Source organism: Plantactinospora mayteni, from assembly GCF_016862935.1.
Classification (GTDB): Bacteria; Actinomycetota; Actinomycetes; order Mycobacteriales; family Micromonosporaceae; genus Plantactinospora; species Plantactinospora mayteni.
On the sequence record NZ_BONX01000015.1, the window covers coordinates 1 to 44,100 of the forward strand.

Consider the following 44,100-nt stretch of genomic DNA (forward strand, 5'->3'; position numbering starts at 1 on the left):
TCCCGGTCGAGGCGCTGGCCGGGGACGTCCCGGTCGGGGCGGTGGTCTATGGCCCGGACGGTACGGAGTTGTCGAGCGCCCGCAACGAGCGCGAACTGACCGGCGACCCCACCGCACACGCCGAGATCCTGGCCCTGCGCCGGGCCGCCCGGGCTGTCGGCGCCTGGCGGCTGACCGGCTGCACCCTGGTGGTGACCCTGGAGCCGTGCACGATGTGCGCCGGTGCGCTGGTGCTGGCCCGGATCTCCACGCTCGTCTTCGGCGCCTGGGAGCCGAAGACCGGTGCGGTGGGTTCGCTCTGGGACGTCGTACGCGACCGGCGGCTCAACCACCGCCCCGAGGTGTACGGCGGCGTCCTGGCGGCCGAGTGCGCCGCCGCGCTCCGAGCCTTCTTCCGCTGATCCCGCCCAGCGCCGGACCGGTCGGCGCCCGGTAGGGCCACCTGCCCGACGCTGCCCCTGCCCGACGTCGGTCCCGCCCCGACACTGCCCCTGCCCGACGCTGGTTCCGTCCGACGTCGGTCCCGCTCAGCGTTGACCCGGCCCGAAGCCGTTCTCCACAGTTCGGGCCGAGGTTGTGCACAGCCTTGTGGATAACCTCGAACGCCTGTGGAAAACTCTCGGGTCACCCGGGCACCGGCCACTCGTCCAGCCGCCCGCCTTCTCTCCGTGGCGACGTTGCGTGGCGACGTTGCGTGGCGACGTTGCGTGGCGACTGTGCTATCTCAGCGTCCGGGCGGGTCCGGCCAGCGGGGCGGGATCACCGACGGGCAGCTCGGGGCGGGGACCGAGGGTGGCGGTCGGGACGGCCGGCGGGGCGTGGTGGTGCGGGACGGCCCGGAGCGACGCCTCGGCCGGCAACAGGACCGTCACGACCAAGCCACCGCCGTGCCGGGGCTCGGCCCGGACCGAACCGCCGTGCGTGCCGGCGACCGCCCGGACGATCGACAGCCCGAGGCCGAACCCGCGACCGCCGCCGACCCGCTCCTGGCGTAGCCGCCGGAACGGCTGGAACATCGTCTCGACCTCGTACCCCGGCACCACCGGCCCGGTGTTCGCCACCACCAGGGTCACCCAGCCGTCGAACGTGCCGGTGTTGACCCAGACCTGGCCGTTGGCCGGTACGTTGTGCCGCAGCGCGTTCTCCAGCAGGTTCTGGGTCAGCCGCTCCAGCAGTACCGGATCTCCGGCGGTGGGTGCCGGGGCCAGGTGCCGGTGCACCGGAAGCTCGGTACGCATCTGCTCGGCCACGTGCCCGACCACCTCGGCGAGGTCGATCGGGGTACGCTCCACCACCTGTTGCTCCGAGTCGGCCAGGGTGAGCAGCCCGTCGATCAGCCGTTCGTGCCGCTCGTTGACCGCCAGCAGCGTCTCGCCGAGCTGCGTCAACTCGGCCGGTGCACCCGGCCGGGTGACCGCCAGCTCCAGCAGCGACCGGTTCAGCGCCAGCGGCGTACGCAGCTCGTGCGAGGCGTTGGCGACAAACCGCCGCTGCCCGTCGAAGGACTGGTCCAGCCGTTCCAGCATCAGGTCGAAGGTGTCGGCGAGTTCCTTGACCTCGTCCCGGGGACCGTCCAGCGCGATCCGCTCGTGCAGTCCGTGACCGGCGGTGCCGGCCCCGGCGATCCGTCGGGCGGTACCGGTGATCTGGTGCAGCGGTTGCAGCGCCCGGCCGGCGATCAGCCAGCCGAAGGCGACGGCGATCGCCGAGACCACGGCGAGCGCGATGCCGCCCTGGGTGAGCAGGGTCTCCAGGGCGTTGTCCCGGGCCTCGTCCTGGATCTGCCGGGCGAAGATCCGGAACTGTTCGGCGTCGTTCGGGCTGATCACCCGGCCGGCGGTCGATTCCGGCAGCCGGGTCTTGTTCAGTGCGACCCCGACGGTGCCAGGCATCCGCTGTTCGACCAGTACGTAGGTGACGGCGAGCAGCACCACCCCGGCGAGCAGGAAGAGGCCGCCGTAGACCAGGGTCAGGCGGGCCCGAATCGTCAGTCGTTTCACCGGATCTGATACCCCACTCCCGGCACGGTCTCGACGATCTGCGGATCGCCGAGCTTACGGCGCAGTTTCATCACGGTCACCCGGACCACGTTGGTGAACGGGTCGATGTGCTCGTCCCAGGCCCGCTCCAGCAGCTCCTCGGCGGAGACCACCGCGCCGCCGGCCCGCATCAGCTCGGCCAGTACCGCGAACTCCTTGCGGGAGAGCGCGACGTACCGGCCGTCCCGGTAGACCTCGTGCCGGGCCGGGTCGACCACCAGACCGGCCCGGGTCAGCTTCGGCGGCGCGGCCGGCCGGGCCCGGCGGATCAGTGCGTGTACCCGGGCGGAGAGTTCGACCAGCGCGAACGGCTTGATCAGGTAGTCGTCGGCACCCAGCGCCAGCCCGGCCACCCGGTCCCGGACGGCGGCAGCGGCGGTGAGCATCAGCACCCGGGTCTCGCCGCCGCCCTCCACGATCGCCCGGCACACGTCGTCGCCGTGCACCACCGGCAGGTCCCGGTCGAGCACCACCACGTCGTAGTCGTTGACGCCGAGTCGCTCCAGGGCGGCGTCGCCGTCGTACGCGACGTCGACCGCGAACGCCTCCCGGCGCAACCACTCGGCGACGGCGTCCGCCAACAGCTTCTCGTCCTCGACCACCAGTACCCGCACCGTCCCATGGTGACTCGTTCGGAGATAACCCCGCCGTAAACGTCGACGGTTACGCCCCGGATACGCGCTACCGACTTGACTTTGTCCGTATCGGCCGGCGAACCGCGCCGGCCCACGGAAGGAGTTGTGCCATGCGCCGACGAATGTCGGGCATCTGGCTGGTCCTCCCCCTCCTCGGTCTGGCGCTCGCCGGCTGTGCCAAGGCCGACGAGGGGCCGGGGGTGGCCACCGCCCAGGGCGGAGCCGGAGCCGGTCCCACCGCCAGTGCCAGCGCCGCTGCTCTGAGTGACGAGGACCGCCGCCTGGAGTTTGCCAAGTGCATGCGGGAGAACGGCGTGGAGATGCCGGACCCGGAGCCGGGCCAGGGCGGGATCCGGGTCCAGCGGAACCCCGGTGACGATCCGGCCAAGACGCAGGCGGCGATGGAGAAGTGCCGCCACCTGCTGCCGAACGGCGGCAAGATGGAACTCAACCCGGAGCAGGTCGAACAGTTGCGCAAGATGGCGAAGTGCATGCGGGAGAACGGTGTGCCGAACTTCCCGGACCCGGGGCCGGACGGCACCATGCAGTTCAACCAGGGCAGTGGAATGAAGATGGACGACCCGAAGTTCCAGGCCGCCATGGAGAAGTGCCGGGGCGAGGGCCCGGTCCGGATCAGGGGCGGTGGCGAATGACGGCGGGTACCTCCGTGACCGGAACCAGTCCGTCTCCGGACGGGCCGGTTCCGGCCGCCGCCGGGTCGGGCGACACCGGATCGGGCGATACCGAATCGACCGGGACGGGGGCGGTTCCGGCGGCCGGGGGCCGGCCGGGGCGGCGGCGCCGGGGCGGCCGAGGCCGGGCGGTGGCGGTCGTGACCACCGCCGCGCTGGCGGTCGCCGCCGGGGTCGCCGCCGCTGTGGGTTTCGGCGGTGACGAGCCGGGTACGGCCACCGCCAGCAATATGCCACCGGCGAACGCACAGGTCAGCAAGCAGACGCTTGTCGACTCGGAGACCGCCGACGGTGAACTCGGGTACGGCGAGACCCGTACCGTGGCGGCCCGGAAGGCGGGCACCATCACCTCGATCGCCGCCGCCGGTTCCCGGGTCAAACGGGGCAAGCCGCTCTACTCGGTCGACAACCAGAAGGTCGTACTGCTCTACGGCGGCCTGCCGGCGTACCGGACGCTGCGTTCCGGCGACAGCGGCGAGGACGTCGAGCAGTTCGAGAAGAACCTGAGCGCGCTCGGCTACGACGGGTTCACCGTCGACGACGAGTACACCTCGGCCACCGCCGAGGCGGTGCGGGAGTGGCAGGAGGACCTCGGCCTCGACGAGACCGGCCGGGTCGAGCTGGGCCAGGTCGTCTACGCCACCGGCGAGGTCCGGGTGGACAGCACCGAGGCCGAGGTCGGCGACGCGGTACAGCCCGGCGGCGGGGTACTCAGCTACAGCGGTACCTCCCGGGTGGTCACCGTCTCGCTCGACGTGGACGACCAGCGGCTGGCCAAGCGGGGCGCCAAGGTCACGGTGACGCTGCCGGACGGCAAGGAGGTGGCCGGCACCATCGCGGCGACCGAGACGGTCATCGACACCGGGGACCAGCAGAACGGGCCGGAGACCAAGATCGAGGTGACCGTCACCGCCGCCGACCCGAAGGCGTTGGCCGGGTTCGACAGCGCCTCGGTCGACGTGGCCTTCACCGCGGCCGAGCGGGAGAACGTGCTCACCGTCCCGGTCGCCGCGCTGCTCGCCCTCGCCGAGGGCGGCTACGGCGTGGAGGTCATCGAGGGTGACGCGACCCGGATCGTGGCGGTGCAGACCGGGCTGTTCGCCTCCGGCCGGGTGGAGGTGACCGGCGACGGGCTGGTCGAGGGGGCGACCGTGGGGATGCCGAAGTGAGCCGGGACCTGGCGGCTTCGGGTACCGCGCTCGCCGATCCACCGGCCGGCACCGACGGGGTCGTGGTGCTCGACGCGGTCACCAAGGTCTATCCGGGCGGCGTGACGGCACTCGGTGGCGTCACGCTGACCATCCGGCCGGGCGAACTGGTGGCGATCGTCGGGCCGTCCGGCTCCGGCAAGTCCACCATGCTGCACCTGATCGGCACCCTCGACCGCCCGTCGACCGGGACCGTGCACATCGACGGGTACGACGTGGCGAAGCTGTCGGACCGGCAGCTCTCCGCGCTGCGGTCGTCCCGGATCGGGTTCGTGTTCCAGCAGTTCCACCTCGCACCGGGCGTACCGGTGCTGGACAACGTGGCGGACGGGCTGCTCTACGCCGGCGTACCCCTCGGGGAGCGGCGGCGGCGCGCGGAGGCCGCGTTGGTCCGGGTCGGGCTGGGACACCGGCTGGACCACCGGCCGCACGAACTCTCCGGCGGCGAACGGCAGCGGGTGGCGATCGCCCGGGCCGTGGTCGGAAACCCCGCGCTGCTGCTGGCCGACGAGCCGACCGGCAACCTCGACTCGACGTCCGGGGCCGGGGTGCTGGCGTTGCTGCGTGAGCTGAACGCCGCCGGGACCACGGTGGTGGTGATCACGCACGACCGGGAGATCGCGGCGAGCCTGCCCCGGCAGGTGCACATGCGCGACGGCCTGGTGCTGTCGGACAGCGGCGGCGGTGCCGTGGTCGGCGCCGGCAGTGCCGGGGGCAGCGACGGCAGTGCCGGGGGCAGCGGCAACGGTGTCGGTCGGTCGGCCGGCGGTGGCTTCGCGCCGATCGGGGTCGGCTGATGGCCGGGGCGAACGGCGGGGCGCGACCCCGGCTGGTACCGGCCCGGATGCGACCCCGGGACATCTTCCGGGTCGGCGGGGTCGGGCTGCGTACCCGGCCACTGCGGGCGTTCCTCTCCGCGCTGGGCATCGCGATCGGCATCGCCGCGATGGTCGCGGTGGTCGGCATCTCGTCCTCCTCCCGGGCGGAGCTGGACCGGATGCTGGACGCGCTCGGTACCAACCTGCTGACCGTCGCGCCCGGCAACACCATGTTCGGCGACGCGGCGCAGTTGCCGGAGGAGTCGGTGGCGATGATCGGCCGGATCGGGCCGGTCCAGCAGGTCTCCGCCACCGGGCAGCTCTCCGACGCCCGGGTCTACCGGTCAGACCGGATTCCCGAGGTGGAGAGCGGTGGGATCGCCGCCCGGGCGGCCCGGCTGGACCTGCTCGACACCGTTGGGGCGACCATGGCCAGCGGTACCTGGCTGAACGGGGCGACGGCGCGCTATCCGGCCGTCGTACTCGGGGCGACCGCGGCGGAACGGCTCGGGCTCGGCAGCGCCGGGCCGGACGTACAGGTCTATCTCGGCGGTCGGTGGTTCACCGTGGTCGGGATCCTGGCACCGGTACCGCTGGCGCCGGAGTTGGACCTCTCCGCGCTGATCGGCTGGGAGGCGGCGGCGACGTACCTCGGCTTCGACGGGCACCCGACCACCGTCTACACCCGGTCGGCCGAGCAGTCGGTCGAGGCGGTGCAGACCGTACTCGGTGCCACCGCCAACCCGGAGGCGCCGAACGAGGTCAAGGTGTCCCGGCCGTCCGACGCGCTGGAGGCGCAGCAGGCCACCGACGAGGCGTTCACCGGGCTGCTGCTCGGGCTCGGCGCGGTCGCGCTGCTGGTCGGCGGGGTCGGAGTGGCCAACACGATGGTGATCTCGGTACTCGAACGCCGGGCCGAGATCGGGCTACGCCGCTCGCTCGGCGCGACCCGGGGCCAGGTACGCACCCAGTTCCTCGCCGAGTCGCTGCTGCTGTCGGCATTGGGCGGAGTGGGCGGAGTGCTGATCGGCATCGGGGTGACCTCGGGCTACGCCCTGTCCCGGGACTGGCCGACGGTGGTACCGAGCTGGGCGATGGTCGGCGGGGTCGGTGCGACCCTGCTGATCGGCGCCTTCGCCGGGCTCTACCCGGCGATCCGGGCCGCCCGACTGGCCCCGACCGAGGCGCTCGCCACCCCGTGAGAAACCGACCGGGTCGGGAGTACGCGCTCGGGGCGCACTCCCGACCCGGTCGCTGTTCGGTGCTGTCCGGTGCTCTGCCGCCGGCCGGCTGTCAGGCGACGATGGTGTCGAGGGCGATCTCGACCATCTGGCCGAAGGTCTGCTCGCGCTCCTGGGCGGTGGTCTGCTCGCCCCGCTTGATGTGGTCGCTGACGGTCAGCAGCGTCAACGCCCGCGCCTTGAACCGGGCCGCGATCGTGTAGAGCGCCGCCGACTCCATCTCCACCGCCAGTACGCCGTAGTCGGCGAGCGTGTCGTAGAGGTCGGGACGGTCGGTGTAGAAGGCGTCGGCAGCCAGGATCGGCCCGACCCGCATCGCGATGCCGCGCCGCTCAGCCACCTCGACCGAGGTACGCAGCAGCCCGAAGTCGGCGACCGGGGCGTAGTCGATCAACCCGTCGAACCGCATCCGGTTCATGTTCGAGTCGGTCGACGACCCGCTTGCCGCGATCACGTCCCGGAGCTGGAGGTCCTCGCTGAGGGCCCCGCACGAGCCGACCCGGATCAGCGACTTCACGCCGTACTCGTTGATCAGCTCGTGCGCGTAGATGGAGGCGGACGGCATACCCATGCCGGAACCCTGGATCGAGACCTCGGTGCCGGTCCAGCGGCCGGTGAAGCCGAGCATGCCGCGCACCGTCGAGTAGCACTTCGCGTCCTCGAGGTAGGTCTCCGCGATCCACTTGGCCCGCAGCGGGTCGCCCGGCATCAGGACCCGCTCGGCGATCTCGCCAGGCTTGGCGCCAATGTGCGTACTCATGTGGGGTCATCCTGCCAGGTCGGTCCGGCCGATACCGCCGCGACGTCGTCCCGGTGCGTCGGGTACCCTTCTCGGCGGTGGTGTGTCCGAGTGGCCTAAGGAGCACGCCTCGAAAGCGTGTGAGGGTTTACGCCCTCCGCGGGTTCAAATCCCGCCGCCACCGCCACTGAACAGCCAAGCGCCCGGCAGGTCGGAAACGACCGGCCGGGCGTAGTACTTGTTGGTGTCGTTTTCCGCTTCAAGCCCGCCGCTGCGCGTACCCATCGGCCCCGCTCGATCGCGGTCGGGTCTTCGCGCGTGGGTTCGTCAATCGACGGGTGGATCGGTGTACCCGCGAACTCCCTGCATCTGACAGCGGAAGCAGCTGGCTTGAGCCAGTCGGGAGGTGTAGCGGACAGATGACACGAGCTGGCTTGAGCCAGTTGCGGTAGGTTGTTGTCGGCGGGGACCCCCAAATCCAGGCAGGCAGACCGTGGACGAGCAGTCCGGCACAGATAGGCGCCCTCCGAGCCGACGCATCGCTGATGACCTGCGTGCCAGCATCCGGAGCGGCGAACTGGCGTCCGGTGCCAAGCTGCCGTCCGAGCGGGAGCTTGCCGGTCGGTACGGGACGGCACGGAACACCGCCAGGGAGGCGATCAGCATCCTGCAAGGGGAGGGCCTGGTCGTGGCGCAGCATGGCCGGGGTGTCTTCGTCCGCCCCCGGACACCCCTGATGCGACTCGGCGCCAACCGCTACTCACGGCAACTCCGCAGCGAAACGGGTCTGTCGCCGTTTCGCATCGAAGTCACCAAACAGGGCCGGACGCCGAAGACCGAGTGCCGGTCCGTCACCCGGGACAAGCCACCCGCAGACGTTGCCGACCGGCTCGGACTCGACGCGAGCACCGCGACAGTCATCCGGCGAGAGAACTGGTACTACGCTGACGACGAGCCGGTACAGGTAGGTGTGACCTATATTCCCGTCGATGTCGCCGGTGAGTCGCCGCTCGCCTCGGAGCGGACCCTCGGCAAGGGCAGCATCTACGCGAGGTTCGAAGACCTCGGCTACCGGATCACGCGCATCCGGGAAGAAATCTCGGCCAGGATGCCGTATCACGAGGAATCCACCGGCCTAAGCATGCCGCCCGGTGTCCCGGTCATCGAGGTGCTACACACCAGCATTGACGAACAACATAGAGCGTTCGAGGTCACTCGTTTTGTCATGCGGGGCGATCTCAACGGACTGGACTATGAGATGCCTGTCGAGGACTGACGAAGGGTGCCTGATGAGACGCGGCAGTCTGGTTCGGCTGTTGATGCTCGCCCTCTTGTGGGGGTCCGGATTCCTCTGGATCAAGCTGGCGCTACGCGGCTTCTCCCCGGTCCAGATCGTTCTTGTCCGTCTCGCTCTCGGCTCGCTCGTCCTCGTCCCCATTGCACTTCACCGAGGTCTACGGTTCCCGGCGGACCGCAAGACATGGGGACACCTGTTCGTCGCCGCATTGGTTGCCAACTCGATTCCGTACACCCTTTTCGGAGTCGGTGAACGTACCGTCGATTCCAGCGTGGCGGGAGTCCTCAACGCCACAACACCTTTATGGACCGCGCTGTTCGCCTTCGTCGCCGGAACCGACCGCACAGCAACCTGGTCACGAGGCATGGGCCTAGCGCTCGGCTTCGTCGGAACCGTGCTCATCTTCACGCCGTGGAAATCGGCCAACGAGATAGCCAGTTGGGGAGGGCTGGCAATACTCGCCGCATCCGTCAGCTACGGCATCTCCTACGTCTACATGGGCCGATTCCTCGCCAACCGGGGCATCCCCCCGATCATGCTCTCCGCCTCACAGCTCGCGGCCGGAACCATGCTCATGGTCCTGGCGCTGCCACTGGGCGGACTCACAGCACCGCACTGGCGCCTTGACGCCGTCATCAGCCTCCTGATCCTCGGCACCCTGGGCACTGGCGTCGCCTACGTGCTGAACTACCGGCTCATCAGCGACGAGGGTCCAACTCTCGCCTCCACCACGACCTACCTCCTGCCGGTGGTCGCCGTCGTCCTCGGCGCCATCGTCGTAGCCGAGCCCGTCACCGTGCCGATGGTATTCGGCATGCTCCTCGTACTTGGTGGCGTCGCACTGACACAGCGCCACGCGCCAAGACTCATCACCCGAGAACGCGACTCGGTGACCACCCGAAACGGTGCGCCATGACTGTCGTCGACTTGGGGTTCGCCCGCCTCATGCGAGAACTTCGACAGGGACAGGGCCTGTCCTTCCGTCGACTCGCGAAGATAGTCCACTACTCACACACATACCTATGGGATATTGAAACTGGCATCAAACAACCCACGCCCCATGTCGCCGAAGCGCTCGACAGGGGACTCAACGCAAACGGTCGACTCACACGACTGATCGCCGTTGAGGCACAAGCACTCGGCACGGTGGATTCTTCATCGCTCGCAGCGGCCAACTCAGATTCGGCTTTACGCAGCGCAGACGTTCAAGCAGCTGATCGAGCACCACGAATGTCAGCCACCCGCTCCCCGGACGGCAGCGCCTCCCAATGGGCACAGGCAGCAAGCCTGCTCTATGACATCTTCGTTCGCAACCGGCCACCCCTCACGCGTCTCTGCGTAGAGCGATATTCCAGACGCTTACGACGAGAGACCGGCGCATCGCCCTTCCACATGGAAGCGACAATGCAGGGTCGCACACCACACGCAGAATGCTACGCGATATCACGACAACCAGCACCGAGCGACATAGCCGGACTACTATCCTTGGCGCCAGGTGAACAGGTCATCTGCCGCGAAAACCGATACTATGCCGATGGAGAACCCATCCAACTCGGCCACACATACATTCCGCTGAAAATCGCGAAATCGTCGGCACTCTTCCACAAGACAAACTTAGGGCCGGGTGGACTCTTCGAGAGACTTGAAGATCTCGGGTACCGTGTGGCGCGCATCAGGGAACAGGTAACAACCCGCTTTCCTACCCGCCAGGAAGCCCTTGCCCTCAAGACGCCACCCTACGTACCCGTGATCCTCGTACTGCACACCGCCACCGACGACAACGGCTCGCCTTTCGAGGTGACCCGCTTCATCATGCGCTCCGACCTCATGACTGTCCAGTACGAAATGCCGCTGGGCGACTGACAGCAGCGGCCCCGTCCGCATACACACTGGCGAACACTACGTCACTGGTCATTGCCTCTCACGATCGGAAAACTTGGGCACACGGCGCGATTGTCTAGCGTCCCTTAGCCGATGGCCCCGCATCCACGTTTGGGGCCAGAGGGAGAGGCGGTCCGGCTACGTGACTAGGGCTCCGTGGCCGGGCCTGCCGTCTCTGATTGAAGGAGCCTCGTGTCCTGGATATCAGGTTTAGCCGCAAGTAACGTGTCAGTTCCCGTCAATCTATGCGTTCGTTGCGTCACTGCCTTGGCCGCCGGGGACAGCAGACACAACTGCATCGAGAGGGACCCGGCCCGCAATCCGGCGGTTCCACTTCGGGACTGGCGGTGCCAGTGTCCATGCCAGCAAGTCAGCAGCGATGACGATGTAGTGCCGATGCACCTATGTTGTTCGCCCGTCCATCATCACTCGTCGTACAAGCCTCATATGCCCATACGACCAATCTGGCTCTGCCGATCCTGCGGCGCACCCTGGCCATGCGGACCGGCCCGCCTTTCTCTCATTGACGAGTTCCGAAACGAACCTAGCGGGCTATCCGTTCACCTGGCCGGCGCGCTGTTCGAGGCAATCAAAGATCTGTACAACCTCAATTTCCCGCCGGGACCCGACATGGTCGCGTTGTTCATGCGGTTCGTCGGCTGGGCTACTCGCGCTAAGCCCTAGTCGTGCGATTAGGAGGTTCAGTGGCACGTCGATGGTCTCCGTAATTTGCGACAGTCTTTCCGGCGCTTCCGATGGCTCGCTGCATATTGAGGCTCATGTGGGATTCAGTGAGTCGGAATTGTGGGTTGTATGCCTGGTCATCTGTTACAGGAGCACCACCGGCCTAAACGGACCTACGGCAGCAGGAGCAAGGAAATCCCGGCCAGGAGAACAACCGTCCCTGCTGCCAGTAGGGCGCTGAGCATCGGCCTTCGATGGCTTCCGACTTTATCGGCTTGCCAGGTGGCCACGAATGAGATGATGAGAATAGCTGCAAAAGCTAAAACGCCGATAAGCTGAATAGCCAACATTCGAGTTGCCTCATTAGGCCGTTGTTGTTGGCGTGTCTTCGCGCTTCGTCTCGACTGGCTGATCAAGTTGTTGCTGGCGCTTGTTCTGCTCGTCGCGCAAGCGCTCTACGGTTTCCGCGAACAACGAGTAGGCGTCTGCGTGATCTAGCTTTGCATATCGTCCAACGCGGAGCTCAACTGCCTCATACTCGCGTTCGATCGAGTCGGCCGTCTGCTGAAGGTTGTAGCTATTTTCGTGGAACTTGTAGTATCCGGTAAAGCCGGCAGATAGCCCGACGGCGGCCGTAACCGCCACTGCTATCCATCTAGTAACGTCGAAGGATACCGAAGCAGTAGTTATCGCCGAGGCGAGGATTGAACCGACAATAATCACTGTCTGGTATCTATTGTGAGTTGAGCGGAGTCGGCCTGCTTGTTCCCGCATCTGTGCGATGATGTCCGGCATGTCGTCCCGATAGCGACGCTGCCTAACCAGTGTTCCTTTGCCAGCTTCCTCGGTGTACCCATCTTGTTGCGTTTGCTTTTCACGAAGGATGAGTATCGTCTTCTTGATTCCGAGCCGGTTTGAACGCAGCCTTTTATACTGCTGATACATGACAACGGGAGAAGCGAGCGTCGAGACTATCGCCGCGCCATACAAGATCGGAACTATAGGTGCGGCGCGGTGCCACTGCAGGATATCCGCCAGGACAGTTATAGTCCATAGCGCTATGTTGCCGAGAATGGCCCAGGCTCTGCCGATCTTTAGCCAGATTCCTTGGAGATGAAGGCGTTCCTCTGCGGAAGCTATTTGACTCTTCAGAAATACAGGACTCCAGTCCTTTTCAGGCTGGTTGACGATATCCTGAATGGTAGCCCTATATGGCGTTGCTGCGGTTCCGTGCTCCATCGGCACCGTGCCCATATAACGGAATTTTAGTGGTGAATAGAAGGCTGTCAATCGCGGGTCGAGTGTCTGACCTACTACTTTAAGTGATCACTCAGCTACGGTAAGATGCGCGATCTTGATCATGAAGCTCGATCAAGGGCCGGTCCCGAGGTGCTGCGAGCGACGCGCTGTGGAAGCGCCAGGTTGGGCTGGCCTGGACCGAATTGAGACGGAAACTGAGACGAGGGCGACCACTCTGACCAGGGCAAACACGAGCAGGCCGGAGCCTAAGGTCCGGCCTGCCGCTTGGAGGATGCGAGATTCGAACTCGTAAGGGTTTAACCCAACACGCTTCCAAGTCTGTGCCCGAGTGCCCGCCCGGCAGGTCAGAAACGACCTACCGGGCGTTCGGCTTGTGGTCTCAGTTTTGGTCTCAGTTGCCGCTCAGGCGGCGGCACGCGCACCCCGGCGGCGCCCTGGTCGTCCTCGTCGGGTGGATCCTTCGGAGCCTCCCAGAGCAGCCCGCCGACCCGCTTCGCGATGTCCCGGCGGACCTGCGTCGTCAAGTGCTGGTAGCGGACTGCCATGGCGGAGTTGGACCAGCCCATGATGCCGTCCTGGTTGGCCGGCAACTCTTCGAGGGTCTTCGTGGTCACGGCCTCGACCTGGGCGTCACCGACCTTCTGCGGGCGCCTTGATCATGACGGCGTTGTTGTCCAGTTGTCGTCCAGCCGATTTCCAGTGCGCTCCGGCACTCTACCGGCCTGGATGTAAGTCCTGAGAGGAGTACGGATGTCAGTCCCCAACACCCGCGGTCCATTGCGCCGGCTCGGTATCGTCACCGTGCTGGCCACGCTGCTGTCGGCGCTGGCGGTCGCCACGACGGCGGGCGCCGCGAGCGCCGACCCGCCTGAGATTCCCTGCCCGTCGGACGCGTTCCCGGCGTTCGTTGGCACGGCCACCACGTCCGACGTCGGCACCTCGGGGATCATCATCGTTCGACGGACGCTGTACCGGTACGTCTCGGTGGCCTCGGTGTCGACGACCTTCAACATCGCCTATGCCAGGGTCTTCGACAACGCGGGAAACAGCGCTCCACTCAACACCACCATCGTGACCGAAACGAGCCAGACGTTCAGCGTGACGGTGTCCGTGGGTACGACGGCGAAGCTCAGCGAGTTCCTCACCCGCAACGTCAGCGCCCAGATCGTCGCGTCGATCACCACGAAGTTCGGAGTCACCATCAGCACCACGGTCGCGCCGTACAGCCGGCTGCTGGCCGAGTACGGGGTGGAGGCGTTCAACGTGACATACAACGTCCAGAAGATCGAACAGGTCCAGAACCGGTGCTTCGACCACGGCATCACGCAGGCGGCAACGAACGCGCCGACGTACGTCGAAGGCTGGCGGCTCAGGAACATCTAACCCTTCCATGATCAAGGCGTCCTTCATGTCGCTACGACGACTTGAGGGACGCCTTGATCATGGAGCGGGGCTATGCGACTTCAAGGTGCAGTCATATGGCCTACTGTCGTCTCGGGCCGTAGCGCCGGGAAGCCACGGAGAAGCGCGGTCAACCATGGGCACCATGACCAGGAGCGCGACGGGTTGACCTTGGTCCGGATCGGCGCTCCAGCGAGTTCTCCAGGCTGATGGTCCTGCTACCTCACGGTCCGAGTAGCTGGGAACGGTCTCAGTTGTGGTCTCATTCGCTGTCGTACGCGGTCGTCCGTGCCGGTCCGACGGACAGCCGGACTGCTGGTCACGGCCGCTGCCGGACCGGTCCGGATGCATGATCGCAGACCTCGAAAGCGTGTGAGGGTTTACGCCCTCCGCGGGTTCAAATCCCGCCGCCACCGCCACTGAACAGCCAAGCGCCCGGCAGGTCGGAAACGACCTACCGGGCGTTCGGCTTGTGGTCTCAGTTTGGTCTCAGACCTGCCTGGATCCGGGCCCCGGACCGGCCTGATCCACTAGACGGTCGGTCAGGCCGAAGCGCTCGGCGAACGCGGACATCTGGTCGCGCTGCTGCTCCGGCTCCGTACTGGTGGCGCTCACCACCATGCGGGTCACCCCCTGCGCCGCCAGCGCCTCGACCTGTTCCGTCGACATGTCGATCGACCCCCACCGGGTGTATTCGAGCGCCCCGGGGTCACGGCCAGCCCGGGCGGCGGTCGATCGGGCCAGGTCGAGTTGGCTGGCCCGCTCCTGCGGCGTGAGCGCACCGCCGGGGAAATAACCGTCACCGCGCCGCCCGGCCCGCCGGGCCGCCGCCCGACTCGAACCGCCGACGTGGATCGGCAGGTGGGTGACGCCGGACGGCTTCGGAAAGCTGCACAGGTCGTCGAAGTCGAAGAACTCGCCGTGGAAGCTGACGCCCTTCTCGTCGCCGCCCCAGAGCAGTCGCAGTACGTCGATCGCCTCGTCGGCGCGGCGGCCCCGGCTGGCGAAGTCGACACCGACCGCCTTCGCCTCGCCGGGCAGGGTGCCGAGTCCCACGGTCAGCAGCCGCATCCGCCCCTTGGACAGTACGTCGATGGTGGCCAGGCGCTTGGCGAGGGTCACCGGATGGTGGTACGGCAGCAGCAGTACGCCGGTGCCGAGCAGGATCCGTCGGGTGGCCGCCGCGACGAAGTTGAGGCAGTCGAGCGGATCGGGGTACGACAGTGACGGCGGTATCTCGGACGGTCCGTACATGGCGCCGGGATACAGCACGATGTGCTCGGGCAGATAGAGCGACTCGAAACCGCACGACTCGGCGTGCTGGGCATAGCCGACGATTTTGTCGGGGTCGACGCCGTAGTAGGGCGTGCTGTAGCTGATCGCGAATTTCATCGCTGTCTCTCCGGTAGTCGTCGATCGGTGCCACCTCCGACCACATTCGACGGGCGGGACCGGCGACCATCGAGTTCGCCGGTCAGCCGGGCGAGTTCGCCGGTCAGCCGGGCCGGCTACTGCGGCTGGCTACCGTGGCCGGACCGTGATCGCGTGGGCGAGTTGGGTCTGTAACTGCCGTCGTACCGCGCCGAGCTGGTCGATGTAGTCGTCGACCTCGGCGAGCTTGCGGCGCAGTACGGCCACCGAGTCCGGGCAGGCGTCGCCGGACGGGTTGCCGGCCCGCAGGCAGGCGACGAACGGGCGGATGTCGTCGAGGCCGAGGCCGACCGCGAGCAGTCCCCGGATCTCGCGTACGACCCGCAGCTCCGCCTCGTCGTAGCAGCGGTAGCCGTTGGCGGTGCGCTCCGGGCGTACCAGCCCGTGTGCCTCGTAGTACCGCAGCATCCGGGTGCTCGTGCCGGCCTGCTCCGCCAGCTCGCCGATCAGCATTCGACCTCCTCCACCAGCCCGTACCGGCCACGCTAGACCTTGTCGCCGGTGTCAAGGCAACGTCCGCCCGGTGACGGCCGTCTCGGTCGGCGCCGCGTTCCCGCCACCGGCATTCACCGGCCGGACTCGTCACCCGGACTGATCGTGCCGGTCGACCCTGCCCGTATGCCGCTGGTCGGCGGTCCGGTCCGATGGGTTAGCCCGATCTTCTTGATCTTGACAATAGGTCACTTCGCCTGATCTATCGGCCGCACTCTCCGATCACTTAGCGTCGATGTCGCGACCAAATCTGGTCACGGAGAGGAGTCCACTGTGCTCACATCGACCGAACCGAGCGCGCCGGCCCGCAAGCCCGGACGCGCCGCCACCTTCACACGGCGTGCCGGACTGGCGCTGGGGCTGACCGCCGCGATGAGCGGTGTCGCGTTCGTGGGGGCGAGTCCCGCGATGGCCGCTCCCGCCTGCGGGGCGGAACGGGCGTACATCCACCAGACGCCGCCGGGCGGCAGCGGTGGTGGCCCCAGCATCGACAGCCTGTTCAACCCGACCGAGTTCAACATCAGCGCCAGCGCCGCCTCGGTTCGCAACGTGTTCCTGGCCGGCGTCCACCGGCCGCGCCGCTCGATCGTCTTCAACTTCTACAACCAGGACAACGCCCTGATCCGGCAGTACACGACCACGGCGTCCGACGACGGCGGTGTGGTCCGGCAGGAGCGGAACGTCATTCCGTGGGACTACGGGGTCGGTACCCGGATCCGGTTCACCGCCGTCATCCGTACCCGGTGCGGCGGCGACGACGTGCCGAAGACCGTGAACGTGGGGTCCATCAACACCGTTCCGTGATCCGGTGCCCGACCGTGGCCAGCCGCTCGGCAGCTACCGGGCAAGGGTTGGCCACGGTCGGGCATCAGCGAAGGGAGTCCCCTGGTGGCAACGACGACAGAACGAAACACGGGTACGTCCCTGAGGGCCGTGACCGCGTCGCGGCGTACCGGCCTGGGGTTGGCGTTGGCCGCGGCGGTCGCCGTCGGCGCCGCGCTGGCCGGCACGGGTCCCGTCCAGGCCGCTCCCCCGCCCTGCGGTGAGTACGCGGCGTTCTACGTGGCGAACCCCGACGGCGGGCCCATCTTGCCGGGCGATGGTGGCAGCGACAGCCGGAACCCGCGGGACGTCTTCCTCAGCGTCAGCAGTCCGGCGCGGTACGTCGCCCTGAGCGGCGTCCACCAGACGCGCCGCTCGATCATTTTCAGCTTCTACAACCAGGACAACGCCCTCATCCGGCAGTACGTGACCGCGCCCGCCGACGACGGCGGTCTCATCCGTCCGGAGCGGAACGTCATTCCGTGGGACTACGGGGTCGGTACCCGGATCCGGGTCGATGCCGTTATCCGTGTCCGGTGCGACGGCGACGACAGGCCGAAGACCGTGTACGTCGGGGTCATCAACACCGTTCCGTGATCCGGCGCTCCACCGTGGCCAGCCCTCACCGCCCGCCCGGGCGACGGCTGGCCACGGCCGTCCTCAGCGAAGGGAGTTCCATCGTGGCAACGACGACAGCACAGAATACGGCCGCGCCGCGGCGCAGGGTGAGCGCCTCGCGCCGCCTCGGACAGGTGCTGGCGGTGGCGGTGGCGTTGGCGGTCACCGCCGGTGCCGCGCTGGCCGGCGGGCGGCCCGCCCAGGCCGCCTCCCCGCCCTGCGGCCAGGAGCACGCCTCGTTCGCCCAGACGACGGCCGACGGCCGGGGGCAGGGCCCGAGCAGCGACAGCCTTTACGGTCCGCAGGACGTCTACCTCAGTGACAGCGACCCGGAGTGGCGATACCTCCTCCTCTACGGCCAGCACCGACCGGACCGGACGATTCTGTTCACCTTCAGCTACGCCAACGGCATCCTCTTCGGGTCCGTCGAGATCTCGGCACCGACCGTGATCCCCTGGGCGGGACCGGTCGGCTCCCGACTCCTGGTGCACGCCGTCCTGCACACCCGGTGCGGCGGAGACGACGTACCGCGCCGCGTCTACGTGGGCGCGATCAACACCACCCCCTGAGCACAGGGCCATCAGGCGGCGGTCGAACTCGAGCCCTGACGCCGACCCGCTCGACCGGGCCAATTGCGAGGACCGCTGGATCTCAAGTAGCGGCCCCGACCAGTTGAGGCCCCGACCAGTAGAAGGCCCCAACCCAGTAGAGGAGCCGCCCGCCCGCCCCGCGCGATGATCGCGTTCAGTTGCTCTCCAGTTGCGCCTGCCAGCATCTCTCCGGGGAAGAAATGCCTGGCTCCGGGGGTGGAGAGTCATGTCGCAATGGTCGCCGACCGCGTGGCCCTTCGAGGGGCGGGAGACGGAACTGGCGTCCGTGGCCGAGGCGTTCACCGGGTCGGCCACGAACGCCGTACTGATCACCGCTTCCGCTGGGCTGGGCAAGACCCGGTTGGCCCGGGAGGCGCTGCACCGGCTCGGCTGCCGTACCCGGTGGGTCGCCGCGACCCGGGCCGCCACCGCGATCCCGTTCGGCGCGCTGGCCCATCTGCTGCCGGACGAGACCCTGACCCCGGCCGGTCCGGTCGGGTTGGTACGCGCCATCACGGCACAGGTCGCCGGTTGGGGCGGACGGGCCCGGGTGGCCGTCGGTGTCGACGACGCGCACCTGCTCGACGACGCCTCCAGTACGGTCGTCGCCAACCTGGTGTCCAGCTCGGCGGCGTTCGTGGTGCTGACCGTGCGTACCGGGGAACCGGTCGCCGACTGCCTGCTCCGGCTGGCCAAGGAGGGCGAGGCGGTACTGCTGGACCTGGCTCCGCTGCCGACCCCGGTCATCGACCGGCTGATCGACCACAGCACCGGGGGCACGGTGGACACGATCGAGCGGCGTCGACTGCGTACGGGCGCCTGGGGCAACCCGCTGGCCCTGCGCGAGCTGCTGCACGGCGCGGTCGCGGGCGGGCTGACCGACCTGGTAGCCGCCCGACTGGACCGGCTCGCCCCGGCCACCCGCCGGGTCGTCGAGCTGGTGGCCTGCGGCGAGCCGGTGCCGCTGGCCTTCCTCGAACGGCTCGCCGGCCCGGAGGTGGTCGCCGCCGCCGAGGAGAGCGGTCTGGTGGTCGCCGAACGGGACGGCGCCCGGGTGCAGGCTCGACTGGACCATCCGCTTTTCGGCGAGGTGCTGCGTACCCGGATGCCGGCCGCCCGGTCCCGGCAGGCGTACCGGGATCTCGCGGAGGTGTTGTCGGCGACTCCGTTGCGCCGCCGGGAGGACACCCTGCGTGCCGCGTTCTGGCAGGTGGAGGGGGGCAGGATCACCCGGGCCGACCTGGTCCTGGAGGGCGCCCGGCACGCGATCGGGCGGTCCGGGCTCGACCTGGCGGAGCGGCTGGCCCGGTCGGCGCGCGAGGCCGAACCGGGCCTGGCGGCCGACCGGATGCTCGCCGAGATCCTGGAATACCAGGGGCGCAGCGACGAGGCGGCGGCGCTGCTGCCGGTGACCCCGCCGGCCCGGTTGACCGAGCGGCTGGCCTGGGCGGGGACCCGGGCCGACTGGTACTACTGGGGTCGTGGTGACCTGGCCACCGCCGAGCGGGTGCTGGACAGCGCCGCCGGGCATCCCCGGATCGAGAGCGCGCGGGCGTTCATCCTCGTCTTCGCCGGCCGGTGCGCGGACGCGCTGCGGGCCGCCGAGACGGTGCTGGACGGTGACCAGGACGATCCGCAGTCCCTGGTCTGGGCCGCCGCCGCTGCCACCGCCTCGCTGGGCTTCCTCGGCCACCTCGACCGGGCCCAGGCGGTCCGCCGCCGTGGTCTGGCGATCGCCACCGCGCACGCCGGGACGCTGCCGTGGGGAGCGTTCCAGATCGAGGTCGCGGCCTGCCTGGCCCACCTGGCCGCCGGATATCCGGACACCGCCGCGGTGATCGCCGCCGACGGCCACCGCACCGCCAGCCGGAGCGGCGTACCGATGATGGTCAGTGCGTGGGCGCTCTACGAGGGCATCGTCGCCACCGTCCAGGGCCGGCTCCAGCACGCCGAACGGCGACTTGACGAGGCCCGCGCCGGGTTCGACCAGAGCGACACCTTCCGGTTACGGCGTGCCTGCCTGGCCGCACAGGCATTCGGGTACGCGATCCGTGGCCGGCACGAGGTCGCGGCCGAGCTGATGGCCGACGCCGACCAGACCGACAACGGTACGAACCAGGTGTTCGCGCCGTGGATCGCCACCTGGCGCGGCTGGCTGGCCCTCGCCGGCGGGGACTCCGCCGCCGCGATCCGGCACGCCGAGCGCGGTGCCGAGCTGGCTGCCGCCGCCGGGATGCCGTACGTGGAGGCCCAGGCCCGTTACGACATGGTACGGCTGGGCGGGCGCACCGACCTGGCCCGGATGGCGGCACTGCCCGGCCAGGTACCGGGGCTGCTCGGCGCCGCCGCCCAGGCACTGTCCGAACAGGACGGACCGGCTATGGTACGCGTCGCGGAGCAGCTCGCCCAGCTCGGTCACCACGTCGTCGCCGCCGAACTGGCCAACGCGGCCGGCCGGGCACTTCGCGCCACCGGCTACCACGCCCGGGCCGCCCTGGCGCAGGCCGCTGCCGCCGAGTGGCGGGCCACCTGCCCCGAGGCGCGTACGCCCCTGCTGGCCCGCCCCGACCTCGGCAACCTGCTGACCGTACGGGAACGGCAGATCGCCCTGCTGGCCACCCGGCAGGCCAGCAGGTCCATCGCCGAACAGCTCGGCCTGGCCCTGCCCACGGTCAACAACACCCTCGCCCGCATCTACACCAAGCTCGGCATCACCGGCCGGGCACAACTGCGCACCCTGCTCGAGGAGCCAACGAAAGCGGAAGCACGGCCACAGACTGACCGCTGAGAACGGGAACGGGAACGGGAACGGGAACGGGAAAAGGGAGCGCCCGGCCGATCCGGCGGGGGATCGGCCGGGCGTACCGGTCGGTGGGGTGGGAGCGGCGGCTACGGCGTCCAGAGGCCGAGGTCGATGGTGCGGGTCAGGGTCGCCTGCTCGTCGTCACCGTCCAGCGACCAGATCATCGCGCCGCCCAGCCGCTCGGCGCGGATGTAGAGCGTCTTCTGGAGCAGTACCGCCGGATCGTCGTACGTCCAGAACGTCGTACCGTCGTAGAGCCACGCGGTGCCGGCGCGGAGGTCGCGGTAGACCTGGAAGCCGTCCTTTCCGGCCTTGGTCTTCAGCACCTTGTAGTCCTCGTAGCCCGCCTCGAAGGTGGCCGGGGCGGCGCCGCCGGTGGAGGTGCCGAACAGGCCGTTGCGCCCGCCGGTCACCCCGGTCCAGCCGCGCCCGTAGTAGGGGATGCCCAGCACCAGCTTGCGCCGCTCGGCGCCTCGGTCGAGCCAGGCGTCGATGGTGCGGTCGACCGCGAAGTCCGGCTCGGTGGCCCCGGCCGGTACCCGCAGCGCGGACTGCTGGTTGGCGACCGGTTCCCAGGTGCCGTGGAAGTCGTAGCCCTGCACGGTGGCGAAGTCCAGGTTCCTGAAGACCTTCCGGACCTCGAAGCCGGCGTCGATCGCGGCCGGGTTGGCCGGTACGAACGCGGTCAGCTCGTAGTGCTTCCGGGCCGGCCTGCCGAACGCGTCGAGTTGGCGCCGGAACTCGGCGACGAGCGCGGTGAAGTTCTGCTTGTCCTCCGGCCGGTAGACCGTGTCGACGTCACCGGCCGAGCCCGGCCACTCCCAGTCCAGGTCGATGCCGTCGAAGACCCCGGCGAGCGAGCCGGGCCCGCCGGCACTGCCGTCCGGGTTGGGCAGGTTGCCCCTGAGGTAGAGGTCGATGCAGGAGGCGACGAACTTCCGCCGCGACTCGGGGGTGAGCGCCGCGTCGGAGAAGTGCGTCGACCAGCTCCACCCGCCCAGCGAGATCAGCACCTTCAGGTCCGGATGCGCCGCCTTGAGCTTCTGGAGCTGCCCGAAGTTGCCGTTCAGCGGCTCGCCCCAGGTGTCGGCGACGCCGTCCACGCTCTCCTCGGCCGGTACCGGCCGCTGGTAGTCGGCCCAGGCGTCGCCCTCGCCCGGCCCGCCGTCGACGTAGCACCGGCCGTCCGGGCTGACGTTGCCGAAGGCGTAGTTGAGGTGGGTCAGCCGGCTGGCGGCGCCCGAGTCGTGCAGCTTCTTGACGGTGAACGCCCGGCCGTAGATGCCCCACTGGGTGAAGTATCCGACCTTGACGAAGTCGCCCCGCTGGCCGCCGTCGTGCCGGGACGGTGCGCCGGGAGCGGCCGAAGCCGGGGGTACGGCGATGCCGGCGAGCAGGGCGGTGACGGCGGCAGCCGCGGTGACGGTACCGAGTCGACGGGCGGTGCCGAATTGACGGGTGGTGCTGGGTCTACGGGCGGTGCTGAGTCGACGGAGAACGGATCCGCGCATGTGCACTCCTGAAGCGGGGGTTGGAGCGTCGGCAGAACAGTTAGGAAACTTTCCGGTGTCTGCTCTGCAAGGTAGGGCGGTCGATGTCGGGCGGTCAAGTGTGCCGCGCCGGATCGCACCGAAGCTGTAGCGGTGGGTAGTTAAAGAACATTTAGGAATCTGAACTGATCCACCTTGGACCCTGCCGCCGTACCCAACCGTGGCTGCAACCGGGCAGCGGACAATCGAGGGAGCGGTGTATGAACAGGCGACGCAGGACGACCAGCCGGGCGCGCAAGGTGTTCCTGGGCGTGGCGGCGGCGGCCCTGCTCGGCGGCGCGCTGGCCGTCGGCACCGGACTCGGCAACGCGGGCGAGAGCTGCGCCGGCCTGGACACCGCGCTGCGCAACAACCTGAACTTCATCGCCGGCCAGCAGGCCAACCCGGACGCCCAGTCCGAGGCCCGGATCGCCAACCGGCAGGCCGTGGTCGACCTGATCCAGCAGCGCCGGGCCACCGCCGGCTGCACCGCCGACGTACGGGCCGACGCGCCCGCCCCGCCCGCCGCCCCGCCGGCGGCCGACCCGACCAAGAGCCCGGCGAAGCCTCCGGCTCAGCCGCCAGCCAACTCCGGTGGTGGCTCCTCCACCGATGACGGCTCGAACGGTGGCGGCTCGACCGGGGCGGGGGAGGTGGTCTGCAAGGGTTCCACGGTCACGCTCTTCAACGAGGCTGCCGGGCCGGCCGCGTCCAGCGGGACCTTCCCGATCGGTACCACCCTGAAGGTCACCAACCTGGACAACAACAAGAGCGTCACGGTCAAGGTGACCAGCCCGTCCGGCAGTTGCGTACTGCTCAACGACGCGGCGTTCGAGCAGGTCCGGGAGCCGGGCAAGTTCCTGATCCGGCGGCCGGTGATCGAGCGGATCGGCTGACACCCCGAGCCCGGGTGGCCCGGTCCGCCCCGCCGACCGGTCCGGGCCACCCTTCCCGCCTACACCTCCGACGAGGCTAAAATTCGGACATAAGCTGATAATCGGGCTATGGTCGACGGGTGAGTAGTCCCACTGGGCGAGTCTTCGCAGGCAAGGAGGGAACACCGGTGGCCTCCGACCGTACGGTTGTGCACTGGCCAACGTGGCGGCGCAGTTCGCGGTGCGTGACCGAACATCATTGTGTCGAGTTCGCTCTCAGCGGGACCGGAGTCGCGTTACGCAATTCTCAACGTCCGGCGGACGTGCTTCTGATCGGACGCGGTGTCTGGCGCGATCTCATCGCCGGAATCAAGGACGACGCCTTCGATGCTCCGGATGCCGCCAAATAGATGGGTCTTACGGCCTTATTCTCTCGCCCGCGACTCTCGGCGCCGCTGTGGGCGTACGACCTTGTCGCCGAGTCGGGCCGCCTTGTGCAGGCCGTCCCAGGGCGGATTGACCGGGAAGGTCGGCGGCTCGTACGACCGCGAAGGCGGGCCGGCCTTGACGGCACAGAGATACTCCTCGTTGACCAGTGCCATAAACCGGGCCGCCCGGGTACGTGGCTTGCGGTGCAGATGCCAGTCGCCGTGCCGTTGCCAGAAGAGTCGGGGGACCTCGCTGTCGAAGAACTGCGCCAGGAAGTTGCGCGCCTCCGGCTCGGTCAGCCCCCTGCGTTCCCATGCCCGAGTCCAGGACTTGATGACCAGGCTGCAATAGTAGAAGAGCCGTTCGTCCACGTGGTCCGGTGAGACCCGGGCGCCCCAGCACTGGCAGTACTCCGGATTCTCGACGGCGAGCTGCACGAGGTCGTCGGTGCGGTGGTAGACGGCCTGCACCCGTTCATACCTGAACTGGTTGTACTGCACGGCCAGCGAGGCGCAGACGACCAGCAGGGCGAGCGCGGCAAGCAGTGCGGAGGCGGCGCCGTACGCCTGCCCGACGTCACTGGCCTGTGAATAGTCGTCCTGACCGCTGTAGAACCGATTCAGGATGGCGGGAGATACTGTCGCGACGAGGAGGGTCCCACCGAGGAGAACCGTGGACACGGCGAGCAGTACCGGCCGACCGAGTCGGCGCCCCAGTTCGGCCGAGGCGTGGGTTTCGCGAACCGCCATCCGTGACTCCTCCGTCGGACCGGGTCAGATAGCAATTCTTGCGGGTTCCCCACGATGACTTCTCCTGTCATGCATGTTCATTCACAAACCAACGCGGGAGCTGCGGATTTGCCCGGTATCATGCCCCGGCCATCCGTGGAAGTTCCATTTACGGCGGCTATATCTGATCAGCCGTGACGTTGTCGTCGGCGAATGCGAACCCGATGTGGATCGGTGATTCGGCGACCCCCGCCAGATCGGTGAGGGCTGTCGACCGACCGCGTCTCCGGGATGTCGCCCCGTCCCCACTCGACTCCCGGATGTCGGCTTGTCCGTACTGCTGTCAGCAGGTGCCGAAGCCCTCGTCGAAGAGGCGCTTCGCGTAGTCGGTGTAGCCGGCGACGGTCTTCCGGACCGTCCGTCCGTCGTGCAGGAACAGGTAGGCCCGGTCGCCCTGCATCGCCAGCAGCCCGTCGTAGCGGTAGCTGCCGGGCGGCGCGGTCAGCCGAGTGGCGGCCGGATAGGCGGCCTCGACCTGGTCGACCGGGGTGCCGGCGGTGACCCCTTCCGGGGTACGCACCGGTGGGCTGGCCCAGAGCAGCACCAGCCGGTCGTCGGCGAAGACCGGGCTGACCGTGACCGGGTCGGTCAGGCTCGGGCCGCAGGCGGGGGCGGGTTCGGCGTGGAGTTCGCCGCGCCGGAGCAACTCCTGCTCGGTGTCGCCGAACTCGACATCGCGGACACCCTGGAGATGGAGGACGTTCGGCCCGTACCCGGGTGCCGTCGCCGGCTCGTCCGAGAACGTCCGGTACGCATGACAGAGCGCCACCGCACCCGCCACGAGTACGGCGACCAGACGTACGACTTTTCGTGCCTCCATGCAACCCTCCGGCGACACAGCGTAGTTTATCCCCGATTCGCCCAGTTCGCCGGGGTGGTGGATCCGCATCCACACCCTGTGGATAGCACATGTGTACGAGAGAAATCGGTTACGCCGCGCCGACCGCGTCGGCACAATCCGGTGATGGTGATCATCGCCGAACCGCTGCACGCCCGGCCTCGACCCGCAGCGGCACTGGCCTGGCTCGACAACGGCTGGCCGGAGTTCGTCTTCCACGACCAGGAGGCCGCTCGACACCTCGGCCGGATCCGACAGCTCTTTGCCGGCCTGGAACTCGTGCTCCTCGACGACGTCCCGAACCAGCCGAGGCACCACGCCGACGTCCGGGATCAGGCGGAGCACGATGCCGACGTCCCGAACCAGGCGGAGGAGGACGACGCCAGCCTCGAGACGAATGCCGAGATCGTGGCCGCCGGCTGGGCGGTGCCGCTGCGCTGGACCGGTACCGTCGACGACCTGCCGACCGGCTACACCGACTCGCTCGCCCGGGCCCTCGACGCGTACGACGCCGGTGAACCGCCGGACACGCTCGCGATCCTCGCCGCACAGGTCCGCCCCGAGCGGCAGGGTCGGGGACTGGCCGGGAGACTGCTACGGGCACTCGGCGACCTCGCCCCGGCCCGGCACCGGGTGATCTGCCCGGTCCGACCGACCCGCAAGGCCCGCTACCCGCTCACCCCGATCGACCGGTACGCCGACTGGCTCCGGCCGGACGGCACGCCCTTCGACCCGTGGCTGCGTACCCACCTCAGGTCGGGTGGGCGGATCCTGGCGACGGCGCCCCGGTCGCAGGTGATCAGGGGCAGCGTCGCTGAGTGGCAGCACTGGACCGGCCTGGAATACCCCGACTCCGGCGAGTACGTGATCCCTGACGGCCTGAGTACGCTGCACGTCGACCTCGACGCCGACCAGGGTACCTACGTCGAACCCAACATCTGGGTCCAGCACCGGTGACCCCTCGACCACGGCCGCCGCCCCGACACCGCCGCCCGCTTGGGAATCGGGTCACGAGGCCGGGAGCAGGTCCTTCGACACCAGTTTGCCGTGCGTGGCGCAGAGCCGGTAGACGTCCAGCCGGGGCTGGAGCACGTCGCCGTGCGAGCGGTAGTACCGGCAGTCGGCGCCGGACGGTGTCGGCAGTGGATCCGGATCCGGCGGTTCCAGCATCTCCCGGCGGGGCAGCAGCGGGAGTGCGGTGGCCCAGTCCTGCCCGACCCGCAGTTCTGCGTACCGCGCCGGGCTGAGCACCGAGTTGCTGGTCGCGTAGAGGTAGTAGCCGAGGGCAGCGCCGCCGAGGGTCCCGGCGAACGTGGCCAGCACCATCGTCGCCGCGACCAGTCCCCGCCGGGCCTCCCGATGCACCCGGCGACGCCGGTCGGCGGCCGAGTCAGCACCCGGGAGCGCATCGGACGAGTCAGCCGCCGGGAGCGCACCGGACGAGACCGGATCCGCCGGCGCGGCCGTACCCGGGCGACCGGGCCGGCCGGGCAGTCGGGCGACGACCTCGAAACCGCCGTCCCGCGCGCCGGTGTGCAGGGTGCCGCCGGCCAGCCGTACCCGCTCGCGGAGACCGACCAGGCCGCGCCCGCCCCGGGCCGGAACCGGCGGGGGCGGCGGCGCACCGGCCGGCCGGCCGTTCGTGACACTGACCAGCACCGTCCCGGTGTCGTCGGTGTCGAGCCGGACGTTGACCGCCGTGCCGGGGGCGTGCTTGTTGGCGTTGGTCAGCGACTCCTGTACCACCCGATAGACCGCCCGCCGCACCAGCGGCGGCAGCGGTCCGGTCGGGCGCCGGTCGTGCAGTTCCACCGGCATCCCGGCCGCCCGCGCCCGATGCACCAGTTCGGCGACACCCCCAGCATCGGCCCGCAGACCCGAACCGGCGATCGGATCCCGCCCCGCCACCGGATCCCGCCCCGCCACCGGATCCCGCCCCGCCACCGGATCCCGTCCCGCCACCGGATCGGCAGCGCTCGTCGGCTCAGCATCGCCCGCCAGGTCAACATCGCCTGCCGGGGCAACATCGCCCGTCGGGACGGCACCGTCCGTCGCGTCCGGGACGCCATCGTGAGTCGGGTCGAGGTCGTCCCGGAGGACGTCGATGATGTCCCGCAACTGCCCGGTGGCAGCGGCCGCGCCGGCCCGGAGCTGACCGGCCACCGCCCGGGTCCGGTCGTCCAGGTCGGTCGAGAGTTCCAGGGCGCCGGCCCGGAGCGCGAGCAGGCTCAACTCGTGGCCGAGCGAGTCGTGCATGTCCTCGGCGATCCGGGCCCGCTCACGGAGGCGTACCTCGCGGGTCAGCATCCGCTGTTCGCGTTCGAGCTGTTCGGCCTGCTCCCAGCCGGCGGCGACCAGCGCGCGCTGCTGCCGCCGGTAGCGGCCGACCAGCCACGGGAAGAGCCCGGCGTAGACCAGCGCGCCGGCCATCGTCGCCCAGGCCACGAAGCCGGACCAGCTCAGCACCAGCGGGGTGCCCAGTACCGCGAGTGCGGAGTAGCTCGCCGCCGCCGGCCAGGTGCTGGCCATCCGCCGGCCGAGCAGATAGCTGACCAGTGGCAGGCCGAAGCAGTAGTTTCCGTCCAGCGCGCAGAGCAGTACCACGGCGAAGAGCGGGACCAGCGGCAGCCGGCGCCCCGCCGCCACCGCGCCGCCCCAGACCGCCAGGCCGCCGAGCAGCAACCCGAGGGGGTACGACCGGTGGCCGGTCCAGGCCGACGTCACCAGGGCGGCCAGCGGCGCCCAGAGCAGCAGGTCCCCGAGGAGGGCCCGGTAGAGCCGCCGCCGGCCCCCGCACCGGTCTGGCTTAGCCGCAGGTCGCACCCTCCGACGGTACGCAGCCGAGCAGTCCCCGGCGATCCGGGATGTCGCCCCGCCGACCCGGAAAAGCCGGCGTCACCGACCCTGAGAAAGGTCAGGGTCGGTGGCTGACGATCGGGCGAAGCCGAGGGGCGGCCCGGGTTCGTAGCGTCGAGCCCATGCTGACAACCGAGGCCGGGCTGAGTACTGCCCAGGTCGCCGAGCGGATCGCGGCGGGGCAGGTCAACGACGTACCGGTGCGGTCCGGGCGGAGCGTCGGGGAGATCGTCAAGGCGAACCTCTTCACCAGGATCAACGCGATCATGGGTGTGCTGTTCGGGGTGATCCTCGCGGTGGGTCCGATCCAGGATGCCCTGTTCGGCGGCGTGATCATCGCCAACACCCTGATCGGGGTGGTGCAGGAGCTGCGGGCCAAGCGCACCCTGGACCGGCTGGCGATCGTCGGCGCGGCCCGCCCGGTGGTACGCCGGGACGGTCACGCCGTCGAGGTAACCTCCGCCGACCTGGTGTTGGACGACCTGATCGAGCTGGGATCCGGCGACCAGATCGCGGTCGACGGGGTGGTGGTCGAGGCGGAGCAACTGGAGGTCGACGAGTCGCTGCTGACCGGCGAGGCCGACCCGGTGGTGAAGCAGGTCGGCGACCCGCTGCTCTCCGGCAGTTTCGTCACTGCCGGTGCCGGGGCGATGCGGGCCACCAAGGTCGGCCGGGCGGCGTACGCGGCCCGGCTCGCCGAGGAGGCCAGCCGGTTCACCCTGGTCAACTCGGAGCTGCGCGGCGGGCTCAACACCATCCTGCGGTTCGTCACCTGGCTGATCGTCCCGACCGGACTGGCCCTGATCGTCAGCCAGTACCTGGTCAACTCCGACGACCTGCCGGAGGCGGTCCGCCGGATGGTCGCCGGGTTGGTCCCGATGGTGCCGGAGGGGCTGGTCCTGCTCACCTCGGTGGCGTTCGCGGTCGGGGTGATCCGGCTCGGCCGGCGACGCTGCCTGGTGCAGGAGTTGCCGGCGATCGAGGGACTGGCCCGGGTCAGCGTGGTCTGCCTGGACAAGACCGGCACGCTCACCGACGCGGCGATGGCGGTGGCCGAGGTACGCCAGCTCGACCCGACCGCCCCGGTTCCGGAGTTGCTCGGTCTGCTCGGCGCCGCCGACGAGCGGCCGAACGCCAGCCTGCGGGCGATCGTCGAGGCGTACCCGGCGCCGCCGAGCGGAACGGGGTCGACGGCGGGGTGGCGGATCGGGGAGCGGATCCCGTTCTCGTCGGTCCGGAAGTGGAGCGGGGCCACCCTCACCGACCCGGACGGGATCAGCGCGCAGTGGCGGCTCGGCGCCCCGGACGTACTGCTGCCGGCCGGGCACCCGGCGCTGACCGAGGCGGACGAGTACGGTGCCCGGGGGCTACGGGTGCTGTTGCTGGCCCGGACCACCACCGCCGACGGGTTGGCGCCGGAGCCGGTGCACCCGGTCGCGCTGGTGGTGCTCGCCCAGCGGCTCCGCCCGGAGGCGCCCGACACGTTGCGCTACTTCGCCGAGCAGGGCGTGGCGGTGAAGGTCCTCTCCGGCGACAACGCGCTGTCGGTGGGCGCGGTGGCCCGTACCCTCGGACTGCCCGGTGCCGAGCACCCGGTCGACGCCCGGGAACTCCCCACCGATCCGGCGGAACTCGCCGAGGTGGTGCAGCGGCACACGGTGTTCGGCCGGGTCGGGCCGCAGCAGAAGCGGGACATGGTCGCGGCGCTCCAGGGCGCCGGGCACACGGTGGCGATGACCGGGGACGGGGTCAACGACGTACTCGCGCTCAAGGACGCGGACATCGGGGTGGCGATGGGCTCGGGCAGTCCGGCCAGCCGGGCGGTGGCCCAGATCGTGCTGCTGGACAACAACTTCGGCGCGCTGCCGGCGGTGGTCGCCGAGGGGCGGCGGGTGATCGGCAACATCGAGCGGGTCGCGAACCTGTTCCTGACCAAGACGGTCTACTCGGTGCTGCTCGCCGTGATCGTGGTGCTGAGCCAGGTGCCGTACCCGTTCCTGCCTCGGCATTTGACCATCATCTCGTCGCTGACCATCGGCATTCCGGCGTTCTTCCTGGCGCTGGCGCCCAACCACGAGCGGGCCCGGCCCGGTTTCGTGGGCCGGGTGCTGCGGTTCGCCGTACCGTCCGGGGTGGTGGCGATGGCGGCGACGATCACGTCGTACCTGGTCGCCCGGAGCGTCTACGGCGGCGACCTGGCCGCGGAGACCTCGGCCGCGACGCTGACCCTGTTCCTGGTCGGGCTCTGGGCGGTGGCGATCATCGCCCGGCCGTACACCTGGTGGCGGATCCTGCTGGTGCTGGCCCTCGGGTGTGCGTTCGCGGTCATCCTGGTGGTGCCGTTCCTCCAGGAGTTCTTCCAGTTGAGCCTGGTCGGGACGACCGCGCCGGGCATCGCGGTCGGGCTCGCGGTCGCCGCCGGGGCGCTGCTGGAACTGATCCGGGTCACCCTGCGCCGGACCGGCGCCGACACTCCCGCGGTACGCCGACAGCCTGCCGGTACGCCGTGAAACGGCGCGCCGAACCGCGGTAACCCGCCCGGGGAGGCTCTTCGGCAAGGGGTGGTCGACAGCCGACCGCCCAGGCCGAATGCTCTCGAGGACCAGTCGTCGCCTCGGGAGCATCCGGCGGCACCCACAATTCGTGGCCTACGTGTCGCCGGCGTGGCTTACGTGTCGTCGCAGCGTTACCGTCCAAGCCCCGACCGCCGCCGTACGCCGGTTGCCGGTGTCGGGTCTCTTTCTCGGCTACCCGGAAGGGCGGCACGAATTGGTGAGTCGAGTGTGGACCTCTATCTCGTAACGTCGTTGTCGGCCGGGAGAACCCAGGTCGGAGGCGGTTCGGCCCCGAAAGAAAGTGAGTTCGGGGAACTGTCGGGGAATTGACAGTACGGGCGCCCGAACAGGGAACGAGAAATGAGGAGAGCTGCCCGATGTACGTACGACGGAATGGTGCTGGGCGTACCCGACGGATCGCCACCACGGCGGGCCTGGCGTCCGCCGCGTTGCTGGTGACCCAGTTGGCGCTGGTCGCGCCGGCCAGCGCGGTCCCCGGCCTGATGTTGAAGGTGACGGGCGGCCCGAGCAACAGCGACTGGAAGACGACGAACGCGCAGTGCCCGGTCGGCACGACGGTGCTCGGCGGCGGCGGGCGGATCGTGAGCGACAACGGGAACGGTCAGGTGACAATGGACACCATGCTGCCGCTGTTCGGCGGCGGAGGATATTCGGTGACCGGTCGGGAGGACGGCAACGGGTTCGGCGGCGACTGGTCGATCACCACCAGCGCGCTCTGCGCACCGGAAGCGGCCGGCCTGGAGACCCGGACCCAGCTCTCGGACAACAACTCCAACGTCGGCAAGACGATGGACGTCGAGTGCCCGCCCGGTAAGAAGGTCCTCGGTCTCGGCGCCGACATGTCCGGCGGGATGGGCCGGGTGGTCATCGACGACCTGCGGCCGAGCGCCGACCTGACCAAGATCACGGTGGCCGGCATGGAGGACGGCGGCCCCGACTACCTCGACAACTGGACCATGGTCGGCAAGGCGATCTGCGCGACCCCGCCGGCCGGACTGGTCCGGGTCACCGGCTTCGGGACGCTGGACTCGAACACCCCGAAGACGGCGGTCGCGCGGTGCCCGGAGGGCAAGCGGGTACACGGCGTCGGCGGCGAGATCGACAACGGCCAGGGCGAGGTCCGGATGACCGCGATGTGGGCGAACTCGTCCACCACGGTCACCGTGACCGGCGCCGAGGAGGAGGGCGGCTACGGGAACAGTTGGGCCGTCAAGGCGTACGCGATCTGCGCCTGACCTGCGCCGGCTCCGCCGTACCCCCGGATCCCCGTCCGCCCGCGCAGGGCGCACGGGGATCCGTCGTCATTCCGGCTGCCGTGGGCGCCGGCCGGCGAACTCCCGGGTTGGTATCGCCGGGACCCCGGGCAGCACGAATATCCTCTGAATCGGCCGACGGCCGACGGCCGACGAAGCGGGGTGGCGTGGTGGGTCTGCGGGGCGATCAGGGCTGGCGAGCGCTTCCGGCGAGCGTACGGGCCGAGGTCCGCCGTCGAGCGGGGAGCGGCGACGGGCATCCGGATCCCGCCGTCGCGGAGGCGGCCGTGGCCTGGGCGGGGCGGGCTCGCCTGACCCGGACCGGGTTGCTCGCGGGCTGTTACGTGGCGCTGGTGTTCGCCGCCGGCTTTGCCGCCAGCAGCTTCGCACCACTGGCCACGATGACCGGCTGGGGCGAAGGGCTCGTGGTCACCGCCGTCCTGGTGCTGCCCTTGACGGTGGTAGTCGGGGCCGCCCGCAGGCTGAGCCGGTCACCGGCCGACATCACAGCCGCCAACCTCGCGGTGCTGGTCGAGAACGAGCCTGCCGGAACGGTCGAACCGCCGTCGGTGCCGATGGTGCCGATGGCGATCCGCCTCCGCCGGCCGCTGCTCTCCTGGATCTGGCAACTGTTCCTCTCCCTGCTCTGCTTCTGGAACTTCGCGCGGGGCGAGAGCCTGCTGCGGCTGGGCTCCTGGCCCTACCTCGTACTCGGGATCCTGCTGGCCCTGGCGGCGGTGGCCGGGTACGCGCAGTCACGCAGGCCGCTGGCGCTGCTCGCCCCCGATGGCGTACGCCTCGTTCGGGCCGGGACACCCGAGCCGATCCCGTGGGCGGAGATCGCACACGTCCGGCCCCTCGTGGCGACCGTCTGGAACCCTCCGCACGGCTTCAGGGTGACGTACCGCAGCTTCGTGGCCTGGGAGATGCCGGGCGTTCCCGATCCCGAACGCCGGCTCGGAATCGACGGCGACGACGAGTATCCGGTGCTCTCCCGTCGGCCACCGGGATTCCTCTTCGACACCGCCCGGATCCAGCCCGACGCCCTGGAGGTCATCCGAGCCTGCCGCGCCTTCGCCGCCGCTGCCGCTGCCGGATCTTCGGTGGAGGTCGGTTCCTCGGTCGAAGTCGGTTCGTCGGTCGAAGTGGAGAAGCGCGCCGAGGACGGCGCACGCGTTTCCGGCACCGGCTCCGAGTGAGCTGATTTCCAGGCGAGTCGGGCCGCGCACGGCCCGACCGAGGTAGTCGACGCGGAGTACGTACCACCACGCTGCCATCCAAAGGGTCAAGGAGAAGGAAAATATGGTCATGCGCCAGGACATGGTGGAGCTGTACGGCTCCGAAAAGCTTGTCACCGTGTCGTCAGAGGATGTCGAGCGTCTTCGGCTCCGCGCAGCGGACGCGGAGGTGTTGACGATGGTCGGGCTCCCTCGGCTCAGTTCGCCGTTCTTCACGACCGACGTGCAGGGCGGGCCCGAGTTCCTGCGCATTATCGATGTCACGACGCGGGACGGCAAGGAGCACCGAGAGGTCATCATCGGCGGGCCGCCCGGTGACCCCGGGATGCGGTTCTCCGTGTCCGCGTACGAAGGTTTCATCACACTGGCCCAGTTGGAGGGGACGCGGCCGCGAGGCGAGATCGTGAACAACAACCTGAGCGAATTCGTCGAGTTCCTCTACCGGATCGAACTCCACCGGACCCGTGCGGCGGATGATCCGGCCCGCAGGGAAGAGCAACTCGAAGAGCTAAGGAACACGCTGATGAAGATTGATCCGCACTCGTTCGAGCTAGCGGACGACTGGTGGTCGATCGTTCTCCACCAGTTGGGGGGAGGCGGAATCGGGTGGTGAACATACCGCGTGGACGGCCACGGCCTGCACGTTCATCCCGCAGACGCGGTGCTTGCCGGAGAACAGGTCCTGCAGCGACCGAGACGCCAGATCGATGACCTGGACCGAAGGCCGGCCGATCGGGGCATGTCATCTCGGTTAGCATGCGCGCCCATGGCAGACATCCGGGAATTCCTGGTATCGATGAACCTGTCCGGCGACCTGTCCGACACAGAGATCGCCGAACTGCGCTGGCACCTGGGCCTCGGGCCGCAGCCCGAGGAGTTCACCATCATCACCGACTTCACGAACACGGACATCGATGAAGACGGGAACCCGGTTACGATCAACGAGCCGTACCCGGTGTGGGGTCGGGAGCCGTACCCGGCTCGACGCATCGGCGGGGTGGTCTTCTCCCTGCTGGTTCACGAGGAGACCGAGTGGGGCGGTCGCTGGGCGCTCACCTGCCGCTGGGAGATCCACCCCGAACAGCACGAAATCGTGGCGAAGCTGTTCGACTGGCTGGCGACGTACGAGACGGATCATGGCTTCATGGGCTATCTGCGCTGGTACGAGGACGACTGGCCGGAATGGCCGGTCGGCATCGAGGGCGGCGCCCTGGTGGTGCACCACGAGCAGGGCTTCGAGCCGTTCGCCCAGGCAGCCCTGCTGCGGGCCTGATGACGGAGCACCCGGTTTAAGATCCGGCAACCACACCGGAGGGGTCAGGTTCGTCGGGGGTACTCGTACCGGTCAACTGAGACCGAAACTGAGACCACAAGATCAACGCCCGGTGGGTCCGTTACGACCTACCGGGCATTGATGCTGCTCAGGTGAGCGGAGGATACGAGATTCGAACTCGTGAGGGTGTGAACCCAACACGCTTTCCAAGCGTGCGCCCTAGGCCTCTAGGCGAATCCTCCGTCCGACAGGATACAGGCTCCCCGGCGTACGCCCACCCCGCCCATCCCCCCGAAGATCCCACAGCCGGCCGGGTACACTTGGCGGCACCCCCCGTGTGGCGTCACCTCGTGAACCTCCCCAGGGCCGGAAGGCAGCAAGGATAAGCGGGCTCTGGCGGGTGCACGGGGGGCCTTGTCTTCCCCCGAACGTCCCTGATCAGCCCTCTGGCCAGGCCCGAGGTCGCCGGCCCAGCCGGGGTACGGCCCAACCCGGCCCGGCCGACCAGGCGCGCCACACCACCCGCCCGACCATGATCACCCCGGGTCCGGCACCCACCACCCGGCCCGCGTGATCGACGTGAAAACGTCGGGCGCGCGTGACAACCTGGCACGCGGCAGCGCGGCACCGGGTGGAGAATGGCCCGGTCGAGAGGAGGCGGGACGAGTGGCACTGGCGCTCTACCGCAAGTACCGGCCCCGCACGTTCGCCGAGGTGATCGGGCAGGAGCACGTCACCGAGCCGCTGTCCCAGGCGTTGCGTACCGGTCGGTTGAACCACGCCTACCTCTTCTCCGGTCCACGTGGCTGCGGCAAGACCTCCAGCGCCCGGATCCTGGCCCGATCGCTCAACTGCGCGCAGGGGCCGACCCCGGAGCCGTGCGGGGTCTGCGACTCCTGCAAGAGCCTGGCCGCCGACGGGGCCGGCTCGATCGACGTGATCGAGATCGACGCGGCCAGCCACGGTGGCGTGGACGACGCCCGCGAGCTGCGCGAACGTGCCTTCTTCGCGCCGGCCAGCAGCCGCTTCAAGATCTATGTGATCGACGAGGCGCACATGGTCTCGACCCAGGGCTTCAACGCCCTGCTCAAGCTGGTCGAGGAGCCGCCGGAGTACGTCAAGTTCATCTTCGCCACCACCGAGCCGGAGAAGGTCCTCGGCACGATCAAGTCGCGGACCCATCATTACCCGTTCCGGCTGATCCCGCCGGGCGTGCTCCGCCCCTACCTGGAGCAGCTCGCCTCGGCCGAGGGCGTCAAGATCGAGCCGGCGGTCTTCCCGCTCGTCGTCCGGGCCGGCGGCGGCAGTGCCCGGGACTCGCTCTCGGTGCTCGACCAACTTATCGCCGGTGCCGGCCCGGAGGGGGTCAGCTATTCCCGCGCGGTCGCCCTGCTCGGGGTGACCGACGTCGCCCTGATCGACGAGATGTGCGACGCGCTGGCCGCCGGGGACGGCGCTGCCGCGTACGCCACCATCGACCGGGTCGCCGAGGCCGGGCACGATCCGCGCCGGTTCGCCTCCGACCTGCTCGAACGGCTCCGTGACCTGATCGTCATGCGGCAGGTGCCGGACGCGGTCGCCAAGGGCCTGATCGACGGCCCGGCCGACCAGGCCGAGCGGATGGCCGCCCAGGCCGAACGGCTCGGCCCGGCCACACTGTCCCGCTGTGCCGACATCGTGCACAACGGCCTGGTCGAGATGCGCGGCACCACTGCCCCGCGACTGCTGCTCGAACTGATCTGCGCCCGGATGCTGCTGCCCGGCGCCGAGGACTCCACCGGCAGCCTGCTGCAACGCCTCGAACGCGTGGAGCGCCGCCTCACCCTCTCCGGCGACGCCGCCCCGCCCGCCGCCGCCAGCCGCCCGCCGGCCGCCGCCGTAGACCCGGGCACGCCCCCCGCGACCGCTCCCGCACCGCCGGCCGCAGCCAGCGCCGCGCCCATCGCTCCCCCTCGGGAGGTACCCGAAACCGCCGCACCCGGGCCCAGCCAGGCGCCCGCCGGAGCAGCCGTGGAGCACCCGGCCGCCCCGGAGCAGCCGGCTCGGCGGCCGGTCCCGCCGGAGGCGGTGATGCCCGACCCGGCCACCCCGGATCCGGTACCGGCCGGTGCCGAGCCGACGGGCGACCTCGACGCCGCCGCCGTACGCCGGGTCTGGGGCGATGTCGTCGGCATGGTCAACCGCAGCAACAAGCGGATAGCCGCCCTGATGCGCGATGCGGTCGTACGCGACCTCGACGGCGACACCCTGGTCCTCACCGTCAAGTCTCCGGTACTCGCCCAGATGCTCGCCAACGCCTCCGGTGTACTCACCGACGCCCTCTACGAGGAGCTGGGCGGGCGCTGGCAGATCCGTTGCGAGGTGGCCGGCGAGCAGCGTGGACCGGCACCGACCGCCCCGCCCCGGCAGGCGACCGGCAGCGGACCGACCACGAACAGCACCCAGCCCCGGAACGGCGGCAACGGCTCGGCCTCGTCCGGCGGCAGCCGGGGCGCGACCGGTGGCCGGGAGCGCACGACCGGCGCCTCCGGCTCGGGCAGCGGTGCGCCGTCCAGCGCCGATGACGACGACTGGCCGGAACCGGCCCGACCAGGTGGCACCGCGCCGAGCGGATCGGCCGACGACGACTGGCCGGAGCCGACCCCACCCGGCGGCAACGGTCCCGCCCCCACGACGGGTACGACACCCGGAGTCTCGTCCTCCCCGACCGGACGAGGTGACGCTCGACATCCGGGCGAGGGCGGCAGCGGTGCGCCGGCGGCCGGCAGTGGCCCGACCGGCAGCGCCGGTACCCGTACCAACGGCACCGGCGCGTCGAGCGGCAACGGTGTCCGGCCGGCGGGCAGGGGCGGCCCGACCGGCGGCAACGGGACCACGGTCGGCGGTAACGGCGTACCCGCCGGTCACGGCGCCGGCAGCGACGGAGTCGGGGCGGCGAACGGTGGGCGTACCAGCGGAGGAGCGGGCGGCGGCGCGGTCAGTTCCGGGCTCGCGGCGGCCCGGGCGGCGGCGGCCGGCCGGGCACCGAAACCCGCCCCGGCCCCGGAGCGGACGGCGGACCGGGACTGGGCCGGCGAGCCGCCCTACGACCCCGAATACGACGGCGCGCGCCCGTCGGCGGGGGTCGGATACGAGGGTTTCGACCCGGGTGACGAGCCCCTCGACGAGGTGATCGACGAGCGGACCGCCCGGCAGACCAGTGAACAGCAGGCGGTGCAGTTGTTGCAGCAGACCCTCGGCGCGGAGCGGATCGGCGAGGTCGACCTCAAGTAGCCGACCTCTCAGTAGTCGACCTCAAGCAGCAGCCGCGTCTGCTGGCCGACGTCCACCACCGGTCCGGTGAGCGGCCCGCCGTCGAGGACCTCGGTGGCCAGGGTGATGGCGGTGGGGCGGCCTGACGTCACCGATCCGTCCTGCCGGCCGGGCGCGGGCCGTCGAGCCGTCCGCGACCGGTCCGACTAGGCTGGACGCGACCAGTTTCCGCAACCGAGGAGTCGCCGTGCGCCCGGGTGGACAGCCCAACCTGCAACAGATGATGAAGCAGGCGCAGAAGATGCAGCAGCAGCTCGCCGCCGCGCAGGCGGAGCTGGCCGAGGCGGAGCTGACCGGTACGGCCGGGGGCGGGCTGGTCACCGTGACCATCTCCGGTGCCGGCGAGGTCAAGGCCATCAAGATCGACCCGAAGGCGGTCGACCCGGAGGACGTCGAGACCCTCGAAGATCTCGTGCTGGCGGCCGTGCACAACGCCCACGACGAGGTACGCAAGCTGACCGAGGAGAAGATGGGCCCGGTCACCGGCGGCATGGGCGGCCTCGGCCTGCCCGGTTTCTGAGCCACCCCGCGATGTACGAGGGTGCCATCCAGGATCTGATCGACGAGTTGGGGCGCCTGCCGGGGGTCGGTCCGAAGAGCGCCCAGCGGATTGCCTTCCATGTGCTCTCGGCCGATCCGGCCGACGTCACCCGGCTGGCCACCGCGCTGCGCCGGGTCAAGGAGCTGGTGCGGTTCTGCACCGTCTGCTACAACGTCGCCGAGTCCGAGCAGTGCCGGGTCTGCCGCGACCCACGCCGGAGCGAAGAGGTGCTCTGTGTGGTCGAGGAGCCCAAGGACGTGGTGGCGATCGAGCGGACCGGCGAGTTCCGGGGCCGCTACCACGTGCTCGGCGGCGCGATCAACCCGCTGGAGGGCGTCGGCCCGGACAACCTGCGGATCCGGGAACTGCTGGCCCGGCTCGGCACCGGCTCGGTCCGCGAGCTGATCCTGGCCACCGATCCGAACACCGAGGGCGAGGCCACCGCCACCTATCTGGCCCTGATGGTCAAGCCGATGGGCATCGCGGTGACCCGGCTCGCCAGCGGCCTGCCGGTCGGCGGCGACCTGGAGTACGCCGACGAGATCACCCTGGGCCGCGCCTTCGAGGGCCGCCGCGCCGTCTGACCCGCTCGCGCGGTCTGACCCGTGCTCTCCGCACGGTCTGACCGGCTGGCCGTTCCGTCTGATGTGCTGGTCGCGCGGGTCTGACCTGCTGGCCGAGGTCTTCCGGGCCGGCGCCGCACCACCCCCTCCGGTGCGGGGCCGGCCGCCCTTGTTCAGCCTTCCGACGGGCTTCGTTCCACCGCCGTTCAGACCCGCTGGCGACCCCGCCGTCCGTCTGACATCGCTTGTGATCAACCCGACGGACGATGTAACAAATTCGCATAGCCAGATCCGGACAAAGGCCCCGATTGTCGACTGCGCGCGACGCTCTGTCGCTGGTGCCATGACGGTAAAGACACGATCCGGTACCAACCCATTCGCGGGCCGTTTCCGCCCGGTCCGCACGGCGGCTAATGTCTCGCCATCGGTGGCCCCCGTCACCGCGTTTGTCGTATCCACAGGACGAGGTGAAGCACCATGCGTGCACCAAGACCGAAGGTCGCCATCGCGGCCGTAGCGGTCGCGGCCCTCGCGGTAGCCGGCTGTGCCGAGAGCGACCGCGGCGATTCGGGCGCAAGCCAGAAGGACACCCTGGTCTTCGGCGTGGCCGGCGACCCGAAGGTGCTCGACCCCAGCCTGGCCAGTGACGGTGAGTCGCTGCGGGTCGCCCGTCAGGTCTTCGAGACGCTGGTCCGCCCCGAGGAGGGTGGCACCAAGATCACGCCCGGCCTGGCCGAGACCTGGACCCCGGACGCGACCGGCACCGTCTGGACCTTCAAGCTCCGCTCGGGCGTGAAGTTCCACGACGGTACGGACTTCAACGCCGAGGCGGTCTGCGTCAACTTCAACCGCTGGTACAACGCCAAGGGTCTGATGCAGAGCCCGGACGTCACGCCGTACTGGCAGGACGTGATGGGTGGCTTCGCCGCCAACGAGCGGGACGACCTGCCGCCGAGCCTCTTCAAGTCCTGCACCGCCAAGGACGCGACCACCGTCGATCTCGCCTTCACCCGCGTCTCCAGCAAGGTCCCGGCCGCGCTGATGCTGCCGTCGTTCTCCATCCACAGCCCGAAGGCGCTGGAGCAGTACCAGGCCAGCACCATCGGCGGTAGCGCGGACAACATCCAGTACCCGTCGTACGCGATGGAGCACCCGACCGGCACCGGGCCGTTCAAGTTCAAGTCCTGGGACATCGCCAACAAGACGCTGACCCTGGAGCGGAACGAGGAGTACGGCGGCACGCAGAAGGCCAAGCTGAAGACCCTCATCTTCAAGACCATCTCGGACGAGAACGCCCGGAAGCAGGCGCTGCGCTCCGGCGACATCCAGGGCTACGACCTGGTCGGTCCGGCGGACGTCGAGCCGTTGAAGAGCGAGGGCTTCAACATGCTGACCCGCCCGGCGTTCAACATCCTCTACCTGGCGATGAACCAGAACGGCGGGAACCCGAAGCTCAAGGACCTCCGGGTCCGGCAGGCGATCGCGTACGCCCTGAACCGGCAGGCGCTGGTCGACTCGAAGCTGCCCCCGGGCGCCAAGGTCGCCACCCAGTTCATGCCGGACACGGTGGAGGGCTGGAACCCGCAGGTCACCACGTACGACTACAACGTGGAGAAGGCCAAGCAGCTGCTCGCCGAGGCGGGCGCCAGCAACCTGACGCTGCGGTTCCACTACCCGACCGAGGTCACCCGGCCGTACATGCCGAACCCGAAGGACCTCTTCGAGCTGCTCTCGGCCGACCTCCAGGCCGTCGGCATCAAGATCACGCCGATCCCGCTGAAGTGGACCCCGGACTACCTCAACGCCACCAGCACCGGCACCGAGCACGACCTGCACTTCCTGGGTTGGACCGGTGACTACGGCGACGGCTACAACTTCATCGGCACCATGTTCGACCGGCAGAAGCCGGAGTGGGGCTTCAACAACCCGGCGCTGTTCGAGCTGTTCAAGAAGGCCGACACCACCGCGGACGCCACCGCCCGGTACGAGGTCTACAAGGAGCTCAACGCCGAGGTCATGAAGTTCCTGCCGGGTGTGCCGATCTCGCACTCGCCGCCGGCGATCGTGTTCGGTAAGGACGTGACCGGCGTCAAGGCGAGCCCGCTCACCGACGAGCGGTTCGCCACCGCCGAGTTCAAGTCCTGACATAGAGAAAAGGGACCGCGGGCGGGCGCGCCCTGATCCCGGCCGGTAGACCCCGGCCGGAGGTCAGCCGAGCGCCCGCCCGCGCGACCCTCCGCACCCCGCCAGAGGCCGCCCGTGTTCCGGTTCATCGTCAGACGCCTGTTGCAGCTGATACCCGCGCTCTTCGGGCTCTCCATCCTGTTGTTCATCTGGCTGCACCGGCTGCCCGGCGGCCCGGAGACCGCGATCCTGGGCGAGCGTGGCACCCCGGAGATGCGCGCCGCGATCCGGGACAACCTCGGGCTCGACGAGCCGGTCCTGGTGCAGTACGGCCGGTTCATGCAGCGCATGTTCCGGCTCGACCTGGGCACCTCGATCGCCACCAAGCGCGAGGTGACCACCGAGTTCCTGCAACGCTTCCCGGGTACCGTCGAACTGGCCACGACCGCGATGATCATCGCGATCCTGGTCGGCATCCCGCTCGGCTACCTCGCCGCCCGCCGTCGCGGCCGGCTCCTCGACCACGTCTCGGTGGCCGGATCGCTGATCGGGGTCTGCATCCCGGTCTTCTTCCTGGCTTACGTGCTCAAGGCGATCTTCGCGGAGAACCTGCACCTCTTCCCGGCCAGCGGCCGGCAGGACCCGACGATCGAGGCGACCCGGATCACCAACTTCTTCGTCCTGGACGGACTGATGACCCGGGAGTGGGACGCCGCCGCCGACGCGCTCTGGCATCTCGTGCTCCCCGGCCTCGCCCTGGCCAGCATCCCGCTGGCGATCATCGTCCGGATCACCCGGGCGAGCGTGCTGGAGGTACTCGGCGAGGACTTCGTCCGGACCGCCGAGGCCAAGGGCCTGACCGAGCGGGTCGTACGCCGCCGGCACGTGCTGCGCAACGCCATGCTGCCGGTGGCCACCACGATCGGCCTGCTCACCGGCGGTCTGCTCTCCGGCGCGGTACTCACCGAGACGGTCTTCGCGTTCAGCGGCATCGGGGCGTTCATCGCCGACTCGATCAGCCAGCGGGACTATCCGGTGCTGATGGGCTTCATCATGATCATTGCGGTGCTCTTCGTACTGGTGAACCTGCTGGTCGACCTGTCGTACAGCCTGATCGACCCGAGGGTGAGGGTCCGGTGAGCGCGAGGAATGAGCTTGCGAGTCCCGCAGTCGCGAACGAAGGCGGGCTCCGATGAGAGGGCCGGCGCAGCGCGTGAGCACCGTAGTCGCGAACGGATGGTGGGCCCGATGACGATCACCGAACGGGCCAGGAAGAAGGCCGAGAAGCTCGACCGGCTCGGCGAACTCTCCGCGGCCCGCGACGAGGAGCGCGGCGTCAGCCTCTGGCAGGAGGCGTTCCGCCGGCTCCGGCGCAACCCGGCGGCCATCGTCGGTGCCGTCGTACTCGGCATCTTCCTGCTGGTCGCGATCGTCGGGCCGTTCTTCGTGCCGTTCGGGCCGACCGACACCATCGGGATCCGGGAGGGCCTGGTCAAGTCGGGCCAGGGCATCATCCCCGGCCCCTCCGGCGACCACTGGCTCGGCTTCGACCACCAGGGCCGGGACGAGTTCAGCCGGCTGATCGTCGGGGCCCGGCAGACCCTGCTGGTCGGCGTGGTCTCCACGCTGATCGGTCTGGCGATCGGCGCCCTGGTCGGCGGCGTCGCCGGTGCCGCCGCCGGGCTCGGCGGGCGCTGGGGGCGCTGGGTCGACACCACACTGATGCGGATCGTCGACATGATGCTGGCGCTGCCGAGCCTGCTGCTCGCGGTCAGCATCGCGGCACTGCTCGGCGCCAGCCTGACCACCGTGATGATCGCGGTCGGCGTGGTCTCGGTACCGGTCTTCGCCCGGCTGCTGCGCGGCGCGATGATCGCCCAGGCGAACAGCGACTACGTACTCGCCGCGACCTCGCTCGGGGTACGCCGCTCGAAGATCGCGCTCGGCCACATACTGCCGAACTCGCTGGCCCCGGTCATCGTGCAGGCCACCCTGACCCTGGCCACCGCGATCATCGAGGCGGCGGCGCTCTCCTTCCTCGGCCTCGGCAACCCGGACACGGCGATACCGGAGTGGGGCGTGATGCTCGCCGACGCGCAGCCGTACCTGGGCATCCGGCCGGCGCTGGCGATCTATCCGGCGGTCGGGATCATCATCACCGCGCTGGGCTTCACCCTGCTCGGTGAGGCGATGCGCGAGGCCCTCGACCCGAAGCTGCGGAAGTGATCTGTCATGGCACTGCTTGATGTGGACGATCTCTCCGTCACGTTCCGCCAGCGCGGAAAGCGTACGGTCCGGGCGGTCGACGGTGTCTCGTTCGCGGTGAACGCGGGCGAGGTCGTCGGGCTGGTCGGCGAGTCCGGTTGCGGCAAGAGCGTGACCTCGCTGGCGCTGATGGGGCTGCTGCCCCGGCAGCCCGGGATCTCGGTCGAGGGCCGGGCCGACTTCGACGGTACCGACCTGCTCCGGGTCGACCGGCGGACGATGCGGGACATCCGGGGCCGGGACGTCGCGATGATCTTCCAGGACCCGCTCTCCTCGCTCAACCCGGTGATCCCGATCGGCCGGCAGGTGACCGAGGTACTGGCCCGGCACCGTGGGCTCAGTGGCGACGCGGCCCGCAAGGAGGCCGCCGAACTGCTGGACCGGGTCGGCATCCCGGACCCGAACCGGCGGCTCAAGGAATATCCGCACCAGCTCTCCGGCGGGATGCGCCAGCGGGCGCTGATCGCGATCGCGGTCGCCTGCCGCCCCCGGCTGCTGATCGCCGACGAGCCCACCACGGCGCTCGACGTGACCATCCAGGCGCAGATCCTGGAACTGCTCAAGGATCTGGTACGCGACTCCGGCACCGCCCTGGTGATGATCACCCACGATCTGGGTGTGGTCGCCGGGATGTGCGACACCGTCAACGTGCTGTACGCCGGCCGGGTGGTGGAGACCGCCCGCCGCAAGCCGCTCTTCGCCGAGCCGAGGCACCCGTACACGGTGGGGTTGCTCGGCTCGATTCCCCGGCTGGACGCCGGGCGGGGCGAACGGCTCTCGCCGATCCGGGGCTCGGTCCGGGACGTGTTGCCCTGGGCGGACGGCTGCGCCTTCGCGCCGCGCTGCGACCGGCAGGTGGAGGCGTGTCTCGGGCAGCCGCCGCAGCTCGCGCTGACCCACACCGACCGGACGTACCGGTGCGTCAACCCGGTGCCGCCGCCCGGATCGGCCCCGGCCACCCCGGCAGCGGAGCCGGCCGTCCCGAAGCA

The 44,100-nt window shown here is 69.6% G+C and carries 40 protein-coding genes, 2 tRNA genes and 1 other RNA gene; 30 read left to right on the plus strand and 13 right to left on the minus strand.

The features are described from left to right. The coding region (locus tag Pma05_RS12805) for a nucleoside deaminase (RefSeq protein WP_203857607.1) at positions 1 to 401 on the plus strand (401 nt) is incomplete at its 5' end. Between the two features lie 318 nt (positions 402 to 719). Here Pma05_RS12805 and Pma05_RS12810 read toward each other — a convergent pair. Both Pma05_RS12810 and Pma05_RS12815 read right to left on the minus strand, forming a co-directional pair. Further along, complete coding sequence (locus tag Pma05_RS12810) at positions 720 to 2,000, minus strand: sensor histidine kinase (RefSeq protein WP_203857608.1); 1,281 nt, start codon at positions 1,998 to 2,000, stop codon at positions 720 to 722. Beyond that, entirely contained in the window at positions 1,997 to 2,653 is a 657-nt protein-coding gene (locus Pma05_RS12815; protein ID WP_203857609.1) for a response regulator transcription factor, read from the minus strand. The genes Pma05_RS12810 and Pma05_RS12815 overlap by 4 nt, the downstream gene beginning before the upstream one ends. Before the next feature lie 131 nt (positions 2,654 to 2,784). On the opposite strand from Pma05_RS12815, the gene Pma05_RS12820 reads away from it, so the two are divergent. The 4 genes from Pma05_RS12820 to Pma05_RS12835 all read left to right on the plus strand — a co-directional run bounded on the left by Pma05_RS12820 (position 2,785) and on the right by Pma05_RS12835 (position 6,594). Continuing rightward, the gene (locus tag Pma05_RS12820) at positions 2,785 to 3,327 is read left to right on the plus strand and encodes a hypothetical protein (RefSeq protein ID WP_203857610.1); all 543 of its coding nucleotides are present in this window, start codon (positions 2,785 to 2,787) and stop codon (positions 3,325 to 3,327) included. A gap of 170 nt (positions 3,328 to 3,497) precedes the next feature. Beyond that, positions 3,498 to 4,535, plus strand: a complete 1,038-nt coding sequence (locus tag Pma05_RS12825; RefSeq protein WP_372441460.1) for an efflux RND transporter periplasmic adaptor subunit — start codon at positions 3,498 to 3,500, stop codon at positions 4,533 to 4,535. Between the two features lie 62 nt (positions 4,536 to 4,597). Then, positions 4,598 to 5,371: an ABC transporter ATP-binding protein gene (locus Pma05_RS12830; protein ID WP_203857643.1), complete on the plus strand. Its 774-nt coding sequence runs from the start codon at positions 4,598 to 4,600 to the stop codon at positions 5,369 to 5,371. Beyond that, positions 5,371 to 6,594 (plus strand): ABC transporter permease, encoded by a 1,224-nt coding sequence (locus Pma05_RS12835; RefSeq protein WP_203857611.1) that lies wholly within the window; start codon positions 5,371 to 5,373, stop codon positions 6,592 to 6,594. The genes Pma05_RS12830 and Pma05_RS12835 overlap by 1 nt, the downstream gene beginning before the upstream one ends. A 91-nt stretch (positions 6,595 to 6,685) precedes the next feature. Here the strand turns inward: Pma05_RS12835 and deoD are convergent, their stop codons facing one another. Continuing rightward, complete coding sequence (deoD, locus tag Pma05_RS12840) at positions 6,686 to 7,393, minus strand: purine-nucleoside phosphorylase (protein ID WP_203857612.1); 708 nt, start codon at positions 7,391 to 7,393, stop codon at positions 6,686 to 6,688. A gap of 76 nt (positions 7,394 to 7,469) precedes the next feature. Between deoD and Pma05_RS12845 the strand changes: the two genes are divergently transcribed. The 4 genes from Pma05_RS12845 to Pma05_RS12860 all read left to right on the plus strand — a co-directional run bounded on the left by Pma05_RS12845 (position 7,470) and on the right by Pma05_RS12860 (position 10,532). Then, a tRNA-Ser gene (locus Pma05_RS12845) sits at positions 7,470 to 7,559 on the plus strand. Between the two features lie 306 nt (positions 7,560 to 7,865). After that, entirely contained in the window at positions 7,866 to 8,648 is a 783-nt protein-coding gene (locus tag Pma05_RS12850) for a GntR family transcriptional regulator (RefSeq protein WP_203857613.1), read from the plus strand. Positions 8,649 to 8,661: 13 nt separating this feature from the next. Beyond that, a complete protein-coding gene (locus Pma05_RS12855) occupies positions 8,662 to 9,585 on the plus strand; it encodes a DMT family transporter (RefSeq protein WP_203857614.1) in 924 nt (307 codons plus the stop codon). After that, positions 9,582 to 10,532, plus strand: coding sequence for a UTRA domain-containing protein (locus Pma05_RS12860; RefSeq protein WP_203857615.1), 951 nt, complete (start codon positions 9,582 to 9,584; stop codon positions 10,530 to 10,532). The genes Pma05_RS12855 and Pma05_RS12860 overlap by 4 nt, the downstream gene beginning before the upstream one ends. 1,065 nt (positions 10,533 to 11,597) lie before the next feature. On the opposite strand, the gene Pma05_RS42515 is transcribed toward Pma05_RS12860, so the two are convergent. Both Pma05_RS42515 and Pma05_RS12870 read right to left on the minus strand, forming a co-directional pair. Beyond that, entirely contained in the window at positions 11,598 to 12,488 is an 891-nt protein-coding gene (locus Pma05_RS42515; protein ID WP_239312285.1) for a DUF4231 domain-containing protein, read from the minus strand. A gap of 350 nt (positions 12,489 to 12,838) precedes the next feature. Beyond that, positions 12,839 to 13,108: a hypothetical protein gene (locus tag Pma05_RS12870; RefSeq protein WP_203857645.1), complete on the minus strand. Its 270-nt coding sequence runs from the start codon at positions 13,106 to 13,108 to the stop codon at positions 12,839 to 12,841. Positions 13,109 to 13,244: 136 nt separating this feature from the next. Here Pma05_RS12870 and Pma05_RS12875 point away from each other — a divergent pair, with 136 nt between their 5' ends. Next, the gene (locus Pma05_RS12875; protein ID WP_203857616.1) at positions 13,245 to 13,877 is read left to right on the plus strand and encodes a hypothetical protein; all 633 of its coding nucleotides are present in this window, start codon (positions 13,245 to 13,247) and stop codon (positions 13,875 to 13,877) included. Positions 13,878 to 14,384: 507 nt separating this feature from the next. Here Pma05_RS12875 and Pma05_RS12880 read toward each other — a convergent pair. Then, a complete protein-coding gene (locus tag Pma05_RS12880; protein WP_203857617.1) occupies positions 14,385 to 15,287 on the minus strand; it encodes a TIGR03619 family F420-dependent LLM class oxidoreductase in 903 nt (300 codons plus the stop codon). 129 nt (positions 15,288 to 15,416) lie between these two features. Continuing rightward, on the minus strand, positions 15,417 to 15,779 hold the full coding sequence (locus Pma05_RS12885; RefSeq protein ID WP_203857618.1) for a MerR family transcriptional regulator: 363 nt from the start codon (positions 15,777 to 15,779) through the stop codon (positions 15,417 to 15,419). Between the two features lie 312 nt (positions 15,780 to 16,091). Between Pma05_RS12885 and Pma05_RS12890 the strand changes: the two genes are divergently transcribed. The 4 genes from Pma05_RS12890 to Pma05_RS12905 all read left to right on the plus strand — a co-directional run bounded on the left by Pma05_RS12890 (position 16,092) and on the right by Pma05_RS12905 (position 20,636). After that, positions 16,092 to 16,622 (plus strand): hypothetical protein, encoded by a 531-nt coding sequence (locus Pma05_RS12890; protein WP_203857619.1) that lies wholly within the window; start codon positions 16,092 to 16,094, stop codon positions 16,620 to 16,622. 84 nt (positions 16,623 to 16,706) lie between these two features. Beyond that, on the plus strand, positions 16,707 to 17,237 hold the full coding sequence (locus Pma05_RS12895) for a hypothetical protein (protein WP_203857620.1): 531 nt from the start codon (positions 16,707 to 16,709) through the stop codon (positions 17,235 to 17,237). A gap of 83 nt (positions 17,238 to 17,320) precedes the next feature. Next, positions 17,321 to 17,827, plus strand: a complete 507-nt coding sequence (locus Pma05_RS12900; protein ID WP_203857621.1) for a hypothetical protein — start codon at positions 17,321 to 17,323, stop codon at positions 17,825 to 17,827. A gap of 247 nt (positions 17,828 to 18,074) precedes the next feature. Beyond that, on the plus strand, positions 18,075 to 20,636 hold the full coding sequence (locus Pma05_RS12905; RefSeq protein ID WP_203857622.1) for an AAA family ATPase: 2,562 nt from the start codon (positions 18,075 to 18,077) through the stop codon (positions 20,634 to 20,636). A 101-nt stretch (positions 20,637 to 20,737) separates the two neighbouring features. On the opposite strand, the gene Pma05_RS12910 is transcribed toward Pma05_RS12905, so the two are convergent. After that, positions 20,738 to 22,162 (minus strand): glycoside hydrolase family 18 protein, encoded by a 1,425-nt coding sequence (locus Pma05_RS12910; RefSeq protein ID WP_203857623.1) that lies wholly within the window; start codon positions 22,160 to 22,162, stop codon positions 20,738 to 20,740. Between the two features lie 239 nt (positions 22,163 to 22,401). On the opposite strand from Pma05_RS12910, the gene Pma05_RS12915 reads away from it, so the two are divergent. Further along, positions 22,402 to 23,076: an SCO2207 family protein gene (locus Pma05_RS12915; RefSeq protein WP_203857624.1), complete on the plus strand. Its 675-nt coding sequence runs from the start codon at positions 22,402 to 22,404 to the stop codon at positions 23,074 to 23,076. A gap of 188 nt (positions 23,077 to 23,264) precedes the next feature. After that, the gene (locus Pma05_RS43980; protein WP_372441461.1) at positions 23,265 to 23,465 is read left to right on the plus strand and encodes a DUF397 domain-containing protein; all 201 of its coding nucleotides are present in this window, start codon (positions 23,265 to 23,267) and stop codon (positions 23,463 to 23,465) included. A 15-nt stretch (positions 23,466 to 23,480) separates the two neighbouring features. On the opposite strand, the gene Pma05_RS12925 is transcribed toward Pma05_RS43980, so the two are convergent. Together Pma05_RS12925 and Pma05_RS12930 are read right to left on the minus strand one after the other, a co-directional pair. Next, the gene (locus tag Pma05_RS12925; RefSeq protein ID WP_203857626.1) at positions 23,481 to 24,233 is read right to left on the minus strand and encodes a DUF6082 family protein; all 753 of its coding nucleotides are present in this window, start codon (positions 24,231 to 24,233) and stop codon (positions 23,481 to 23,483) included. A 322-nt stretch (positions 24,234 to 24,555) separates the two neighbouring features. Then, positions 24,556 to 25,068, minus strand: a complete 513-nt coding sequence (locus Pma05_RS12930) for a hypothetical protein (RefSeq protein WP_372441462.1) — start codon at positions 25,066 to 25,068, stop codon at positions 24,556 to 24,558. Between the two features lie 168 nt (positions 25,069 to 25,236). On the opposite strand from Pma05_RS12930, the gene Pma05_RS12935 reads away from it, so the two are divergent. Then, positions 25,237 to 26,067 carry a hypothetical protein gene (locus tag Pma05_RS12935; RefSeq protein WP_203857628.1) on the plus strand — a complete coding sequence of 277 codons (831 nt, stop codon included), beginning with the start codon at positions 25,237 to 25,239 and terminating at the stop codon, positions 26,065 to 26,067. A gap of 51 nt (positions 26,068 to 26,118) precedes the next feature. Here the strand turns inward: Pma05_RS12935 and Pma05_RS12940 are convergent, their stop codons facing one another. Continuing rightward, positions 26,119 to 27,933 carry a histidine kinase gene (locus Pma05_RS12940; RefSeq protein WP_203857629.1) on the minus strand — a complete coding sequence of 605 codons (1,815 nt, stop codon included), beginning with the start codon at positions 27,931 to 27,933 and terminating at the stop codon, positions 26,119 to 26,121. Positions 27,934 to 28,088: 155 nt separating this feature from the next. Here Pma05_RS12940 and Pma05_RS12945 point away from each other — a divergent pair, with 155 nt between their 5' ends. The 5 genes from Pma05_RS12945 to Pma05_RS12965 all read left to right on the plus strand — a co-directional run bounded on the left by Pma05_RS12945 (position 28,089) and on the right by Pma05_RS12965 (position 34,306). Next, positions 28,089 to 30,476, plus strand: a complete 2,388-nt coding sequence (locus tag Pma05_RS12945) for an HAD-IC family P-type ATPase (RefSeq protein WP_203857630.1) — start codon at positions 28,089 to 28,091, stop codon at positions 30,474 to 30,476. Between the two features lie 422 nt (positions 30,477 to 30,898). Beyond that, complete coding sequence (locus Pma05_RS12950; protein WP_203857631.1) at positions 30,899 to 31,777, plus strand: hypothetical protein; 879 nt, start codon at positions 30,899 to 30,901, stop codon at positions 31,775 to 31,777. Between the two features lie 188 nt (positions 31,778 to 31,965). Beyond that, positions 31,966 to 32,994, plus strand: coding sequence for a hypothetical protein (locus Pma05_RS12955; RefSeq protein WP_203857632.1), 1,029 nt, complete (start codon positions 31,966 to 31,968; stop codon positions 32,992 to 32,994). A 109-nt stretch (positions 32,995 to 33,103) separates the two neighbouring features. Then, positions 33,104 to 33,646, plus strand: coding sequence for an SUKH-4 family immunity protein (locus tag Pma05_RS12960; RefSeq protein ID WP_203857633.1), 543 nt, complete (start codon positions 33,104 to 33,106; stop codon positions 33,644 to 33,646). 153 nt (positions 33,647 to 33,799) lie between these two features. Further along, positions 33,800 to 34,306 carry a hypothetical protein gene (locus Pma05_RS12965; RefSeq protein ID WP_203857634.1) on the plus strand — a complete coding sequence of 169 codons (507 nt, stop codon included), beginning with the start codon at positions 33,800 to 33,802 and terminating at the stop codon, positions 34,304 to 34,306. 157 nt (positions 34,307 to 34,463) lie between these two features. Here the strand turns inward: Pma05_RS12965 and Pma05_RS12970 are convergent. After that, a tRNA-Ser gene (locus tag Pma05_RS12970) sits at positions 34,464 to 34,548 on the minus strand. 85 nt (positions 34,549 to 34,633) lie between these two features. On the opposite strand from Pma05_RS12970, the gene ffs reads away from it, so the two are divergent. After that, positions 34,634 to 34,723: signal recognition particle sRNA small type (gene ffs, locus Pma05_RS12975), an RNA gene on the plus strand. Between the two features lie 249 nt (positions 34,724 to 34,972). Next, complete coding sequence (locus tag Pma05_RS12980; protein ID WP_203857635.1) at positions 34,973 to 37,579, plus strand: DNA polymerase III subunit gamma and tau; 2,607 nt, start codon at positions 34,973 to 34,975, stop codon at positions 37,577 to 37,579. 8 nt (positions 37,580 to 37,587) lie between these two features. Here Pma05_RS12980 and Pma05_RS43450 read toward each other — a convergent pair whose 3' ends face one another. After that, the gene (locus Pma05_RS43450; RefSeq protein WP_275414684.1) at positions 37,588 to 37,710 is read right to left on the minus strand and encodes a hypothetical protein; all 123 of its coding nucleotides are present in this window, start codon (positions 37,708 to 37,710) and stop codon (positions 37,588 to 37,590) included. Between the two features lie 119 nt (positions 37,711 to 37,829). Here Pma05_RS43450 and Pma05_RS12985 point away from each other — a divergent pair, with 119 nt between their 5' ends. From Pma05_RS12985 to Pma05_RS13010, 6 genes are all read left to right on the plus strand, one after another. Continuing rightward, on the plus strand, positions 37,830 to 38,138 hold the full coding sequence (locus Pma05_RS12985; RefSeq protein WP_239312288.1) for a YbaB/EbfC family nucleoid-associated protein: 309 nt from the start codon (positions 37,830 to 37,832) through the stop codon (positions 38,136 to 38,138). Positions 38,139 to 38,149: 11 nt separating this feature from the next. Continuing rightward, complete coding sequence (recR, locus tag Pma05_RS12990) at positions 38,150 to 38,743, plus strand: recombination mediator RecR (RefSeq protein ID WP_203857637.1); 594 nt, start codon at positions 38,150 to 38,152, stop codon at positions 38,741 to 38,743. Between the two features lie 456 nt (positions 38,744 to 39,199). Then, the gene (locus Pma05_RS12995; RefSeq protein WP_203857638.1) at positions 39,200 to 40,867 is read left to right on the plus strand and encodes an ABC transporter substrate-binding protein; all 1,668 of its coding nucleotides are present in this window, start codon (positions 39,200 to 39,202) and stop codon (positions 40,865 to 40,867) included. 114 nt (positions 40,868 to 40,981) lie between these two features. Beyond that, entirely contained in the window at positions 40,982 to 41,986 is a 1,005-nt protein-coding gene (locus Pma05_RS13000; protein WP_203857639.1) for an ABC transporter permease, read from the plus strand. 108 nt (positions 41,987 to 42,094) lie between these two features. After that, the gene (locus tag Pma05_RS13005; protein ID WP_203857640.1) at positions 42,095 to 43,072 is read left to right on the plus strand and encodes an ABC transporter permease; all 978 of its coding nucleotides are present in this window, start codon (positions 42,095 to 42,097) and stop codon (positions 43,070 to 43,072) included. Positions 43,073 to 43,078: 6 nt separating this feature from the next. Beyond that, positions 43,079 to 44,100: ABC transporter ATP-binding protein (locus tag Pma05_RS13010; RefSeq protein WP_203857641.1), on the plus strand; the 1,022-nt coding region annotated here is incomplete at its 3' end.

Excerpts from the sequence above, each read along its gene's own strand:
- Pma05_RS12935 (WP_203857628.1), top strand. The coding sequence starts at position 25,237 with ATGGTGATCATCGCCGAACCGCTGCACGCCCGGCCTCGACCCGCAGCG.
- Pma05_RS42515 (WP_239312285.1), bottom strand. The coding sequence starts at position 12,488 with ATGGGCACGGTGCCGATGGAGCACGGAACCGCAGCAACGCCATATAGG.
- Pma05_RS12945 (WP_203857630.1), top strand. The coding sequence starts at position 28,089 with ATGCTGACAACCGAGGCCGGGCTGAGTACTGCCCAGGTCGCCGAGCGG.
- Pma05_RS12835 (WP_203857611.1), top strand. The coding sequence starts at position 5,371 with ATGGCCGGGGCGAACGGCGGGGCGCGACCCCGGCTGGTACCGGCCCGG.
- Pma05_RS12965 (WP_203857634.1), top strand. The coding sequence starts at position 33,800 with ATGGCAGACATCCGGGAATTCCTGGTATCGATGAACCTGTCCGGCGAC.
- Pma05_RS12875 (WP_203857616.1), top strand. The coding sequence starts at position 13,245 with ATGTCAGTCCCCAACACCCGCGGTCCATTGCGCCGGCTCGGTATCGTC.
- recR (WP_203857637.1), top strand. The coding sequence starts at position 38,150 with ATGTACGAGGGTGCCATCCAGGATCTGATCGACGAGTTGGGGCGCCTG.
- Pma05_RS12915 (WP_203857624.1), top strand. The coding sequence starts at position 22,402 with ATGAACAGGCGACGCAGGACGACCAGCCGGGCGCGCAAGGTGTTCCTG.
- Pma05_RS12860 (WP_203857615.1), top strand. The coding sequence starts at position 9,582 with ATGACTGTCGTCGACTTGGGGTTCGCCCGCCTCATGCGAGAACTTCGA.
- Pma05_RS12925 (WP_203857626.1), bottom strand. The coding sequence starts at position 24,233 with ATGGCGGTTCGCGAAACCCACGCCTCGGCCGAACTGGGGCGCCGACTC.
- Pma05_RS12910 (WP_203857623.1), bottom strand. The coding sequence starts at position 22,162 with ATGCGCGGATCCGTTCTCCGTCGACTCAGCACCGCCCGTAGACCCAGC.
- Pma05_RS12905 (WP_203857622.1), top strand. The coding sequence starts at position 18,075 with ATGTCGCAATGGTCGCCGACCGCGTGGCCCTTCGAGGGGCGGGAGACG.
- Pma05_RS12880 (WP_203857617.1), bottom strand. The coding sequence starts at position 15,287 with ATGAAATTCGCGATCAGCTACAGCACGCCCTACTACGGCGTCGACCCC.
- deoD (WP_203857612.1), bottom strand. The coding sequence starts at position 7,393 with ATGAGTACGCACATTGGCGCCAAGCCTGGCGAGATCGCCGAGCGGGTC.
- Pma05_RS12820 (WP_203857610.1), top strand. The coding sequence starts at position 2,785 with ATGCGCCGACGAATGTCGGGCATCTGGCTGGTCCTCCCCCTCCTCGGT.
- Pma05_RS13005 (WP_203857640.1), top strand. The coding sequence starts at position 42,095 with ATGACGATCACCGAACGGGCCAGGAAGAAGGCCGAGAAGCTCGACCGG.
- Pma05_RS12885 (WP_203857618.1), bottom strand. The coding sequence starts at position 15,779 with ATGCTGATCGGCGAGCTGGCGGAGCAGGCCGGCACGAGCACCCGGATG.
- Pma05_RS12950 (WP_203857631.1), top strand. The coding sequence starts at position 30,899 with ATGTACGTACGACGGAATGGTGCTGGGCGTACCCGACGGATCGCCACC.
- Pma05_RS12960 (WP_203857633.1), top strand. The coding sequence starts at position 33,104 with ATGCGCCAGGACATGGTGGAGCTGTACGGCTCCGAAAAGCTTGTCACC.
- Pma05_RS12995 (WP_203857638.1), top strand. The coding sequence starts at position 39,200 with ATGCGTGCACCAAGACCGAAGGTCGCCATCGCGGCCGTAGCGGTCGCG.
- Pma05_RS12855 (WP_203857614.1), top strand. The coding sequence starts at position 8,662 with ATGAGACGCGGCAGTCTGGTTCGGCTGTTGATGCTCGCCCTCTTGTGG.